This is a genomic window from Candidatus Micropelagos thuwalensis, from assembly GCF_000469155.1.
Classification (GTDB): Bacteria; Pseudomonadota; Alphaproteobacteria; order RS24; family RS24; genus Micropelagius; species Micropelagius thuwalensis.
Genome location: NZ_AWXE01000004.1, coordinates 401,708 through 459,378, shown reverse-complemented (window position 1 = coordinate 459,378; position 57,671 = coordinate 401,708). Strand labels below are relative to the sequence as shown.

Sequence of the window (57,671 nt, the reverse complement as noted above, 5' to 3'; positions counted from 1 at the left end):
TCGCGGGGTCTGAAAATCCTGAGTGCGAGCCTGTCCCCGCCGACATTAATCTCATCTACTTCCATCACTTGCGCTTTACTCCCTACACTAATTTACCGGTCGGTTCAGACGCTGGGCGGCAAGCTCAGCTTGCTTGCGGTCTGCCGCCGACATTTTTTCACTGGCAGATTTCAACTGGCCGCAAGCTGCCATAATATCTCGCCCGCGCGGTGTCCGCACGGGGCTAGCATAACCTGCATGATTAACAATATCGGCAAATTTCATAATCCGATTCCGGCTCGAACATTCATAAGGTGAGCCGGGCCACGGGTTGAACGGGATGAGATTAATTTTTGCTGGAATGCCTGACAGAAGTCGCACAAGCTCATGTGCATCTGCGTCGCTGTCATTCACGTCTTTCAACATGACATATTCAAATGTGATGCGCCGTGCATTGGACAGACCCGGATAGGCACGACAGGCATCCAGCAATTCTTCAATCGGATATTTTTTGTTTAATGGAACAAGTTCGTTGCGTAAATCATCACGTACAGCGTGGAGAGAAATAGCCAGCATGACACCCGTCGCGTCGCCAACGCGCGCAATCTCAGGCACGACGCCAGATGTGGACAGCGTGATGCGGCGCTTTGAGAGTGCCGTGCCATCACCGTCGCTCATAACATTGAGCGCATTAATCACATGATCGGTATTATAAAGCGGCTCGCCCATACCCATCATCACAATGTTACTGACAGCGCGTTTGGCCTCATTATTCTGCCAGTCGTCAAGATCGTCACGCACAGCGACAAGCTGACTGACGATTTCATGTGGCTCAAGATTCCTCACAAGACGCATCGTGCCGGTATGACAGAAAGTGCAGTTTAAGGTGCAACCGACTTGGCTGGAAATGCATAATGTGCCGCGACCAGTCTCCGGGATATAGACGGTTTCAATTTCATGCCCGTCATGCAGTTTAAAGAGATATTTCCGAGTGCCGTCTTCCGAAACCTGCTTTTCGCTGACGTAAAGTCGCTTAAGAGTATGGCGTTCGGCAAGTTTATTGCGCAACGCGCCCGACAATGTCGTCATTTTGTCAATGTCTTGTACGCCTTGGACATAAAGCCAACTCCATATTTGGCGGACACGCATATTCTGCTCTTTGTCCGCAACCCCAATATTAGCGAGTACCTGCTTCAGTGCGGTGCGGTTAAGCCCGACCAATGAGGTCGGGGGTTGAGCGGAAAGGGGAGACATAAGGATCCGTCTACTAAGGAGCAGGGCAGGCTTGGTTAAGCCGCGCCAGTGCCTTTGAGAAACCAAGCAGAGAGTAGGTATCCGTCGTCAATGTTCCGCGTGCTGACGTGCCTTTAAAGACAAGCTGGTTTCCGCGTTTCATCATATCAATCAAGCGGTCATGATGGGCGGGGTTACGAAGCCACGCCCAAGACGGATCGGCTTCCATCTGAACACCTGAATCAAAGTCAAAGCTATCTGTTCCGATGCGGGCATAGGGATTGCTTTTTGCAGAGAAAGGATATCCGACACTTACTGAAGCCTCGTTACGGACACCATTTGCCGGATGATGCATGATAGAAAAATAAATTTTTCCGCGGCGCACATTGCGAGGGAGTTTCTCAACGGGTTCAGAAAGCATATAGCAAACCTTATTCACGCCAATGCCAAGTTGATAGACGCGCCAATAACGAAACGTCCCGATTTTTTCGGGTGTGGCAGCGTATACTTGCGATAAGGCGGCGTTTGAAACACTCCAAATCGTGAAAGACCCGACAGCCATCACAATGGCAAGAGCTAAACGGCTTAAATTTTGAAGCATCTGGTGGAACATGAAATAAGGGGTGGCTGAATTTTTTGACATTTAGTTATCATAATTTGCGTCGCTGAATAATTCCATATTTTTTGTAGGGCTCGATTTTGAGTGATAAACACCATTCGCCGTGGATAAAAGAAGGCTTTTTAACTTGCATCTGGACGGTGGATGGAGTTTGTTTAGAATGATTTGAATTTGAATATGCAAGGAGTCGAACGTGGCCGGAACATCTAGCGGCCGGAGTGTTGACGTGAAGTCGGGGTCGCCCGACACGCCACCTGCGACGAGTAAATCTGCTTCAAAGTCCAAGCCTCGGAAAAAGCTGTCCCCGGCTGACAAGGCGGCTATGTCTGAGCTTGCTACTTTAATTGAAGACATTGCCGCGCATAAAAGCAAAGCTGCATTTAAAAAATTATTCGAATATTTTGCGCCACGACTTAAAGGTTATCTTATGCGCCTCGGTTCCTCCGAAGCCCAAGCGGAAGAACTCGTACAGGATGTGATGTTAACGGTCTGGCGCAAGGCTGCGCTTTTCGATCGCCGCAAGGCCGCCGCATCAACATGGCTGTTCACCATCGCGCGTAACCGGCGGATTGATATTTTAAGACGTGAGAAATATCCTGAACTGGACCCCGAAGATCCTGCTTTAGTGCCGGATGAAGAAGTGCAGCCTGATGATGCGGTCATTATGGCTGAGCGCAAGGCAGAAGTGCATTCCGCTATGGCGACACTGCCGGAAGAGCAAGTCGAGCTAGTGAAGCTAGCTTTCTATAAAGGTTGGTCGCATAGCGAAATTTCCAAAGAAACGGGACTACCCTTAGGCACGGTGAAGTCACGTTTACGCTTATCCTTCACGCGACTAAAAGAAGCGCTAGACGGGAAAGTCTGATTTATTGCCCTTACTCGGATGGGGAGATGGCTTTACGCTTGCGGCGCGGATTCCCCCCAGGCATAACCGGACGGTCTTCAAATTTGCCAAAACTCTGCATCCGGTCATACATCACAACCGCGCCCGCAATCTGAACATTTAAACAAAAATGCGTTGGCACGCGGATGATGTGATCACATTTATCAAGCATGGCTTCCGACAATGTGCCCCGCTCAGGGCCCAGCACATAGGCCGCGCATCGTGGATGCGTGAAACTCGGCAGGTCGATTGCTTCGTCCACCAGTTCAACCCCGACAAGCTGGCAATGTCTTGGGAGTATCATGTCTTCAAGATTATCCCAGTCATACCAGGGGATATTTTTTGGTGTTTTGGATGTGTCTGAACGTGCTTCGCGAACTTTGTAATTGGCATCAACCGTAAACGCAAAACTGGCACCAAATGCATGACCTGAACGTATGAGACTGCCCATGTTCATAGGCTTAGAAATGCCTTCAACACCAATGCCAAAATAACCACGCATGAGGTTTTCCTTTTTTTGTTTTTACAAAGTAGAATAATAACTTTAGATTTCACGAATTGGAAATTCTTTAGGGGAAATAAATGAGAGCCATTTTATGCAAAGATTATGGTCCGCCGGAAAGTCTCGTGCTTGAAGACATTGAGTCTCCAACAGCCGGTGAAAATGATGTTGTTATCAAGGTTCATAATGCTGCGGTTAATTATCCCGATGTTCTGGTTATTCAAAATTTATATCAGATTAAACCCCCTCTGCCCTTTTCTCCTGGTGGAGAAGTTTCCGGCGAAGTCATCGCTGCAGGTGACAAAGTCGAAACGCTGAAAATTGGTGACAGAGTAATGGCTGTCTGTGGAACTGGGGGTTTCCGGGATGAAATCGCGCTTCCAGCCGCGCTTTGTATGCCTATTCCTGATAGTTTGGATTTTAAAATCGCGGCCGCAATGGGACTGACCTACGGCACATCCTATCATGCACTTAAAGACCGTGCGAGAATTCAAGCCGGTGAGACTTTATTTATCATGGGCGCATCTGGCGGGGTTGGGCTGGCCGCTGTTGAGCTTGGTAAAGCGATGGGTGCGCGTGTAATTGCAGCGGCATCATCTGAGGACAAATTGCAGGTCTGTCGTGACCATGGTGCCGATGACACGCTTCTTTATAAAACCGGTGGTTTGTCCCCGGATGAACAAAAAGCATTTTCCGAAGAGGTTAAAAATCTCACAGGGGGAAAAGGTGTTGACGTTGTTTATGACGCCATTGGCGGTGATTATGCTGAACCTGCTGTGCGGGCAATGGCTTGGGGCGGGCGCTATCTTGTTGTCGGTTTTGTTGCCGGTTATATTCCTAAGATACCGCTAAACTTGACCTTGCTCAAAGGCACTTCACTGGTCGGTGTGTTCTGGGGGCGTTTTAATGCGGAGCAACCTAAAGATGCACGGCAGAATATTATCGAGTTAATGGGCATGTTTCAGGACGGGAAAATAAAGCCGCATATTTCTGGGGTCTATCCTTTGGAAGATGCAGCAAAAGCTCTTACGCAGATGGCTGAAAGAAAGGTGATGGGGAAACTTGTTATTAATATGGGCCGCTGAAATCATCCTACTAAGATAAAAACGCAGATATAAATTTGTCGATGGGTGCAGATTGTCGTCACCTGTTTAGGTTGAAATGTTGTGTCATGAGTCGTCTTTATGAAGGGCGCTTAACCCTATGTTAAGACTTGGGGAATATAAATGATTATGACTTCAAATTGATAAAAACCTCTCAATAATAATTCAATTTGCAGTGTTTCAGCACTCTAAGTTCAGGGAAGCAGTTAGGGATCCGGTTTTTAAAATAAGAATTCGGGAAACGAGCAGCCGGAGACCTCCCCCCATTAAAGTGGCCTCCCATAAGAATTGGCAGAAGATTGAATGACCGAATTAAATAATATCCTCTATTTTTGTCTGGGTGCTGTGCGGTCCATAAAGCGTGCCATGTCAATATCCAACTGAGAAATACCACCGGCATCATGAGTTGTTAAAATCACTTCTACACGATTATATACATTGAACCACTCGGGATGATGATCCATTTGTTCGGCTTTCATGGCGACCCGACTCATCCAGCCAAAAGCTGATGAAAAATCTTTAAATATAAATTTTTTGGTGATTGCATCACGCCCACGTTTTTTTTGCCAGCCTTTGAGCGTTGCCATGGCTTCTCGTCGTTCTGTAGTGGAAAGTTTATCAACTGTGCCCGTCATAATCATCTCCTAAACCATATTAAAAATAAGTATTAGAGGCAGTATGTCAGGTCTAAGCGGATAATTTCAATATTGTAATTTGAATAATCCTCACTGATTACATTTTTTTTCTTAATCGTTTTTGTTGAGCTGATGGGTGAGTTGGTCGATATATGACAGTAAATTTTTGACCATAATGGCAACCCCTTCCCGGTTCGGGTGAATGAAATCAGCTTGATTAAGTGCTGGGTCTGCCGCCACGCCTTCAAGTAAAAACGGCATAAAGACGAGATTATATTTCTCAGCCAGATGCGGATAGATGGCATCAAACTTTTGCACATAGTCTTCACCCATATTGCGCGGCGCTGTCATGCCAGCAAGTAGAACAGGTAGACCAGCTTGATTGGCCTTGATAATCATGGCTTCAATATTTTTAATGGTCGTCTCCGGTGGTATACCGCGCAGGGCGTCATTACCACCTAAAGCAATGATAATTGCATCTGTTTGAGTTGGAATTGACCACTCAAATCTCGCCAATCCGCCAGCTGTTGTATCGCCTGAGACACCGGCATTAATGACACGAATTTTTTTCATTTTATCGGTTTTTTTATCTAGGGCGGTCTGAAGTTGATCGGTAAGCCCCTCGCCAATTGGTAAGCCATACCCTGCTGTCAGGCTGTCACCTAGCATGGTGATTACTATTAAAGGAGTTTCACTTTTTGCATTCTGAGGGCTGAGGCATACTAAAATTGCACCAAAAATTAAGGCGCATAAAATAGGCGTCCAGAAACCTGAATTAATCGTATAGGTCTGATATATTTGCAAAGTCTTATATCCTTGAAATATACCGGAGTGCTTACCAAACATGTCTGCCGATTCCCTTTTGGAAGTAAAAAACCTACATGTCTCCTTGCCCAGCTTAGCTGGAGACATCCATATCCTTAAAGGCATCGACCTGTCTGTCAAGAAAGGCGAAGCGATTGGTCTAACCGGTCCATCCGGTTCAGGCAAATCGACCTTATTGATGACGCTTGCAGGTCTGGAACTACCAAGTTCTGGTAGCGTGGTAATGAATGGACATTGCCTCTCCGACATGGATGAGGACGCGCTGGCACGTTTTCGTCAAAAAAATATTGGTATTGTTTTCCAATCTTTTCATCTCATTCCAACATTGACGGCATTTGAAAATGTTACACTTCCACTGGAGCTTGCTGGCATGGGTGCAGATTATTTGGAAACAGCAGAAACGGCGCTGGCAAATGTTGGTCTCGCACACCGTCTAGAGCATTATCCTGGGCAATTATCGGGCGGCGAACAACAACGTGTTGCTTTGGCGAGGGCGATGATTGCTCAGCCGCCTGTTTTGCTCGCGGATGAGCCGACAGGGAATCTTGACCAATCAAACGGCTCACAAATTATGGATTTAATATTTGGTCTTAAGGATAGCCTGAATGTGACACTTATTATGGTGACGCATGATATGACCCTTGCTCAAAGATGCGATCGCATTATCAGTTTACGCGATGGGGTGATTGATGCCGGTTGACAAACAATCATCAGGCTTCAACAACCTGAAACCCCTCATGATGGTCCGCTTAGCCGCCCGTTTAGCATTTCGTGAGCTTAAAGGTGGCATCAAGGGCTTTCGTATTTTTCTGGCTTGTCTTGCGCTCGGCGTTATGGCCATTGCTGGTGTGGGGTCGCTATCAGAGGCGTTGGTGTCTGGTTTAAATGAGAAGGGGCAATCCATTTTGGGTGGCGACCTGTCAATTACAATGATGCACCGTACTTTGGACGCTAACGAAGAAGAGTGGTTGCAGTCTCGTTATGACATATCCTCATCAAGAGAAATGCGCAGCATGGTGCGTTACAGCCAAGACCAGGAAAATGATGACGTCGACCAGATGCGTCATACTCTGGTCGAGTTAAAAGCCGTCGACTCTATTTATCCGCTTTATGGCAAGCTCGAGACTCAACCTGCGATTGAGCCGCGCGTCGCACTAGGTTTACAGAAACCTAAATTCACGAAAGGTTTGGAAGAGGAAAAATATGGCGCATTAGTTGAGCCGTCTCTGTTGGAAACACTCGGCATTGAGGTGGGGGATACAATTAAAATAGGCTCCGGTTTTTTTCCGGTCACTGGGGTTATTCTTTCTGAGCCAGATAGATTGTCCAGCGGTTTTTCCATCGGCCCTCGTGTTCTCTTGAGTGAGGCGGGGGCGCGTCATTCTGGGCTTTATCAGCCGGGCAGTTTTGTTGAAAATAATTACCGTCTGCGTGCCAAAACGCAACTATCGGAGAGTGACCTCAAAGCCGCCAAGGGTGAAATGAATTCAGCTTTTCCTGATGCTGGATGGCAAATCAAGGAACGCACGGATGCCTCGCCATCTTTACGCCGCAGTATTGAACGCATGGCTATTTTCCTGACACTGGTTGGTCTGACAGCTCTTGTGGTGGGTGGAATTGGTGTCGGGAATGCTGTGCGTGCCTATCTTGACCATCGTCGTAATACCATTGCCATAATCAAGTCACTCGGTGCGACGGGGGCTTTAGTATTTTTGTTCTACATGCTGCAAATTTTCTTGATGGCTTTATTAGGAATTCTTATCGGTCTTACTTTGGGCGCGTTGACACCTTTATTGGCAAATGGGCTTTTGGCAACGCTTTTACCATTTGACCTAGATATGCGGTTATTTCCGGCGCCTTTGGCTGCCGCGACTGGATTTGGTGTGCTGACTGCCATCGGATTTGCATTAAATCCATTGGCGCGCGCGCAGGCGATACCCGTAGCGGGTCTGTTTCGCGATAGCCTCGTGTCGGAAAAAACAACGCTGCCCTTCTGGGTCATGTGTCTTTATGCAGTGTGCTTGCTTGGTCTTGTTTTAATTTCATTTTTAGTGGTCAGATATATTGAGATTACGTTCTGGTTTCTTGCTGGGGTGACAGCCAGTTATCTTATTCTCAGAATTGCGGCAGGCATTATTTCAAACCTTGCGCGTTTTGCCGGACGTCGCCGCAAATTACCAAGTCCGGAATTTCGGATTGCGTTAAAAAATATTCACCGCCCCGACTCGCCGACACTGGCGGTGATGTTATCTGTCGGGCTGGCGGTGACATTATTATCTGTCATCTCTTTGGTCGATGGTAATTTGAAAGCCGAGATTGATGGCGATATTCCTGACATGGCGCCATCCTTCTTTTTGCTGGATGTACAAACGCAACAATTAGAGGGTGTGAAAAGTCTTGCACAGGCTTCCGACGGTTTCAGAGAGTTAAATACCAGCCCGATGTTGCGTGGCAAGTTAACTCATGTGAATGGGGTACCCTCAAGGGATGTCACACCTGCTCCGGAAGCTGAATGGGTGCTTCGCGGTGATCGCGGACTGACTTATGCTGCTGGGAAACCAGAAGGCGTTGTTTTGACGGAAGGTGAATGGTGGCCTTCAGATTATGGTGGCCCGCCTTTAGTATCGATGGATTATGAGATCGCTGAGGGTCTGGGGCTTGAGATTGGCGATACGGTCACAATGAATGTGCTTGGGCGGCCCTTTACAGCTGAAATCGCTAATATGCGAAAAGTTGACTGGGAGTCGATGGGCATTAACTTTGTATTCCTGTTTTCGCCTCAACCTCTTGCATCTGCCCCGCATGCCCATTTGATGACAATTTCATTAGATGATGTTGAACCTGATAATCTGCGCAAAGCACTTCCAGTGGTCGGAGAGGCTGCACTTAGGCGTGCTTTAATAAATGAATACCCGAATATTACGGTTATCCGCATTAAGGAGTCGCTGGAAACAATAAAGGATATTCTCGATGATTTTGGTCTGGCCGTACGCGCAATGAGTGCGCTGTCAATCATTACAGGTATTCTTGTGCTGTCTGGGGCAATTGCGGGTGGGCATCGCAAACGTGTCTATGATGCTGTCATTATGAAAGTATTGGGCGCGGCGCGGCGCCGGATTTTATATGTTTATCTGATTGAATACGGACTTACCGGTTTAGGCGCCGCGCTTATAGCTACTTTTATTGGTACATTCGCGGCTTGGGCGATTGTAAAATTTGTATTGGGCATTACATGGGTGATGTTGCCTGGCACATTGGTTCTGACGGTTGCCTGTGCGACGGGCATATCCATGTTCCTGGGGCTTTTGGGAACATGGCGCAGTCTCGGCGCCAAGGCCGCCCCTGTTTTGCGTTCGGATTAGAAAGCAATTTAAAATGGTTAGGTTTTTGACAGTTAACCCTTGAATTTTTGGGTCTAACAACAGATATTAGTTAATATCAACTTGAAAGGTGATACATGTCTGATTTTGACAATATGAACTCTCAAAACCTCGCAGCAGAAGCGCGTAGCCGTGACATAGACGAAGGCCTGCGCATTTATATGCTGAAAGTTTACAACTATATGTCCGTTGGATTGCTTGTGACTGCACTGGCAGCATTTTTTGGTGCTTCATCAGGCATTTATCAAGCTATTGCCAATACGCCACTCGTTTGGGTCGTGATGTTTGCACCGCTTGGTGTTGTCTTTTATTTATCCGCGCGACTACACAAAATGTCGGCTAATACAGCGCGAACAACCTTCTTTACCTATTCAGGTATTATGGGTTTTTCTCTGTCCTATATTTTACTGGTCTTCACACAAGAAAGTATTGTGACAACATTTTTGGTCACTTCTGCATCTTTCGGTGCGCTGAGCCTTTATGGCTACACCACCAAGAAAGACCTGTCGGGTATGCGTTCCTTCCTTTTTATGGGGCTTATCGGCATTATTCTCGCTTCCATCGTCAATATTTTCATGGCCAGTGCGGCGATGCATTTTGCGATTTCTGTGATTGGTGTGTTGTTGTTCGCAGCCCTGACGGCTTATGACACGCAGGCGATTAAGCAGATGTATTATGCTGGTGATACGAGAGAAACAGCTGAAAAGAAGGCAGTTCTCGGTGCCCTAAGACTGTATCTTGATTTTGTTAATATGTTCCTCTTCCTGCTTCAATTCCTCGGTAATCGAGAATAGTTAGAGATCATATTAACAATTAAATCTGGTTTAAAAGGCGCGGATTACCTGCGCCTTTTTTGCTTTTCCTCTCGCCCCCCTTTTTCGTTTTGATAGCTTTGAGAACTTGAGTGAGGTCGTGGCCGCGCTTCAGGACATGCCCGTGGCTGTTGACCAGTGCATACATGCCCTGCCTTTTATGGAGGGATGGGCTTTTTTCGATTCGATAAAGCGGGTGATCATGTGCACGCTTAAAAATGCTGAAAACAGCTAAATCTTTCATCGCGTCAATGCCATAGTCTCGCCAAAGTCCATCAGCGACATGTCTGCCGTAGAGAGATAAAATGATGTCCAGCTCTTGCCGCGTCCACATCGTAAGCTTTGAAGGTCGCGCCGCACTTTGCTTTTCGAGATCATAAGCATTGCCGACAAATTGCAAGGATTTAGACTGACTCATAATCTAATCCTGACGTAAATTCGCCGGCAAGGCAAATAGTCTCTTATTTAGGCAGCGAGTTGACGAAGAACATACTGCAAAATACCGCCACTACGGAAATATTCCGTCTCGTTTTGAGTGTCGATACGGCTGAGCAGGGTGACTTTAGTCTTCCGCCCTTTTGCCCGTTCTATCACCATTTGAACTTTCTGGCGGGGGTTCAACTTATCCAGACCTTCAATGGTAATTTTCTCAGAGCCATCCAGCTTCAGTTTTGCCCAGCTATCGCCTTCAGCAAATTGAAGCGGTGCAACACCCATGCCGACAAGGTTTGAACGGTGAATACGCTCAAAGCTTTCAGCAATAACTGCGCGAACACCCAGCAATCTTGTGCCTTTGGCTGCCCAGTCGCGGCTAGAGCCTGTGCCATATTCCTTACCAGCAAAAATCACTAAAGGTGTTTCAGATTTTGCATATTCAATGGCGGCATCATAAATGCTCATTTCTTTATTTGACGGTTGGTGACGTGTGACGCCGCCTTCGGTTCCTGGTGCCATATGATTACGGATACGGATATTGGCAAATGTACCGCGCATCATCACTTCGTGATTACCGCGTCGTGAACCGTAAGAGTTAAAGTTTTGCGCCTTCACTTTGTTTTTCGTCAAATAACTCCCTGCTGGGCTGTCAGCCTTAATCGAGCCTGCCGGGGAAATATGATCAGTTGTGATACTATCACCAAGAAGGGCAAGAATATGTGCATCGTTAATCGGTTGAATATCTTTAACGTCCTGGTCACCCAAATCATCAAAGAAGGATGGTTTCTGGACATAAGTGGATTTCGTATTCCAGTCGAAAGTCTGACCTTTTTGCGCCTTGATTTTGCGCCAGCCAGTATCGCCTTTAAATACATCTGCATAACGGCTTTTAAACATGCTTGGCTTCACGGCCTTACGCGCCGTGTCGGAAATATCATGGCTAGATGGCCAGATATCCGAGAGATAAACAGGATTTCCTTTTTTATCATGACCAACCGGGTCTGTTGCCAGATTGATTTTAACCGTACCGGCGATGGCATAGGCAACAACCAATAATGGTGAGGCGAGGTAATTGGCTTTCACATCCGGACTGACGCGACCTTCAAAATTCCTGTTACCGGATAAGACGGAGGTTACGATCAAATCATTTTTGTTAATCGCCTCTGAAATCGGCTTTGATAAGGGGCCTGAATTACCGATACAAGTTGTACAGCCATACCCGACGAGATTAAATCCGAGCTTGTTGAGGGAAGTTTGAAGCCCAGCTTCTTTCAAATATTCCGTCACGACCTGTGATCCGGGCGCAAGGGATGTTTTGACCCATGGCTTGACAGTCAGTCCTTTGGCAACAGCATTTTGTGCCAGTAATCCCGCACCAATCATCACCGAAGGATTAGAGGTGTTTGTGCAAGATGTAATGGCTGCAATCGCTACATCACCGTGACCGAGGTCAAATTTCTCGCCTTTAACGGCGACACGTTTGTTACGGGCATATTTAGCAGTGCCAAGGTCTTCAAGGGCTTGGCTGAAATTATCCGCCATATCTTCCATTAGAACACGGTCTTGCGGGCGTTTTGGTCCAGCAAGGCTTGGGCGTATATCTTCAAGTTTCAAACTCAATTTAGAGGTGAAGTTGGGGTCCGGTGATTGGGAAGTACGGAACATGCCCTGTGCTTTGGCATATTTTTCAACCAGCTGAATGCGGGAAGGTGCGCGCCCTGTGGCTTTTAAATAACCTAACGTATCCATATCCACTGGGAAGAAACCGCAGGTTGCGCCATATTCAGGCGCCATATTGGCTATTGTTGCTTGATCTTCGAGAGACAGTGCGTCCAGGCCTTCGCCATAAAATTCTACAAATTTACCCACAACACCTTTCTCGCGGAGCATTTCGACAATTGTTAGAACCAAATCTGTCGCAGTCGCACCTTCAGGTAATTGACCGGTCAGTTTGAACCCAACGACCTCAGGCAGCAACATAGAAATCGGCTGACCAAGCATGGCTGCTTCAGCTTCAATGCCGCCGACGCCCCAGCCCAATACGGACAGACCATTAACCATAGTCGTGTGGCTATCTGTGCCGACAAGTGTATCGGGATATGCGACTTCAACGGATTTACCGTTAAGTGATGTTTTTTTTGTCCAAACAGTTTGCGCCAGATTTTCTAGGTTAACCTGGTGACAAATACCTGTTCCGGGTGGGACGACACGAAAATTTTCAAAGGCTTGGCTGCCCCAGCGCAAAAATTCATAGCGTTCTTTATTGCGGTCATATTCAAGATCAACATTTTGTTTCAATGATGAATTTGTGCCAAAATGGTCAACCATAACGGAGTGGTCAATCACCAGATCAACAGGGGTAAGCGGGTTAATCTTTTTAGGGTTACCGCCAATATTTTCCATGGCGTTCCGCATTGCGGCAAGGTCAACAACAGCCGGAACTCCGGTGAAATCCTGCATCAATACGCGCGCCGGACGATAGGCAATCTCACGATTAGATTTGCGGCGCGACATCCATTTTTTTATCGCGATAATATCATCAGCTGTGACTGTCTCTCCATCCTCATGGCGCAGAAGGTTTTCTAGCAAGACTTTCATTGAATATGGCAGCGCGGAAATTCCATCTAGACCATTTTTTTCTGCCTGTTTCAAACTGAAATAGGTATAGGATTTTGCGCCAACTTTAAGTGTTCTAAGTGCTTTAAAGCTGTTTGGATGTTTGGGTGATGTCTTTTTTGTCGCCCGAGATTTTGTGGTCGGTTTTTTATTTTGAGTTTTTTTAACTGCAGTTTTGCTGACACGTTGCGTCGCCATGTAGATCCCCTGATTAGCTATATGATGTGCTGTTAGTTTGGAATTAAACCAATTTTAAGGGAATATACTGTTTTTAGATTTTAATTTCCACGCCTTAGAAAAATTTATTTTTTTGTTCACACAAGTGTATATTAACCCCGATGATTAATTCTTATAATTTCCCGCAATCCGACATTTTTATAGAGGGTAAATCACTCTCTTGTCATCGAAGTGCGCGCCTTGTTTTTACCGATCTGGATTTTAGTCTTCAATCGGGCATGGCGATGATGGTTCGAGGTGCGAACGGGTCAGGTAAAACCTCTCTATTGCGCATATTAGCTGGGTTTTTACCGATTTCCGGTGGGTCTTTAAAACGCCCTGAAACGTCCTCGCTCTATCATTACATAGGACACCAAAACGCTCTGAAAAAGCAAAAAACCGTTATGGAAAACCTGTCTTTCTGGGCGGCATTTCACGGCAATGGCATGTCATCAATATCGCCGGCAGATATTTTGCAAGCGGCGGGTATTGATGGTCTGGTGGACATGAAAACCGCTGCTTTATCTTCAGGGCAACAACGCCGACTGGCATTGACGCGTCTTATCGCCGCCCCGCGTCCGATATGGTTGCTTGATGAACCCCTGAACGGGCTGGATGATAATGGCAAAGACTGGCTAACGGACATGGCGCAGGCGCATTTAGCGCAAAATGGTTTGATAATCGCTGCCAGTCATGAGCAGTTGTCATTCACGACACATGATTTGATGATAGGCGGTGTAAAACCATGAGCAGTTTTATTGCCCTTATGCGTCAAGATGTTGTGATGGCATGGCGTGAAAATTCAGCCGGTCTTTCCATAAGTTTTTTCATGATTGCTGTTGCGTTGATACCTTTTGGTCTGGGGCCAGATTTAAAACTCTTGCATGACATTGCGCCGGGACTCGTCTGGGTGGCACTTTTACTGGCTGTGCTGTTATCGTTGGAGTCTATTTTTCAAGCTGATTTAGAAGATGGGAGTTTTGACCAATATCTCCTGTCTGACTGCCCACTTGAAATCCTGCTACTTGCGAAGGGCGTGGCGCATTGGTTGGGGATTGTTTTACCGCTGGTTCTGACCGCGCCACTCGCTGGGCTTTTATTGAATATTGATACGCCAAGCTTGCTTCCCGTTTGCTTGATTTTGTTTGCGGGTAGTCCGGCGATGAGTTTTCTCGGGATGATGGGGAGTGCTCTTGCTGCGGGGGTTTCGCGCAGTGGTTTGCTCGCCGCCCTTGTGGTGATGCCGCTTTATGTGCCGGTGTTGATTTTTGGGAGTTCTGCGTTGTCGCAAATTCTGAATGGTGCAGACACTGATGAATGGTTAAACGCCGTACTTCTTTTACTATCAATAGGCGGTGCAGCCCTATTTTTTGGTCCATTAGTTGCGGCTGCGGCATTGCGCGCTTTTCTCAAATGACCATCATGTCGCTTTGACTTTCTGTTAAGTGCAGATAGATTAACCAAATGTTTACCTACGCCAATCCAAATAGATTTATGCAACTCGCTCAGCGCCTGACTTTGCCGGTCTGGGGTTTGAGCATTGTGTGTCTCTGCGTTGGTCTTTACATGGCTTTTTCTGCTCCGGCTGATTACCAGCAAGGTATGACGGTACGCATTATGTTTATTCATGTCCCTGCCGCCTGGATGTCTTTATTTGTTTATACATTTTTGACCATTTCTTCGATCTTCGGTCTGGTATTTCGCCATCCGCTAGGTCATGTTGCCGCCAAATCTGCGGGGCTCATCGGTGCTGGCTTTACCCTGATAACGCTCATCACAGGGGCGTTTTGGGGCAAGCCGATGTGGGGAACTTGGTGGGTTTGGGATGCCCGCCTCACCTCAGTTCTGGTGCTGTTTTTCATCTATCTTGGCTATCTGGCGATATGGACGGCGATTGAAGACCCGCTACAGGCCGGGCGTGTTTCGTCGGTTCTTGCGATTGTTGGCTTTGTTAATGTGCCGATCGTTAAATTCTCAGTAGATTGGTGGAACACGCTTCACCAACCTGCAAGTGTTTCACGGTTTGATGCGCCCGCGCTTCACAGTGATTATCTCTGGCCTTTATTGGTTATGGCGTTGGGTTTCCAGCTCTTGTTTTTTGCCCTCTGGCTTTTGCGGATGCAGACAGAAATTTTTAAACAAAAATTACGTGTCAGGCGTCTGGGTTTAGTTGAAACGACAAATAGGATAGCAAGCTGAAATGGAGCATAATTTTTATATAGGCTTCAGCTATGGCGCGACGGGAGTGATTTTATGTCTGATGATTGCGCGTACCTTGCGCGCTTATTTTAGCTTCAGGAAGCAGATTGAAGATGAATTTAAATCAGAAGATGCCACCAAAAGCTCATAAGGTGAGAACATTGGGAAGACATTTCATCTTCTTTGCAGTTTTTGTTTTAATATTCATCTTGTTCTTATTTGCCCTGCAAAAAGGTGATCCCTCTTCGCTTCCTTCTGTTCTTATTAATAAATCCGTTCCGGCGTTTTCTTTATCTCCTCTTCAGACCAATCATTCGGAGAATGGCTTTAATGGATTTGATGCGTCGGATCTAAAAAAGGGTGATGTGTCTTTACTCAACATCTGGGCGAGTTGGTGTGTCCCTTGTCGTGAGGAGCACCCCGCCTTGATGTCGTTGGCACGCGCCGGTGTTCCTATTTATGGCCTTAATTATAAAGACAAAACAGAAGCGGCCATCCGTTTTTTGTCCGGTCTGGGTAACCCGTATAAAAAAATCGGTATGGACAAAGATGGCCGCGTCGCGATTGGTTTTGGTGTTTATGGTGTGCCGGAAACTTTTGTCATTGACGGTGATGGCAAGATTTTGCACCGTCATATCGGCCCTTTAACACAGGAAATAATTGCTGAAGTATTACTTCCAATGTTAGGGATATCATACGAGTAGTTGTTATTTGCGTTTCAGTGTCGCGAGGGGGTCACATGGTTTTTCAGGATAAATCACGAGATTACAATCACGTCCCGCTTTTTTCAAAACGCGCACCGGACAATGACACTCTCACCAGAAATATTTGCGACACATGCGGGTTTATTGATTACGTGAATCCAAAAATCGTCGCCGGTGTCGTTGCGCTTTGGGAAGGCAAGATACTTATGTGTCGGCGGGATATTGAGCCGCGCAAAGGTTTCTGGACACTTCCTGCAGGTTTCATGGAACAGCGAGAGACAACACAACAAGGCGCCGCCCGCGAAGCCAGAGAGGAAGCGTGTGCGGATGTCGAAATCGGCCCCTTGCTGGCAATCTATAATATTGAACGCATTAGTCAGGTGCAGATATTTTATCGGGGTTACTTGCGCTCTCCCAACATTGCTGCCGGTGATGAAACTGTTGAAGTCGCTTTATTTGACTGGGAGGAAATTCCTTGGGCAGAACTGGCATTTCCGAGTGTTTACTGGGCACTAAAATATTTTTATGAAACACGGGAAATGGATAGCTTTCCGCCTGCGCCCCAGCCGGAAGATTGGCTCGAGACTCCCGGCTTTAACTATACCGGTTAAGCGTTAAGCGATATCTTCTAGCCCGACCAGTGCACGCGCATAAGACTCCGCATCAAATAGCAGAAGGTCTTCTGCCTTTTCCCCAACACCAATATAATGTATTGGCAAATTAAGGCGCTCGGCAATCGCAACCAGTACCCCGCCGCGTGCTGTGCCATCTAGTTTGGTCATAATAATGCCAGATGTTTCGGCAGATTTTTGAAAAATCTCTGCTTGCGTGAGGGCGTTTTGCCCAGTGGTGGCGTCCAGGATGAGGAGCGAGGCATGTGGCACGTCAGGGTCAATTTTGCGAAGCACGCGGATTATTTTTTCAAGCTCAGCCATGAGGTCGGTGTTCGATTGCAAACGTCCCGCCGTATCAATCATCAAAATATCTGTGCCGGTGGTCTTGGCTTGTTGTAAAGCGTTATATGCCAGCCCTGCCGCATCACCGCCCTGCTTGGTGGTGACCACGGGGACATTGGCGCGTTCTCCCCAGATGGTAAGTTGTTCAATCGCAGCAGCTCGGAATGTGTCACCCGCTGCAAGCATCACAGATTTTCCGTCATTTTGAAATTTGTTTGCCAGCTTGCCAATGGTGGTGGTTTTACCTGCACCATTTACCCCCGTCATAAGAATGACAAATGGCTGATGCGTGTTGGGGTTTAAGGCCCCGCTATGGGGCGCGAGTTTTTCTGAAATTTCTGCGGCGAGTATTTCTTTGATGTCGGTTTCAGAAACGTCGCCCTCAATTTTTTTCTGGGCGATATTGGCGATAATATCTGCCGATGCAGATAGACCCAGATCTGAGGTTATCAACAATTCTTCAAGTTCCTGGAGTGTCTCCTTATCCAGCCGCCGACGGCGGATAATACTCCCAAGGTTTTCCCCAAGCGTGCGGCTCGATTTGGAGAGGCCGGATTTAAGGCGGTTAAAAATTCCCATCAGTTTCAGTTCTCTCTCATTCCTGTCAAGCAAGACGCTTTCCGATTAATTTTGAGCCGTCATGTCCGGTGATTTCAAAATTATATATGTCGCCTATTGGAGAGTTGTTTTCTTCTTCATTGGAAAAATCAATCATGGCAAAAGTTTCACTACGTGCTTGACCCGGTTTTTCAATCAGACCTTTTAGAGTTGAGCCTATTTGCGTTTCCAGCCAATTTTGTCTGACTTTATCACTGGCTTCGCGCAATAATCTGGCACGCTCGCGGATTGTTTCGCCAGAGAGTTGGGGCATTTTAGCCGCCGGCGTGTCAGGGCGTGGTGAAAACGGAAAAACATGAAGCCAGACAATTTCACATGTCTCAACCAGCTTGAGGGAATTTTCGAACATCTCGTCGGTTTCAGTCGGAAAGCCCGCAATGATATCTGCACCAAAGACCATATCGGGCCTTTTGGCTTTGATCTCGTGGCAAAAAGCAATTGCATCTTCACGCGTGTGGCGGCGCTTCATTCGTTTTAGAATCATATCGTCACCGGCTTGCAAAGAAAGGTGTAAATGCGGCATGACACGTTTGTCCCGCACAACACGATCAAGCAATTTAGCATCCAGTTCGACTGCATCCACGGATGACAGACGGAGTCGTTCTAGCGTGGGTGTATTTTCTAAAATAGCTGATACCAAATCGCCTAAACCCTCATTTTCAGAATCTGTAAGGTCCCCTCCCCAGCTTGTAATATCCACGCCTGTGAGGACAATTTCCCGATGACCTGATGCGATGAGCGTTTGGCAATTTTCCACGACTTCCGCTATCGGGGTTGAACGAGAATTTCCGCGCCCGAATGGGATAATGCAAAATGTACATCTATGGTCACACCCTGTTTGCACCTGAACAAAAGCGCGCGCGCGGTTTTGTTGTGGCACATTGAGTCGCGGCACGGCGCGGGTAAGCGCCATAATATCACTGACTTGAACAGTTTCGTCTTGTTGCGTGTATTGTGACGCATAAGAGGACGGTAAAAACTTTTCTTCATTACCCAGAACCTTACTGACTTCCGGCATGGCGGCGAGGGCTTCACCGTCAGTTTGGGCGGCACAGCCCGTCACAATAATTGGCGTTTCTGGTTTCGTTTTTGCCGCTTTACGTACGGCCTGACGTGCCTGTCTGACAGCTTCAGAAGTCACGGCACAGCTGTTAATGATTGTGGCTTGTGCCAGCCCGGCTTTGTGAGCTGCATCACGAATATGATCGCCGTCCAGCGCATTGAGACGGCATCCAAAATTCCTGACTGTAAGGTCGTTATTTTTCCTCACAGGCTTACCTTCCCGTCAAATTCAAATTCTGCAGGTCCGCGCATAATATATGTCTCTGCCCCCGGTTGATAGCGAATGGTGATGATGTCGCTTTCATTCCTGTCACGATTAACGGGTGGGATAATATCCACTTCGGTTCGTAATGTGCCGTCCGGCAATCTTGTTGCGCCCAGTTCAATGGCGGCGATTGCCGTCGCGCATGCGCCCGTGCCGCAGGCTTTGGTAAGCCCAGCACCGCGCTCCCATGTGTGCAACAAAATCGTTGCTCTCTCAAAATCGCGCAATATTTGCGCAAAATTTATATTTGCTTGCTGAGGAAAGAGTGGATGCATTTCAAGATCGCTACCAAATTTTGAAGCCATCCATTTGGTTTTCTTAGAAGCAAAAAATACAGCATGCGGATTGCCAACATTCACAAGAAAAGCCGGGGGCAAGTCATCATGTAATTTCACACCGTTAGTTTTGACTTCTTCGGCCACGGGAATATCAGTCCATGCAAATTTTGGCGCCGGCATGGTAACTTCCACGCGATTTTCTGGCATGACCGCGCAGGATAGTGACCCGCCGAGCGTTTCAATCACTGGGTTGGTCTGACCTTTGTGTTTCGCAATATAAGCGGCCACAGCACGCGTGCCGTTGCCGCAGGACTCCGCTTGGCTCCCATCTGCGTTAAGGATATCCATAAAACAGTCACCTTTGGATAAAGGCGGTCGCAAAATCAAAATTTGGTCGCACCCTTTGGTCGCAGGATTGTCTCTATCAGCAATATTGCGCCACATATTTTTGGAGATATCGTCAGGCAATAGCGTATTATCATCCATCACATCAAAAATGATGAAATCATTCCCCAACCCATTCATTCTGGAGAAAGGCCTCAAATTGTCCTGTCCGTTTGTTTTCGTCACAACGGGTGTCCCAAATTGTATTTACAAAAATTAGCTTAATAGCGCCTATATAGGCAGATTAGGTGAAAATAGCCAGTTTTGCATCTATTACGATATGTGAGTTTAGATGTAAGCGTCTGCTTTACTTGACTTTCTGCCTCTCTCTGCCTAGTTTGTCGTCAAATCACATAGATAAGTAACATTATCTGGTTTCGCTCATTGGAGCAAAATCAACACCCGACAACGATATTCGTCCTCGGGTGCATTATCGGTTGGAAAATAGTCATGTGGAAAGCCGTGTGACCATAGAAGCGAATGGATGAAAAATAGACATGTTTGAAACACTGTCTGAAAATCTGGAAGGTATATTTGACCGCTTGACCGGGCGCGGTGCGCTGTCTGAAAAAGATGTCGACGCCGCGCTTCAGGAAGTTCGAAAAGCGCTGTTGGAAGCCGATGTCGCCTTGCCTGTTGTCAAAGATTTCATAGCATCTGTTAAACCAGCCGCGGTGGGAGCAAATGTTCTTAAATCCGTTCAGCCGGGTCAACAAGTTATTAAAATCGTTCATGATGAGTTGGTCACTATGCTCGGGGAGGCTGTGCCACTTTCATTTGATGCTGTGCCGCCCGTGCCTGTGATGATGGTTGGTCTTCAAGGTTCCGGTAAAACAACCAGCACGGCGAAAATTGCGCGCCGACTGAAAAGCGAAAAGAAAAAAGTCCTGATGGCATCACTGGATACCTCGCGACCTGCGGCTATGGAGCAGCTTCGTGTGCTTGGAGAGCAAATTGAAGTTGAAACCCTACCGATTGTTGAAGGGCAACGTCCTGTTTCCATCGCTCAACGCGCATTGGATGCTGGTCGGCTTGGCGGTTTTGATGTGGTTATGCTTGATACGGCAGGTCGGACTAATGCGGATGAAGCTCTCATGGCAGAGCTTGCTAAGATTGAAAAAATTTCAACCCCGAAGGAAGTCTTGTTGGTTGCCGATAGTCTGACCGGTCAGGAAGCCGTCACTATTGCCGAGAAATTCAGTCAGCGTGTCAGCCTGAGTGGGATTGTCTTGACCCGAACCGAGGGTGACGGGCGCGGCGGTGCGGCTCTTTCTATGCGGCATGTGACGGGCGTCCCGATTAAGTTTTTGGGGACAGGTGAAGGCACTGACAAAATTGAGGCTTTTGATGCCCAGCGTATAGCCGGTCGAATTCTTGGCATGGGCGATGTTGTCGGATTGGTCGAAAAAGCTGCCGAAACTTTGGATGCTGAAAAAGCTGAAAAAATGGCCGCGCGCATGAAAAAAGGGCAGTTTACGCTGGAAGACATGGCGGAACAGCTCAAACAAATGCAGCGCATGGGGGGTATGGCCGGGGTGTTGAATATGCTGCCCGGTAATCTGCTGGGCAAAAAGGCCAAACAGCTTGGTAATCTTGGCATGGATGATAAAGAGCTAATCCGTCAGGCCGCGATTGTTTCGTCGATGACACAAGCCGAAAAAGACAATCCGAAATTATTAAATGCCAGCCGTAAAAAGCGGGTCGCCGCAGGGTCTGGCACGCAGGTCCAGGATGTTAACAAACTCATAAAAATGCACCGCCAAATGGCGGATATGATGAAAAAAATGGGCAAGGGTGGTCTGTCGGGCATGATGGGTGCGCTCGGTGGCGGTCTGGGTGGAAATATGGACGGATTAGGCGGAAATCTTCCTGCTGATTTACCGGCAGATTTACCAACCGGCAACCAAATGCCGGATTTTGACCAGCTTTCCAAACAATTAGGGGGATCGTCCTTCACCGACCCGTTTGCGGGCGGCGCGAAGACAGGTTTTCCCCCTAAAAAGAAATGATTAAGTGATTTGAAAGGAATATAACTTATGGCACTTAAAATTCGTATGTCCCGAGGTGGGGCAAAGAAACGTCCTTATTACCGGATTGTTGTTGCTGACAGCCGGATGCCCCGTGACGGTCGGTTTATTGAAAGAGTGGGTATTTATAACCCTCTTTTGCCGAAGGATAACACTGAGCGTCTGCAACTTGAGCTAGATCGTATCAAGCACTGGCTTGAAAAAGGTGCGAAGCCATCTGATCGCGTGGCAAGATTTTTGGATGAAGCTGGCATGTGGAAGCGTAAAGAGCGTAATAACCCACAAAAAGCTCTTCCCGGTGCCAAAGCGCAAGAGCGCTTAGCCGCCAAGCAAGAAGCTGAGGAAGCCGCGAAAGAAGCAGAGAAAGCAGCTGCTGAAGAAGCGCCTGCCGAGGAAGCACCTGCCGAAGAAGCTCCTACTGAAGAAGCTCCTGCTGAAGAAGCTCCTGCTGAAGAAGCTCCTGCTGAAGAAGCTCCTGACGAAGAAGCTCCTGCCGAAGAAGCTCCTGCTGAAGAAGCTCCTGCTGAAGAGGCTGAGAAGGAAGACTAATTGGCGTCCCGAAAAAACGGAGATGCAGGGGGTTTTCAGGGTGCGCGCGCCACTGATGCGAGCGCACCTTCCCATGATGCAAACGGCGATCGTGACACCTTTCGAATATGTGTGGGTGCGGTTGCCGGAGCACATGGGGTAAAAGGGGATGTTAGAATTAAGACATTCACTGAAAACCCCATGGATATTGCTGCTTACGGTGCTTTGTGGGATGAGGTCGGGCAAAATTCTTTTGAGATTTTAGATGCCTATCCTGATAAAATGGGTGCTCGTGTTCGATTTAAAAACATCACATCACGGTCACATGCAGAAGCACTTAAAGGTACCCGTCTTTATATTACGCGCGATAACCTGCCTAAACTGGAAGAAGAAGATTATTATCATGCTGATTTGATAGGCCTTGTGGCGGTGACAGAACAAGGTGAGAAACTGGGGACGGTTAAAGCTGTTTATAATTTTGGCTCAGCCGACTTGCTGGATATTGATGGCCAGTTTATTCCCTTTACCAAAATCAATATACCTGAAATTGATTTTCAATCAGGAACGCTTATAGTTATCCCGCCACAAGATTTTGACGATGAGGCAAGCGAATGAGTTGGCAAGCCTGTGTGATTACTCTTTTACCGGAAGCTTTTCCCGGCATGTTGGGACACGCGCTGGCTGGTCGTGCACTGGATGAAGGCGTTTGGTCGCTCGATATTGTCGCTTTGCGTGATTTCGGGACGGGCAAGCATCAATCCGTGGATGATACGCCGTCAGGCGGTGGCGCAGGTATGGTGTTACGCGCAGATATCGCGGCGGCGGCCTATGATGCAGCGATTGCGGCACATCCCGGTTTGCCGGTTATGTCAATGACCCCGCGCGGCAAACCTCTAACCCAGAAACGGGTTCAGGAATTGGCAGATGGCCCGGGTGTCATTGTCTTTTGCTCGCGTTTTGAAGGTATAGATGAGCGTTTTTACGATACACGCGAGGTTGAAGAAGTCAGCCTTGGCGATTATGTATTGTCTGGCGGTGAAGTCGCCGCGCAAGTCGTGTTGGATGCGGCTTTGCGCTTGCGCCCTGGTGTTATGGGCGATGCGCGTTCGGGTGAAGATGAAAGTTTCTCAGCGGGTTTGTTGGAATACCCGCATTATACACGACCGGCAGAGTTTGAAGGGCATAGCATCCCCGAAATTCTGACGTCTGGCGACCACGCTAAGGTAGAGGCCTGGCGGCAGGAGATGTCTGAACAAATTACCCGCGAAAGACGACCAGATTTGTGGGAAATCTACAAAAAAAAGCCCTAATCGGGTGTATTTTACCGATTTTAACACCTACAGCATATATTGTGCATTTATATGGTGAAATTACCTGTTTTTATGGGCAAAAAGGGGTGACAAGGGTGAGTTTCCGTGTTAATTGCCCCCATTCGGTTTGAAACTGTGTTTTCAAAGTAGAAATTTTTTGATGCCGATAACTGTACCAAACATATTCGGCTAGGCTTAATAGGTGGCCTGCGGGCTGTTTTTAGCCAGTTTATAATGGATGATGCCATGAACTTGATTGATGAACTGAACCGCGAACATATTGCAGAAATTGCTGCAGACAAAAACGTGCCGGATTTCCAAGCTGGAGATACGTTAAAGGTGAATGTGAAGGTTAAGGAAGGCACGCGCGAGCGTATTCAGGCCTATGAAGGTGTGTGTATTGCCCGCTCAGGCAGTGGCCTCAATTCCAGCTTTACCGTACGTAAGATTAGCTATGGTGAAGGTGTTGAGCGTGTTTTTCCCATTTACAGCCCGCTGGTTGACAGCATTGAGGTGGTACGTCGTGGACGCGTCCGTCGCGCAAAACTTTATTACCTGCGCGGATTGACTGGTAAAGCAGCCAGAATTACTGAGCGCCGGACAGCGCGTAAAGTCGCTGAAAATCCTGCTGTGGATGCCCAGCCGGTACAAGAAGAATCTCAAATTGACACGGCTGAAGCTATTACACCTACTGAAGGTGGCACTGAATAAGCCGCTGGTTTCTTGAATGCCATTCATTGTGGTATCTTTTTGTTTGTGCCCTGGCAGTTAAAATTCATTCAATTCAGGGCTGTTTTGGAGAGGTGAACTCATGTCTCATACGACGCTCTATGATAAAATCTGGCAGGCGCATCTTGTGGATGAACAGGATGACGGCAATTGCCTCCTTTATATTGACAGGCATCTCATTCATGAGGTCACCAGCCCGCAGGCTTTTGAAGGGCTAAGAATGTCAGGTCGTCAGGTACGTGTTCCATCCAAAACACTTGCCGTTGCTGACCATAATATCCCAACAACCAATCGTGCCGGCGGTATTGAGGCCATTGAAGACGAGCAAAGCCGTATTCAAATCGAGACACTTGAAAAAAACTGCGCTGACTTCGGTATTGACCATATTGGTATGATGGACTTGCGCCAGGGCATTGTGCATGTCACCGGCCCTGAGGAAGGATTTACCCTGCCGGGCTTAACCATTGTTTGCGGTGATAGCCATACATCAACACATGGTGCGTTTGGTGCACTTGCACATGGCATTGGTACTTCTGAGGTTGAGCATGTGCTTGCTACGCAGACGCTGGCTCAACGCAAAGCGAAGAATTTCCGCGTCAATGTTATTGGCGAAGCGCCTGATTACATCACGGCTAAAGATATCGCGCTTGCTGTTATCGGTGAAATTGGTACAGCCGGCGGTACAGGTTATGTTCTGGAGTATGCAGGCCCGGCAATTGAAGCGCTGACTATGGAAGGGCGGATGACGCTTTGTAATATGTCTATTGAGGCGGGTGCACGTGCAGGACTGATTGCGCCGGATGAAAAGACATTTGAGTATTTAAAAGACAAACCAAGAGCGCCAAAAGGTGCAGATTGGGATGCTGCTGTTGCCTATTGGCAGACATTGCGGTCTGACCCTGAAGCTGTTTTTGATCGAGAAATCACGATTGATTCAGCGAATTTGCCGCCACTTGTTACTTGGGGAACAAGTCCGCAGGATGTGATTTCCATTAATGGTCGTGTCCCGGATCCGGCAGAAATTGATAATGAAGCGCGTCGCAAAGCAACCGAGCGTGCGCTGTCCTATATGGGTCTGGAAGCTAATATGCCTGTTCAGTCAATCGAGATTGACCGCGTTTTCATCGGCTCTTGCACCAATAGCCGGATTGAAGATTTGCGCGCCGCAGCAAAAGTGATTGACGGGAAAAAAGTTTCTGACCGTGTGAATGCCATGGTTGTGCCTGGTTCAGGTCTTGTTAAAAAACAGGCCGAGGCAGAGGGGCTTGATAAGATTTTCCTCGATGCTGGATTTGAATGGCGTGATCCGGGTTGTTCCATGTGTCTCGCTATGAATGCGGATAAGTTATCCCCGCAAGAGCGTTGCGCGTCGACGTCGAACAGAAATTTCGAGGGGCGTCAGGGGCGCGAGGGCCGGACGCATCTTGTTTCGCCAGCCATGGCGGCGGCAGCCGCTATTCGCGGTCATTTTGTCGATATTCGTGACTTTTAATCGGAGGCTACCCTAATGGAAAAATTTACAACCCTCGAAGGAATTGCCGCTCCGCTTGATATGATAAATGTCGATACGGATATGATTGTGCCTAAACAGTTTTTGAAAACAATTAAGCGCTCCGGTCTGGGTGCAAATGTTTTTGATGAAATGCGCTTTCGCCCTGACGGCTCTGAAATTGAAGATTTTGTTCTCAACTTGCCAGACTACCGTCAGTCGCAAATTCTGGTTGCTGGTGATAATTTCGGTTGTGGGTCAAGCCGGGAACATGCGCCATGGGCGTTGCTAGATTTCGGCTTCCGTTGTGTTATCGCGCCGAGCTTTGCCGATATTTTCTTTAATAATTGCTTTAAAAACGGCATTTTGCCGATTGCTTTACCTCAAGCTGAAGTTGACAAATTAATGTCCGATGCCAAGCAGGGTAATGGCACCGTTCTGACAATCAATCTGGAGGCACAAACCATTGCGCGTCCAAATGGCGAAACGATTTCTTTCGACGTTGACCCGTTCAGAAAGAATTGTCTGATAGAAGGTTTGGACGATATTGGTCTGACCCTTAAAAAAAGTGAAAAAATTGACGCTTTTGAAGCTGAACGCAATCAGCTTGCATGGTGCTAGATATCCTTAATTTGAGATAATCTGACTATTTATAAGAGGTAACCTCATGGGGAAAATATTAATGCTTCCGGGCGACGGTATTGGTACGGAAGTGATGGCCGAAGTGCGGCGTATCATTGATTGGTATGGTACACAGCGTGGATTTGATGTCACAATTGATGAAGATCTTGTTGGCGGCTGTGCCTATGACGAGCATGGTCAGGCGATTTCCGATGCGGCGATGGAAAAAGCGCATCAATCCGACGCGGTAATGCTTGGTGCTGTCGGTGGCCCGCAATGGGATGGCGTTGCCTATGATGTGCGTCCCGAGGCAGGGCTTCTCAGATTGCGAGGTGAATTGGGGCTGTTTGCAAATTTACGTCCCGCGATTTGTTTTGCTGCCCTTGCTGATGCGTCTTCTTTAAAACGCGATATTATCGAAGGTCTGGATATTCTGATTGTGCGCGAACTGACCGGTGGCGTTTATTTTGGGGAGCCGCGCGGGATTGAAGATCTCGGTGACGGTCAAAGACGCGGCGTGAACACGCAGGTTTACGAGACCTACGAAATCGAACGCATTGCCCGCGTCGCTGGTGACCTTGCCATGAAACGCGACAAGCGATTGGCGTCGGCAGAAAAACGCAATGTGATGGAAAGTGGTCTCCTCTGGAATGAAGAAGTCACCCGCGTCATCGGAAATGAGTTTCCTGAACTTGAGTTGGAACATGTGCTAGCTGATAATTGCGCGATGCAACTTGTCAGAAATCCGAAACAATATGATGTGCTGGTCACAGATAACCTGTTTGGTGATTTACTGTCAGATGTCGCGGCGATGTTGACCGGCTCACTCGGCATGTTGCCGTCTGCGGCGCTTGGCGCTGCGGACTCTGAAGGTCGTTCTAAAGCTATGTATGAACCCGTGCACGGCTCAGCGCCAGATATTGCTGGACAGGGCATTGCTAATCCGATTGCTACGATTATGTCTTTTGCTATGGCGCTGAGATATAGTTTTAATCGCGGTCAGGACGCAGATTTGTTGGAAGCCGCTGTGACACATGTTTTGGATAAGGGCATTCGCTGTGGCGATATTATGCAACCCGGTATGGAGAAAGTCGGCACAGTGGGAATGAGTGATGCAATACTGGCATCGCTGAATGAGTTGCAGGAGCAATATTCATAATGGGTTATCGTATTGCCATTGCTGGCGCGACCGGAAATGTCGGCAGAGAAATTCTAAATATTCTGTCGGAACGCGGGTTTCCGGCAACGGAAGTTTTTGGCTTGGCGTCACGTCGTTCACAGGGCAAAGAAATAAGCTTTGGCGACCAGACGCTTAAAGCTTCCGCTATGGAAAATTTTGACTGGTCGAAAGCCGATATCGCTTTGTTTGCCTGCGGTTCGTCTGCGACCAAAGAATTTGCGCCGAAAGCGGCGGCGGCGGGTTGTGTGGTAATTGACAATAGCTCTCTCTACCGCATGGATGAGGATGTGCCGTTGATTGTCCCAGAAGTTAATGTCGAGGCATTGGCGGGCTACACCAAGAAAAATATAATCGCCAATCCAAATTGCTCGACTGCACAACTGGTTGTCGCGTTAAAACCCCTTCATGATATCGCACAAATCAAACGCGTTGTGGTGTCAACTTATCAATCCGTATCGGGTGCAGGTAATGCTGCTATGGATGAGTTATTCACTCAGACCCGTGGCATATTTGTGAATGATGAGATGGTGAAGGAGAACTTCACGAAGCAGATTGCTTTTAATGTCATTCCTCATATTGATGTTTTTATGGATGATGGCAGCACCAAAGAAGAATGGAAAATGGTGGTTGAGACGAAAAAAATTCTTGATCCAGCCATTGAGATGACCACGACCTGCGTGCGCGTGCCGGTATTTGTCGGGCATTCAGAGGCGGTGACGATTGAATTCGCCAAGCCAATTGACGAGAAACAGGCGCGTGAGGCTTTGCGTGAGGCACCCGGATTGCTCGTTGTCGATAAAAGAGAAGATGGGGGCTATGTCACGCCGGTTGAATGTGTTGGCGACTATGCGACTTTTGTGTCGCGTATCCGAAAAGACCCGACTGTTGAAAACGGGCTGAATATTTGGGTGGTTTCTGACAATCTAAGAAAAGGTGCGGCGCTGAATGCTGTTCAAATCGCTGAAGAACTTGTCGAGCGTCACTTAAAGGCAAAAACCTAAAATGAGCTTATCCGACACCCGTCTTCATCCAAGGCGAAGTGCGCTCTTTATGCCGGGTAGCAATGATAGGGCGCTCACAAAGGCGCGGACACTGCCCGCAGATTGTATCATTATTGATTTTGAAGATGCGGTCTCACCAGAAGACAAACAGCTCGCGCGTGATACGGCAGTTTCACATCTGCAACAGGGCGGTTTTGGCAAGCGGGAACGCATTGTACGAATCAATGATCCATCAGATGCAATTGGGCAGGCGGATATTGCCGCAATTACCGCGCTTAGTGGTGATGAGCTACCGGATGCGATATTATTGCCAAAAATAAATGGCAAGGCTGATTTAGATATTACCGGACTGCCGGCGGAACTACCCCTTTGGGTGATGGTTGAGACCGCGCCTGCGGTTTTAAATTGTGCTGAAATCGCTGCGCATCCGAGGGTAACCTGCCTCATTGCAGGCATAAATGATTTAGCGAAAGACATGCAGATTCGGTTGGCATCTGACCGTCAATCCAAAAGAGAGGGAATGCTCTATGCCCTTTCGAAAATGGTCACAGCTGCGCGGGCGCATCACATCAGCGTTCTTGATGGGGTATTTAATGATATCAATGACCTAGATGGTCTTGGTCAAGAATGTGAACACGGCATTGCACTTGGTTTTGACGGAAAGACGCTAATACACCCTCAACAGATTGAAACGGCAAACAGGCTTTTTGCGCCGACATCAGACGAGATTGGTGAGGCGGAAAACATTATTGCGGCCTTTCAGAGTCCAGAAAATGCCGGTAAAGGCGTCATTAAAGTGAACGGAAAAATGACCGAATTACTTCACTTGCAACAGGCTAAGCGCATAGTTGCTATTGCGGCGGCGATACAAGAAATAGAGAGTTAAAAGCTAATTTACCCCCCTATTTCTGTCTGATACCTGCGCCGACCTGTCGCACTGGCAGGGATGACATAATCAAATGTGAAGAGTATAAGAGGAAATGAACTTGGGAAGTGAGAATGTCAGATACAACAGACAAAATAGTTAACGGCGAAACCCGTCAGAGACCGCTATCGCCTCATATCCAGATTTATCGCTGGACGCTGACAATGTTTCTGTCCATTTTGCACCGCGCAACAGGGATAGCTCTTTATGCGGGTACTCTGTTGCTTGTCTGGTGGTTGATGGCGGCGGCAACCGGGCCTGAGGCTTTTGCCTTTTTTCAAAATGTTGCTGGAAGCTGGATAGGACGACTGGTTCTGTTTGGTTACACATGGGCGCTGTTTCATCACATGTTTGGTGGGATTAAGCATTTTATTTGGGATACTGGCGCTGGGTTTGAGCTTTCCACGGTTGAGTGGATTTCACGCGGTGCGACTTTGATACCTATCCTGCTGACGCTTATCAGTTGGGTTTTGGCTTATAAATTCATGGGGGCATTTTAATGTCTGAAATGCGTACACCGCTTTCTCGCGTGCGGGGCCTGGGATCTGCTAAAAAAGGCACGGAGCATTTTTGGCTTCAACGTGTCACAGCGTTGGCTAATATTCCGCTTGCCGTCTTTTTTGTTAGTGCAATGGTTGCACATGCAGGGGCTGATTATGTGACCGTCACAGCCTTCCTGTCTCGCCCGATTGTGGCGCTGGTCATGCTTTTACTGATTTTAAGTATGGTTTGGCACATGCGTTTGGGTTTACAAGTCGTTATAGAAGACTATATCCATGGTCATATGGCCAAACTCTTGGCGCTTATTCTGAATACCTTTTTTGCCTTAGCTGTCGGCACCGCAAGTGTGCTGGCCATTTTGAAACTTACACTGGCCTGAAGCGGCCTCCCGTGGAGTAAAGAATGAGTGAATACGAATTTATAGACCACACTTATGATGTCGTTGTTGTTGGCGCCGGTGGTTCTGGCTTGCGCGCTGCGCTTGGTTGTTCCGAACGGGGCCTTAAAACCGCCTGTATTTCGAAAGTTTTCCCCACCCGTTCTCATACGGTTGCAGCACAGGGCGGTATTTCAGCCGCCCTAGGTAATATGGGTGATGATGACTGGCGCTGGCACATGTATGATACCGTGAAGGGGTCAGACTGGCTTGGCGATCAAGACGCGATTGAATATCTGTGCCGTAACGCGCCCGAAGCAGTTTACGAGCTTGAACATTTTGGTGTACCTTTCTCTCGAACCGAAGAAGGTAAGATTTATCAACGTCCGTTTGGCGGCATGACCACCAATTTTGGTGAAGGAATTGCCCAGCGTACTTGCGCTGCTGCTGACCGGACGGGTCATGCCATTCTGCATACGCTTTATGGACAATCACTGCGTCATTCGACGGAGTTTTTCATCGAGTATTTCGCCCTGGATTTGATGATGGATGATGAAGGCCGATGCATTGGTATCACAGCTCTGTGCATGGCTGATGGGTCACTTCACCGTTTCAGAGCGCATGAGACCATTTTGGCAACCGGAGGTTACGGGCGGGCTTATTTCTCGGCAACGTCTGCCCATACCTGTACAGGTGACGGTTCTGCCATGGCAGTTCGTGCTGGATTACCCCTTCAGGATATGGAGTTTGTCCAATTCCACCCAACAGGAATTTATGGTGCAGGTTGTCTGATTACTGAAGGCTCTCGCGGTGAAGGTGGTATCCTCATTAATTCTGAAGGTGAGCGTTTTATGGAACGTTACGCCCCCTCAGCAAAGGATTTGGCATCTCGTGATGTTGTTTCACGCTCCATGACGATTGAAATTCGTGAAGGGCGTGGTGTCGGGCCACAAAAGGATCACATCTATTTGCATCTTGATCACCTTGACCCCGATGTTTTGGCAGAACGTCTACCGGGTATTTCTGAGAGTGCGCGTATTTTCGCCGGTGTGGATGTCACAAAAGAGCCAATTCCTGTCTTGCCAACTGTGCATTATAATATGGGTGGTATCCCAACCAATTATCACGGTGAAGTGCTTAACCCGACGGAAAGCGAACCAGATCGAACCGTTCCCGGCCTTATGGCGATTGGTGAAGCGGCATGTGTGTCCGTCCACGGTGCTAATCGTCTGGGTTCTAATTCACTGATTGATCTCGTTGTGTTTGGTCGTGCGTCTGCCATTCGGGCGGCTGAGTTGGTTTCACCGGGGCAATCACACGCTGCGATGCCTGCTGATGCCGGTCAGAATGCTATTGATCGTCTTGATCACTTCCGTCACGCTGATGGCAGCACACCGACCTCAGAACTGCGACTTGAAATGCAACGTACCATGCAGGAAAATTGTGCCGTATTCCGTTCCGGTGAAGTGCTGGAAGAGGGTTGCCAGCGCATGCGCAAGGTTGTTGAAGGCATGTCAGATATTTCAGTATCAGATCGTTCATTGATATGGAATTCCGATTTGATTGAAACGCTTGAGTTTGACAATTTGGTGGTTCAGGCTGTCACAACGGTTGAAGGTGCGAATGCGCGAGAGGAAAGCCGAGGCGGTCATGCTCGTGAGGACTTCCCAGACCGCAATGATGACGACTGGATGAAGCATACGCTTGTCTGGGTTGGTAGCACACGCGAAGGTGCCACCCCGACGATTGGTTATCGTCCTGTCCATGAGCATACGCTGACAAATGAAGTTAGCTATATTGAACCCAAAGCGCGCGTTTACTAAGCAATTAAGGAAGCAGTTATGGTTGAGATTGCCCTGCCCAAAAATTCCCGTGTTCAAAAAGGCGTTGTTCACAAAGCCGATAAAAAGCTTGAAAAACCCCGGACACTAAAAATTTATCGTTGGGATCCGGAAGATCCAGCAAACCCACGCATGGATACTTATGAGATTGATGCTGCGGATTGTGGCCCAATGCTTTTGGATGCGCTCATTAAAATCAAGAACGAGATTGATCCGACACTAACTTTCCGCAGATCTTGCCGTGAAGGTATTTGCGGATCTTGCGCCATGAATATTGACGGTCAAAACACCTTGGCTTGTACTAAAGGTCTGGATGAGACCAAAGGTAAAATTACTGTACGTCCTTTGCCTCATATGCCTGTCATTAAAGATTTGGTACCTGATTTAACTAACCTTTACGCGCAGTATCAATCTATCGAACCATGGCTGAAAACCGATACGCCGCAACCGCAAAGTGAATGGAAACAATCCCGCGAAGATCGTGAAAAGCTTGACGGTCTTTATGAATGTATTTTATGCGCTTGTTGTTCGACATCCTGCCCATCTTACTGGTGGAATTCCGATAAATATCTCGGCCCTGCTGTATTACTCCAAGCTTATCGCTGGCTCATTGACAGTCGGGATGAGGCGACGGGAGAGCGTCTTGATGATCTTGAAGACCCATTCCGCGTCTATCGTTGTCATACAATTATGAATTGTGCCAAGGCCTGCCCGAAGGGATTGTCTCCTGCTAAGGCCATTTCCGAGATTAAAAAAATGATGGTAACCCGCGAGGTCTAGTGCCTCTTGTTTATTTCTGGGCTGGTCAAATGGCACCGAAATCAGTAAACCCTCATTATGAACTCGGAGCCTCTCGCAAAATATAACGCGCTGATTGAGAGCGGTATTCTGCAGCCTGATAGCGGTCAAGCGGATGTTGTTGTGCGGCTTAATAGCTTAAATGAAATGCTCAAGCCAACAAGCTTCACCCAAATTTTCAAAAAAAAGCCGTCACCGCGCGGGATTTATATTCATGGTGATGTTGGGCGTGGCAAGTCCATGCTGATGGATTTGTTTTATGAGAGTGCCGAGGAGAAAAGAAAAAGACGTGTACATTTTCATGCTTTCATGCAGGAGGTGCATGAACGGATACATGACTATCGTCAGCAATTAAAAAAAGGTCTCGTAAAAGGGGATGACCCTATTCCGCCAGTCGCTTCTGACTTGTCAAAATCGGCCCGACTGCTTTGTTTTGATGAGTTTCAAGTCAAGGATATTGCCGATGCGTCTATTCTGGGTCGTTTATTCGAAGCTTTGTTTTCCGCAGGGGTGATTGTGGTGGCAACTTCAAATCGTATCCCGGATGAGCTTTATCAAGGTGGGTTAAACCGCCATCGCTTTTTGCCATTTATTGATTTGTTAAAAACACGTGTTGATGTGCTGTATCTCGACAGCCCGACAGACTATCGCCTCGACAGATTGAAAGGTTATCCCGTCTGGTTCAAGCCTATTGGTTCAGCAGCTCGTAATGAAATGGATAATGCCTTTATACGCATGACAGGTGGTGCGGATGCCATACGCGCTACACTTTCAGTTAAAGGTCGCGAGGTGGTTATCCCAAATTCGGCACAAGGGGTTGCACGATTTGAATTTACCGATTTGTGTACAGCTAATTTAGGTGCTGCTGATTATCTTGAATTGGCACGAATTTTCCATACGGTCTTCATCGATAATATTCCCATACTGTCACCCGAACGCCGCAATGAAGCTATCAGATTTGTAAATCTGATAGATGCGCTTTACGAGCATAAGGTAAAATTGTTGGCGTCTGCGGAGGCTGATCCGTCTGAACTTTATCCTTTGGGAGACTCTGCCTTTGAGTTTCGCCGGACGGCTTCAAGGTTATATGAGATGCAATCCGAAGACTATTTCAGTCTCGGGCATAATTCAGGCGCAGACATTACTGATGAAGTCTGAATTGGAAAGCGCATCAGGGTTGCATCAGGCTTCTAAAAAAGGTAACTGAAAGATGCAATTCACAAATGGAGGTTTCCCATGGCACGCAAAAAAATAGCACTTATCGGTGGTGGACAAATTGGCGGCACACTGGCACATCTGGCTGGGCTTAAAGAGCTTGGAGATGTCGTCATTTTTGACATTGTTGACGGTGTACCTCAGGGCAAGGCGCTCGATCTCGCACAAAGTTCTACGGTAAGTCATTTTGATGCAAATCTTAAAGGAACCAAATCCTACGCCGCCATTAAAGGCGCAGATGTTGTTATCGTAACCGCAGGTGTTCCTCGCAAGCCGGGGATGAGCCGAGATGATTTGCTCGGTATTAACCTAAAAGTTATGAGCCAAGTCGGTGACGGCATAAAGAAATATGCCCCGAAGGCTTTTGTGATCTGTATCACCAATCCATTAGATGCCATGGTATGGGCATTACAAAAATCATGTGGCCTCCCTAAAAATATGGTCGTCGGTATGGCGGGCGTGCTGGATTCTGCCCGTTTCCGTTATTTCCTTGCCGATGAAATGAATGTTTCTGTGAAAGATGTCACCGCTTTTGTGCTTGGTGGACATGGCGACACGATGGTGCCATCTGTTCGCTATTCCACTGTTGCAGGTATTCCTTTGCCGGATCTGGTAAAAATGAAATGGATTACCCAGAAAAAAGTTGATGAAATTGTCCAGCGGACACGCGATGGGGGTGCGGAAATTGTGGCTCTGTTGAAAAATGGATCTGCCTTTTACGCCCCTGCAGCAGCGGCGATTGAAATGGCTGAAAGCTATTTGAAAGACCAGAAACGTGTTTTGCCATGCGCGGCGCATCTTAACGGTCAATATGGTCAAAAAGGGCTTTATGTCGGTGTGCCGGTGGTTATAGGCGCCAAAGGGGTTGAAAAAATCGTCGAAATCAAACTCGATGCTGGTGAACGCGTAGGTTTTAGAAAATCTGTGACTGCTGTGAAGGGTCTGATTAAGGATTGTCAAAAGATTGATCCCAAGTTGAAATAAGACCTCTGCCCAGCGATTTGAGGAAATTTCTTTAGGCATTTCGCAATAAGTAATACTTAATTTACTAAAAATAGTTGAGCCAAGGGCTTAAGCTGATAAAAAAGCTTTTTTTTGCGGTTTTCTGCGCCGATTAAGCTTGTTTGCATTTGGTCAATCAGTTAGCCTTGGGTGAAATAAAATTAATCTGAGGGTAAATAATGAATATTCACGAGTATCAGGCTAAAGCTGTGTTGAAGAGCTTTGGCGTATCTGTGCCGCGGGGAGGCATTGCTTTTTCTCCGGATGAGGCAGTTCAGCATGCTGAAAGCCTTGGCGGTCAGGTATGGGTTGTTAAGGCACAAATTCACGCCGGTGGTCGCGGTAAAGGCGGCGGTGTTAAAGTTGTTAAATCTGTGGACGATGTTCGCGCTGAAGCAGATCGTATGCTCGGAATGACCCTGATTACTCATCAAACAGGCTCAGAGGGCAAGGAGGTCGGCAGGGTTTATATTGAAGAAGGCTCTCAAATTGACCGTGAGCTTTATCTCTCCATTCTCGTTGATCGGGCGACATCTAAAGTGTCATTCATTGCCTCTACAGAAGGCGGTATGGATATTGAAGAAGTAGCTGCTGAAACCCCTGAGAAGATTTTAACCGTTGGTATTGACCCGGTTGCTGGCATAACCGATGCGAATGGCCAAGAAATCGCTGCAGCTCTTAAGCTGACCGGCAATCAGGTTGATCAATGTGTGACACTGGTTAAAAATCTTTATAAAGCGTTTGTTGATACAGATATGAGTCTGCTTGAGATTAATCCGCTGGTTGTTAATGGTGCCGGTGATTTGATTTGCCTCGATGCGAAAGTCAATTTTGATAGCAATGCATTATATCGCCATGACGATATTGTTGAATTGCGCGACCTCTCTGAGGAAGATCCTGCTGAAGTTGAGGCGTCTAAATACGATCTCAGCTATGTCAAGCTGGACGGCTCAATCGGTTGTATGGTGAATGGTGCCGGTCTTGCTATGGCAACCATGGATATTATCAAACTTTATGGTGAAGAACCTGCGAACTTCCTTGATGTAGGGGGCGGCGCGTCGAAGGAAAAAGTTACTGAAGCTTTTAAAATCATTCTGTCTGATCCAAACGTTAAAGGTATTCTGGTGAATATTTTTGGCGGCATTATGCGTTGTGACATTATCGCGGAAGGCGTCATTGCTGCGGCATCTGAGCTTGCGCTCTCTGTGCCTCTGGTGGTTCGTCTTGAAGGGACGAATGTCGAACAAGGTAAGGAGATTATGGCAGCTTCCGGTCTGGCCATTATTCCTGCCGATAATCTTGAGGATGCTGCGGAAAAAATTGTTGCCGCTGTAAGGGAGGCCGGGTGATGTCAGTACTTGTTGGAAAAGATACCAAAGTTATTTGTCAGGGCTTCACTGGTAGCCAGGGCACATTCCACTCTGAACAGGCAATTGCTTACGGCACTCAAATGGTTGGCGGTGTCACACCTAAGCGGGGTGGGGAAACCCATCTCGGACTGCCCGTTTTTGACACAGTCGCGGAAGCTGTTGACAAAACCGGCGCTACGGCGAGCGCGATTTATGTGCCGCCCCCTTTTGCTGCCAATGCAATTCTTGAAGCCATTGAAGCTGAGATTGAACTCGCTGTCTGTATTACCGAAGGTATTCCGGTTATGGATATGATTAAGGTCAAAAGTGCTCTGCAGGGTTCCAAGACAAGGCTTGTTGGTCCGAACTGCCCAGGTGTGATTACACCTGGTGAATGTAAAATCGGTATTATGCCCGGTCATATTCACCGTCCCGGCAGTGTTGGTATTGTTTCGCGTTCCGGTACATTGACTTACGAAGCTGTGGCACAAACCACTGCGGCGGGGCTTGGTCAGTCGACATGTATCGGTATTGGTGGCGACCCTGTAAACGGTACGAACTTTATTGATTGTCTGGAATTGTTTCTGGGCGATGACCAAACCGAGTCCATCATTATGATTGGTGAAATTGGCGGTTCGGCGGAAGAGGAAGCTGCAGAGTTCCTTAAATCGTCATCGGTTAAAAAGCCGGTAGTGGGTTTTATTGCAGGTGTTACAGCACCTCCCGGACGTCGTATGGGCCATGCTGGTGCCATTATTTCGGGCGGCAAAGGTGGTGCTGAAGATAAAATGGAAGCTATGCGTTCTGCGGGCATCACGGTGTCTCCGTCGCCTGCAGCATTAGGCACCACATTGTCCCAAATTTTAAACGGATAGCTGTTTTAGACCGTAAGGGAATTTACGTTCATGAGTACACAGAATGAAGATGACAACATGGTGACAGGAGAAGCCGGTCACCGCACTGCTTTTCTCGATGGTGCGAATGCCTATTATATCGAGCAGCTTTATGAACAATATCTTTCCGCGCCTGCATCTGTGGATCGGGGCTGGAAAGAATTTTTTGACAATCTTGGTGCTGCTGAAAAAGGCAATGAACGGTTACGCCCAAGCTGGGAAAAATCGCATTGGCCAGAAACACCGAATGGGGAGATTACCTCTGCTTTAGATGGTAACTGGGGGGATGATGCATCCCCAGTTCAAATTGCCGGACAGATTGCCGAGAAAATCGCTACCCGTTCAGACGAAAATGGCGTGGTTCTTAATGAAGAGTCGCTTCGCTCGGCAACGATTGACTCTGTCCGCGCGATTATGATGATTAGGGCGTATCGCGCACGTGGGCATCTGGCCGCGGATTTGGATCCGCTGGGTCTTGAGCCACCCAAATCGCATCCTGAGCTGGAGCCGGAAAGCTACGGTTTCACTCAGACCGATTATGATCGAAAAATTTTCATTGACTATGTTCTGGGGCTCGAATTTGCTTCTATCAGAGAGATGCTTAAAATCCTTAAGCGTACCTATTGCGGACGTTTGGCACTGGAGTTCATGCATATTAGTGACCCAGATGAAAAGAGCTGGTTACAGGAACGCATGGAAGGCCCCGATAAGGAAATCAGTTTTACCCCTGAAGGTAAGAAGGCGATTTTCTCGAAGCTTGTCGAAGCTGAGGGGTTAGAGAAGTTTATCGACGTTAAATATACCGGCACGAAGCGGTTTGGACTTGATGGTGCGGAGTCAATTGTACCTGCGCTTGAACAGATTATCAAACGCGGGGGGAACCTCGGTGTTAAGGAAATTGTCATTGGCATGCCTCATAGAGGCCGGTTGAATGTCCTGACAAATGTAATGTCCAAACCTTTCCGAGCACTGTTTAGCGAATTTAAAGGCGGTGCCGCGCATCCTGATACGGTTGAGGGGTCTGGCGATGTGAAATACCATTTGGGGACCTCATCTGACCGTGAATTTGATGGCAATAAGGTTCACCTTTCTCTAACAGCTAACCCATCACATCTTGAAGCGGTTGACCCTGTCGTACTTGGTAAAGCGCGGGCGAAACAAGATACTTATAAACTTGAAAACGGTAAATCAGACCGTTCAAGTGTTATTCCTTTGCTTCTCCATGGTGACGCGGCGTTTGCCGGTCAGGGCATAGTGGCGGAATGTTTTGGCCTCTCCGGTCTTGTCGGGCACAAATCCGGCGGGTCTATCCACTTTATTGTTAACAATCAAATTGGTTTTACAACCAATCCGAGGTTTTCGCGTTCCTCACCTTATCCCTCAGATGTTGCGAAAATGGTCGAGGCGCCGATTTTCCATGTAAATGGTGATGATCCCGAGGCAGTTGTCTATGCGACGAAGGTGGCAACCGAGTTCAGACAAAAATTCCTTAAACCCGTTGTGATTGACATGTTCTGCTATCGCAGATTTGGCCACAATGAAGGGGATGAGCCTGCCTTTACGCAACCACTTATGTATGCCCGCATTAAAGAACATCCTTCTGTTGTGAGCGTTTATGGTCGCCAGCTCGTTGAAGAAGGCCTGTTTTCACAAGACGAGGTAAACGCACAGCTCAGTAATTACCGTGCGATGCTTGAAACCGAATTCGAGTCTGCCAATGAGTTCAAACCGAATAAGCCTGACTGGCTTGACGGTCGCTGGTCAGGTCTTGAAAGCAAGCGCCGTGAAGAATTCGTTAGAGGCGAAACGGGTGTAGATGCCGATCGTTTGCGTGATATTGGTGAAAGACTGACATCAGTGCCTGATGGCTTTAATTTACATAAATCTCTTACGCGCCAGTTAAAGAATAAGCAGAAAATGTTCGAGACTGGCCAAGGTTTCGATTGGTCAACCGCTGAAGCATTGGCATTTGGTAGTTTGATGCGAGAAGGGTTTCCGGTTCGCTTGTCTGGTCAGGATAGTGAGCGCGGCACATTCTCCCAACGTCATTCTGTTTGGACAGACCAACAAAATGAGGATCGTTATAAGCCTCTGCAAAACCTGTCCGATGATCAAGGCTCTTATGAGGTGATTAATTCCATGTTGTCCGAGGCTGCAGTGCTTGGGTTTGAATATGGTTATTCGCTGGCTGAACCGAACGCGCTGGTATTATGGGAAGCACAATTTGGTGATTTCGCTAATGGTGCTCAGGTTATGGTGGATCAGTTTATTTCTTCTTCCGAAGCCAAATGGCTGCGCATGTCGGGTTTGGTGATGCTTCTGCCGCATGGCTATGAGGGGCAAGGGCCGGAGCACAGCTCTGCGCGATTGGAGCGATATTTGCAATCCTGTGCTGAAGAAAATATGCAGGTCGCCAATGTGACAACCCCGGCAAATTATTTTCATATTTTGCGGCGTCAACTCCATAGAAATTACCGCAAGCCGCTTATTCTGATGACACCAAAATCACTGTTACGACATAAAGAATGTATTTCCTCACTTGAGGATATGTCGCTTGGTTCTTCATTCCATCGCGTATTTTGGGATAATGATGATATACGTCTCGACGGACATCTCAAAGAGGCTGACAAAATCCGCCGCGTGGTGATGTGTAGCGGCAAGGTCTATTATGATTTGAGCAAGGCGCGGAATGAAGCTGGGCTAAATGATGTTTACATTATGCGGATCGAGCAGCTTTACCCCTATCCTGAAACTGCAGTCAAACAAATGCTGAGCGCTTTCCCTCAGGCAGAGATGATTTGGTGTCAAGAAGAGCCAAAAAATATGGGGGCTTGGACATTTATTGAGCCTTATCTTGAACAAACCCTCTTGTCGATTGACGCTAAGTATACCCGGCCTGTTTATTCGGGCAGGGCAGCTTCTGCTTCAACTGCAACAGGTTTGATGGCACGCCATCAGGCGGAAATGGAGAGCTTCATAAATGATGCGCTCGGACTATCGGCATAGAGATTATCCACAAAAAGCCTTTCGGCTTGAGATGACACAGTAGATGACACAGTCAATGACCCGCGTAAAATGAAAAGAGTGAGGACATAAAATGAGTACTGAAATCCGCGTTCCAACTTTAGGTGAGTCCATCACAGAGGCGACAGTCGCCCAATGGTACAAAAAACCCGGTGAAGCCGTTTCTGCCGATGAACCACTCTGTGAGCTTGAAACGGATAAGGTAACTATTGAAGTTCCTGCACCTTCTGCCGGCGTTATGGGAGATGTAGCGGTTGAGGATGGCGCAACTGTTGAAGTTGGCGCCTTGCTTGGTGAAATTCTTGAAGGCACAGGGGCAGGTGCCATAGCGTCCTCGCCTTCAAACGATGCGCCTGTTTCAGCACCATCGGAGCCTCGGGCTACAGATACAAGTGAAGCCCCAAAGCAAGAACCTGCTGTAAAATCTGCTACCGAAGAAGGGGTATTGGCACCATCTGTCCGTCGTTTGGTCGATGAGCATGGCCTTGATGCTGCCGCATTGTCAGGCTCCGGCAAAGGAGGACGCTTAACGAAAGGCGATGTGCTTGAGGCCGTTGAAAAAGGCGTCACAACATCTGCTGAAATTCCTGCGCCTCTGGTCAGTGCGAGATCTGATGACTCATCAGGTCTACCGCAGCTTGAAGAACGTGTGAAAATGACTCGCTTGCGCCAAACAATCGCCAAGCGTTTGAAAGAGTCTCAAAACACGGCTGCTATGCTGACGACTTTTAATGAAGTTGATATGTCGGAATTAATGTCGGTTCGCAGCGCTTATAAAGAGCAGTTTGAGAAAAAACACGGTGCCAAACTCGGCTTTATGAGTTTCTTTGTGAAAGCGTGTGTTGTTGCCTTGCAGGAAATCCCTGCAGTTAATGCCGAAATTGACGGAACAGACATTGTCTATAAGCATTATGTGAATATGGGTGTTGCCGTTGGCACTGATAAAGGACTTGTTGTGCCGGTTGTCCGCAATGCCCATCTGATGGGCTTTGCAGAAATTGAAACCACCATTGCTGAATATGGACAAAAAGCCCGCGAAGGCTCTCTGGCGATTGATGATTTGCAGGGGGGTACATTCACCATTTCCAATGGCGGGGTTTATGGCTCTCTCATGTCGACGCCAATTCTGAACAGCCCGCAATCCGGTATTCTGGGCATGCATAAAATTCAGGAGCGTCCGATTGTTGTCGATGGGGAAATTGTCGTCCGTCCCATGATGTATCTTGCCTTAAGCTATGACCACCGAATAGTCGACGGTAAGGAAGCCGTGACCTTCCTTGTGCGCGTCAAAGAAGGGTTGGAAAATCCTGAACGTCTCTTATTAAACCTCTAGGAGAATTAAATGTCTGAAGAAGTTGGTGATGATTTTGATCTTGTGGTTATTGGCTCAGGCCCAGGTGGATATGTTTGTGCCATCCGAGCTGCACAATTAGGCCTTCGGGTAGCTTGTGTTGATAAACGCGGCAGTCATGGCGGGACATGTTTAAATATCGGCTGTATCCCCTCCAAAGCTCTTTTGCATGCTTCAGAGGTGTTTGCAGAGGCCGCACATGCAGGCGATATGGGTATCCAACTTGGTAAGCCGAAACTCGATTTACCGGCAATGATGACATACAAAGAAAATGGCATTACCGGTAATACGCAAGGGATTGATTTTCTCTTTAAGAAAAATAAGGTCGAGGCGCTGCACGGGTCGGCGATGATTGTCGCCTCAGGCAAGATTGAGGTCAGCTTGTTGGCAGGGGGAACGCGCACCCTAAACACGAAAAATATTGTCATTGCGACGGGTTCTGAGAGCACCCCGCTTCAAGGCGTTGAGATTGATGAGAAACTTGTTGTGACGTCCACCGGTGCGCTCGAATTTGACGCCGTTCCGAAACATTTATTGATTGTTGGCGCCGGTATTATCGGGTTGGAACTCGGCTCGGTCTGGGCGCGTCTGGGCGCTGAAGTGACAGTCGTTGAATTTTTGGACCGGATCACCCCCGGTGTTGATGAAGAAGTGGCAAAACAATTCCAGCGGATTCTCCAAAAACAAGGTTTCAAGTTCCTGCTCGGTAAAAAAGTCACTGAGGTCAAACCCCTAAAGGCAAGTGTCAAGGTGACGATAGAACCCGCACAATCTGAGGGTGAGGCGGAAACTCTATCAGTTGACAAGGTATTGGTATCCATTGGTCGTCGTCCTTATACAGAAGGGCTTGGCTTGGAATCAGTTGGTGTTCAACTGGATGTTGCAGGCCGCATTGAAACCAATGGTTTCAAGACAAATGTTGACGGTATTTATGCGATTGGTGATGTTATTTCAGGCCCTATGCTCGCGCACAAGGCAGAAGATGAGGGCATCGCGGTTGCTGAGATGCTGGCCGGTAAATCAGGTCATGTGAACTATGATGTGATACCGGGAGTGATTTATACTGCGCCAGAAGTTGCTTGGGTGGGGCTTAATGAAGAAGAGCTGACCCAGAAAGGCGTTGATTATCGCATCGGGAAATTCCCGTTTATGGCGAATGGTCGCGCAAAAGTAAACCACACGACGGATGGCTTTGTGAAAATTTTGGCAGATACCAAAACGGACCGCATTTTGGGTGTTCATATTGTCGGGCCTGAAGCGGGAAATATGATTGCCGAGGCTGCGGTTGCGATGGAATTTGGCGGTAGCGCAGAAGATTTAGCGCGGACATGCCACGCGCATCCAACATTGACAGAAGCTGTTAAAGAAGCTGCGCTGGCGGTGGAAGACCGTGCGATTCACATGTAAGTTTTAAAGCTTTGATCTTGGATGGGCGTTTTTATAAATACGCCCCAGTTCAGTGTCTTCGATTTCAGTATAAATTTGTGTTGAGCTGAGACTGGTGTGACCGAGCAATTCCTGAATGGTTCTTAAGTCACCGCCCGCCGCCAATAAGTGCGTGGCAAAACTGTGTCTAAAGGCATGTGGGGTCACGGTATCTGGAAGCCCCATAGAGCGGCGACACTTCTCCACTATCATCTGAACTTGTCGGGCGGAAAAACGCCCGCCTCTAACCCCTCTGAAAAGGGGGTCGTCATCTTTAAAAACAAATGGGGCGGCTTGAATATATTGTTGAATGGCATTTTCGATGAGCGGCAGGATTGGCGCATCCCGTTGCTTTTTGCCTTTGCCCATTATGCGGATAGAAATATTATCTGGTTTAGGGCGGTCGCCATACGACAGGTTGAGAGCTTCTGAAATACGTAACCCGCATCCATAAATCAGCACCAGCAAAGCTTGATTTCGTAAATTCTCCCATGGGTGTGAAGACATATCACCTGCAAGTGATATCATTTGTAAGGCATCGCTTTGAGACATGGGGCGGGGTAAAGATTTGGGAATTCTGGGTGAATTCACAATTTTGAAAGCCGCACTTACAGGATAGTTTTTTTCTGAAAGATAAAGTGTGAAAGAGCGAAGACCCGACAAGCTTCGGGCGAGTGATCGGCTTTGTGTGGCTTCTACATTACGCCGTTTGGCTAAAAAGCTTCTTACATCCATGGCTTTTAGAGTATCAAAGGAAGCCGGACTGACTTCCTGCCCAGAATGTTCGGCGAGGAAGGCAATGAATTGTGTGACATCGCGCAGATAGGCTTCAACCGTATGCCTACTAAGGTCTCTTTGATTGAGTTCACTCAACCAATCATCAATCAAAGTTTGTAGGTCAGCATTGGCTGTCATGAAAAAAAACCATGAAATGAGGGTAGATGTTTTCCTGGTAACATTTGGTCAAAATCCAAGCTTCACTTATGATGAATCTAATTATGCCATAAAACCAAGAATGGGACACGCAACATTATGCCAATGACAGAGAATGACAACATAATGATTGTTGCTGTTTGCCTGGCCGCTAATGTGCCTAAAATATTTCGTTATGCTGTGCCGCAAAATACAGAACTTTCGCCCGGGCAATTTGTACTTGTTCCGTTTGGCAGAAAAAAACTTCCTGGTGTTATATGGGAAGCGCAACGCCCATGGCAGAAAAGTGACCCGCCTAAAGACAAGCTGAAATCAGTTGAACAGATTTATGATATCCCGCCACTTTCTGAAGAAAATCGGCAATTTGTTGATTGGGTATCGTCTTATGTGATGAGTCCACAAGGGGCAGTGCTTAAATTATTGTTGAGTGTGCCTGATGCGCTTGCACCTGAAAAACCTGTGACTGGTTGGCAGGTGTCTGACAAACGTCCGTCGCGGATGACTGATGCCAGACGACGAGTCTTTGCATCGCTTTTACCTGGGATGACCCTGCGAACCGGAGATTTGACTGAAGCAGCATCGGTGTCGGCTTCTACGCTGACATCGCTGGCAAAAGAAGGGGCCCTGATAAAGTCCGACCTACCTGCAGAAATTTTATTTGGTACGCCAGACCCTAACTATCGCCGGGTGCAATTTTCTAATGAACAGACTGAAGCCGTTACTAAGCTAACTGATAATTTAGAGAAAAGGGGCTTTCGATGCTATTTACTCGATGGTGTGACCGGATCAGGCAAAACGGAAGTTTTTTTTGAGGCTATCGCCGCGGCACTTGCCAATGGAAAATCTGCTCTTGTCCTTTTACCAGAGATTGCCCTGACGGAGCAATTATTGGCGCGGTTTGGTGATCGATTTGGCTGTGCGCCTGCTTTATGGCATTCCGGGCTGACCCCATCAGAACGTCGGCGAACGTGGCGTGCCATAGCGGAGGGTAAGGTCAAGGTAATGATTGCTGCACGTTCGGGTTTGTTTTTGCCGTGGCGGAATCTGGGTGTGATTGTTGTAGATGAGGAACATGACCCTGGTTTCAAGCAGGAAGAAGGGGTGATTTATAATGCGCGTGATATGGCGGTCGTGCGGGGGCGGCTAGCTGATGCGACAGTTATTCTATCATCTGCAACGCCGTCGCTGGAAAGCTATATCAATGCGCGGGATGGGCGGTATTATCTTGTCAAACTCTCGAGCCGGCATGGCGCGGCAGGCATGCCGGATTTATCTTTGATTGATATGCGGCTGGACCCGCCTGCACGGGGGCAATGGTTATCTCCAGCGATGGTGTCGTCCATGCAAGACGCACTTAACCGGGGAAAACAGGCTTTGCTGTTTCTCAACCGCAGAGGGTATGCCCCGCTTACCTTATGCAGAAATTGTGGGCATCGTTATGCTTGCTCAGATTGTGATTCATGGCTTGTTGAACATCGGAGCAAAAACATTATGGCCTGCCATCAATGTGGGAGTGTGCGGGATATCCCCGATAAATGCGAAGAATGTGGTGAGGTTGACTGCCTGACAGCTTGCGGGCCAGGTGTGGAGCGTGTGCTGGAGGAAGTCGGGCAGGTGTTTCCCGATAAAAAAGCGGCTGTTTTATCCTCCGATATGGTCGGACAGTCTGGCGAACTTCAGCGTCAGCTCAAACTTATTCAAAATGGGGAGATAGATATTATTATTGGTACTCAGATTATCGCCAAAGGTCATCACTTCCCTGAATTGGGTTTTGCGGGCGTTGTCGATGCTGATTTAGGGCTTGGCAATGGAGATTTACGGGCGGCGGAACGCACCTATCACACATTGCTTCAAGTGTCCGGTAGGGCGGGGCGGGAAGCCTCAAAAGGCACTGCGATGCTTCAAAGTTATATGCCTGACCATCCGGTTTTACAGGCTTTGATTGCGGGGGAACGTGATTTATTTTTTGAGCGTGAGGCAGAAATGCGATCGCAGTCCGGTATGCCCCCTTTTGGGCGTTTGGCAGGTCTTGTTTTGTCTGGCCAGGATTTAGCTACCCTGAATCATTTTGCCAGAGATTTGGCTGCGGTGATACCTACCTCGGATGAGGTGCGTGTTCTTGGCCCCGCACCTGCACCCATTGCGCGCATCCGCAACCGATACAGGCTAAGATTTCTTGTAAAAGCCGGAAAACAGGCGAAAGTCCAGCAATTTATCGCTCTATGGCTGTCTAAAATAAAAATACCAAGCCAGATTCGGCTGGCGATAGATATTGACCCTTATAGTTTCTTATAAGCCCAATTCTAAACTACAGACAGTTAACGTAAATTAATCCCCAAAAGCTGTGTCAAAACGCCCTCATCCTCTATTGCAAGCGGGCGCATGCTGTGCTAACTCACTCAAAATATTGATGTCATTCCTGCTTATATTTGCTCGTATTTTAAGGCAAATACAGCAGTCAGCGCACAAAGGTATATCATTGGTTCTGATATGAGTTCTTCAAGTGTTGATTCATCCAAACCAGAATTTGAAGGTTCCGTCTCGGGTCTCTCCGGTCGTTACGCCTCTGCGCTTTTTGAGCTTATGCAAGAAGCTCCTGATACCGACCAAAAAGACATCAGCAATTCAATGGATGTTCTTTCAGGTTTGTTCGGGGTAGACCAAAGCTTCGGGGATATGCTCGTTAGCCCCGTAATTTCAGTCGAAGATAAAGAAAACTCGCTGGTGAAAATTTTTTCAAAAGCGTCAATCGGTCAAACCGTGACTAATTTCGCGGTGCTTGTTGTTAAAAATCGCCGTTCTTTTCTGTTACAGGATATTTGCAGAGCCTTTAAAGCGCTGGAGGCTAAAGCGCGCGGTGAAATGACCGCACATGTGACGACTGCGAGCAAGCTTTCAGAACAGCACGAAAATAAATTAAAGCAGCAGCTTAAAAATAAATTCGGACAGGACATTAGTGTCATTGCCGAGGTCGATCAGACATTATTGGCAGGCATGATTGTGCGTGTCGGTAGCCGGATGATTGACGACTCTCTACGAACAAAACTTTTTACATTGAAACAAGCCATGAATGAGGCGGGATAATGGACATTAAAGCATCTGAAATAACTTCCATCCTAAAACAACAAATTAAGGACTTTGACAGTAAGTCCGAGGTTTCTGAGATTGGACAGGTTCTTTCTGTCGGTGATGGTATTGCAAGAATTTATGGTCTGGATAATGTTCAGGCTGGTGAGATGGTTGAATTCCCAGGTGGAATTCGTGGCATGGCGCTTAACCTTGAAGAAGATAATGTCGGGGCTGTAATTTTTGGTTCTGACCGCGATATTCGTGAGGGTGATACCGTAAAACGGACAGGCGATATTGTGTCTGTGCCCGTCGGTAAAGAACTTCTGGGCCGTGTGGTCGATCCGCTGGGCAACCCTTTGGATGGTAAAGGGCCGATTAACGCCTCTGAGAACCGTAAAGTGGATGTGAAAGCCCCGGGTATTATTCCACGTAAATCTGTGCATGAGCCAATGCAAACCGGTCTCAAAGCCGTTGATGCGCTTATTCCAATCGGTCGGGGTCAGCGTGAATTGATTATTGGTGACCGCCAAACAGGTAAAACAGCTATTGCTGTTGATGCGATTTTGAACCAGCGCGCCGTAAATGAGGGCGATGATGAAAGTGCCAAGCTTTACTGCGTTTATGTCGCTATTGGGCAAAAGCGTTCAACAGTTGCCCAAATTGTGAAGACCCTCGAAGAAAATGATGCGCTAAAATATTCAATCGTTGTTGCTGCAACGGCCTCAGAAGCTGCACCGCTGCAATATCTTGCGCCATTTGCGGGTTGCACCATGGCGGAATATTTTAGGGATAATGGCATGCACGCCATGATTACCTATGATGATTTGTCAAAACAGGCTGTTGCCTATAGACAAATGTCACTCCTGCTGCGTCGTCCACCAGGACGTGAGGCCTATCCGGGTGATGTTTTCTTCTTGCACTCACGTCTTCTCGAACGTGCTGCGAAAATGAATGATGAATTTGGCGCCGGTTCCATGACGGCACTTCCGATTATTGAAACGCAGGCCAATGACGTATCGGCGTATATCCCGACCAATGTGATTTCAATTACCGATGGTCAGATCTTCCTAGAAACAGATTTGTTCTATCAAGGTATTCGCCCTGCAGTGAATGTCGGTCTATCGGTTTCACGTGTGGGGTCTGCGGCTCAGATTAAAGCTATGAAGCAGGTAGCGGGTAAGATTAAAGGTGAATTGGCGCAATATCGTGAAATGGCGGCTTTTGCTCAGTTTGGTTCTGACCTGGATGCAGCGACTCAACGCTTGCTTAATCGCGGTGCCAAGTTGACAGAATTGCTGAAACAAGGCCAGTTTTCTCCGCTTCAGGCCGAAGAACAAGTTGTCGTGATTTATGCGGGTGTGAATGGTTATTTGGATGAATTGCCTGTTGCCGCTGTTGGACGTTTTGAACAAGAATTGCTGACGCATGTTCATGCGAAGGAAAGCGACCTGCTTTCAACCATTCGGACTGAAAAAGCCCTTTCGGATGATACAGAGTCCAAACTTAAATCTGTCATTGAAGGTTTCGCAGCTAAATTTGCTGCCTGATTGATCGGTTTTAGGCAAAAGAAGAGCAGATGGCATCTTTAAAAGAACTTCGGAATAGGATTTCAAGCGTTAAAGCAACGCAGAAAATCACACGTGCCATGCAGATGGTTGCGGCTTCCAAGCTTCGCCGCGCTCAGGAGGCCGCTGAGGCGGCGCGTCCTTATGCGGAACGTATGAGCCTTGTACTTGCCAATCTTGCTGCTGGTGTTGCCGGTCAAGATGGTGCACCTGCGCTTCTTTCTGGTACAGGTAAAGAAGACACACATTTATTGGTAGTTGCCACAGCGGAACGTGGTTTGTGCGGCGGTTTTAACGCTTCCATCGCTAAATTGGCGAAGGAGCGTGCCCTTGCCCTTAAAGCTGAAGGCAAAACAGTCAAAATTTTGTGTATCGGGCGTAAAGGCGGAGATTTGCTGAAGCGCGATTTTGAAGACGTCATGCTCGAAACAGTGACATATCAAGGATTGAAATCTGTCGGTTTTGAACAGGCACAAGAAGTTGCTACGCAAATTCTGGAGCTTTTTGAAACAGAGGCCTTTGATGTTTGTTCGCTTTATTATTCAGAATTTGTGAATGTTATTACGCAAAACCCTAAAGAATTGCAGATTATTCCTGCACATCTTGATGAAGACACCACACTTGATTTGGGCGGTGCGTCTTATGATTACGAACCAGAGGAAAATGAAATCTTGGATGCGCTTCTGCCGCGCAATATTTCTATCCAAATTTTACGAGCTCTGCTTGAAAACTCCGCGAGTGAACAAGGTGCGCGTATGAGCGCCATGGATAATGCGACTCGGAATGCCGGTGAAATGATTGACAGTCTGACGATTACCTATAACAGGTCAAGACAGGCGCAAATCACAAAGGAATTGATTGAAATTATATCTGGAGCAGAAGCACTATAATTGCTCTTAACTGAACCAACTTAATGAAACCATCTGAGGATGAATAAAATGGCAAATGATACACAAGCTGTAGGCAAAGTAACCCAGGTAATCGGCGCTGTTGTGGACGTCAGATTTGATACGGCTCTGCCTGAAATTCTGAACAGTCTTGAAACAAAAATCGGCGATACAAGGCTCGTTCTTGAAGTAGCCCAGCACCTCGGTGAGCGCACCGTTCGGACCATTGCCATGGACTCGACAGAGGGTCTTGTGCGCGGTCAGGATGTTTTGGATACGGGCAACCCGATTAAAGTACCCGTCGGTGAAAATACATTGGGTCGTATTATGAATGTTATTGGCGAGCCGGTTGATGAAGCCGGTGATATCAGTTCCGACCAAACTCGTGCCATTCACCAAGAAGCGCCGGAATTTATCGAGCAGTCCACAGAAGCTGAAATGCTTGTCACCGGCATTAAGGTTGTTGATCTGCTCGCACCTTATGCCAAGGGTGGTAAAATTGGTTTGTTTGGCGGTGCTGGTGTTGGCAAGACCGTTTTGATTATGGAGCTGATTAACAATGTTGCGAAAGCGCATGGTGGTTATTCTGTTTTCGCCGGTGTTGGTGAGCGTACGCGTGAGGGGAACGACCTTTACTGGGAAATGATTGAATCCGGCGTGAATGTTGAAAAAGGCGGCGAAGGTTCAAAATGTGCGCTGGTTTATGGGCAGATGAATGAGCCGCCCGGTGCCCGTGCCCGTGTTGCGCTGACTGGTTTGACAGTTGCTGAACATTTCCGTGATGAAGGTCAGGACGTTTTGTTCTTTGTTGATAATATTTTCCGCTTTACGCAAGCCGGTTCTGAAGTGTCGGCTCTGCTGGGTCGTATTCCATCTGCTGTGGGTTATCAACCGACTCTGGCGACGGATATGGGTGCTATGCAGGAGCGTATTACGACAACAACTAAAGGGTCTATCACTTCTGTTCAGGCGATTTATGTGCCTGCTGATGACTTGACCGACCCTGCGCCTGCGACGTCGTTTGCCCACTTGGACGCCACCACTGTTCTGTCGCGCTCCATTGCAGAAAAAGGTATTTATCCGGCTGTGGATCCATTGGATTCTACCTCTAGAATCATGGAGCCCCGCATTGTCGGTGATGAACATTACGGTGTTGCCCGTGAGGTTCAGGAAATTCTTCAACGTTACAAAGCCTTGCAGGATATTATCGCTATTCTGGGTATGGATGAGCTTTCCGAAGAGGATAAGCAAGTTGTGTCTCGTGCGCGTAAAATCGAGCGTTTCTTGTCACAACCTTTCCATGTTGCTGAAATCTTTACGGGTTCGCCGGGTGTGCTGGTTGACCTTGCCGATACCATCAAAGGCTTTAAAGGTCTGTGTGCCGGTGATTATGATCACTTGCCGGAGGCGGCTTTCTACATGGTCGGCACAATTGATGAAGCAATCGCCAAAGCTGAAAAACTTGCTGCGGAGGCGGCATAAGCATTATGAGCGAACGTCTTACATTCGATATGGTGTCTCCTGAGAAACATCTGTTTTCTGCAGAGGTTGATGTTGTCACCGTGCCGGGAAGCGAAGGCGATTTTGGGGTGCTTGTCAATCACAGCCCGATGATGTCGGTGTTGCGTCCGGGCATTGTGCTGGTCGAAGACGGTGGAACAACCACGCGATATTTTGTTCAGGGTGGATTTGCGGATGTGACCCCGGATGGCTTGACCATTCTAGCCGAGCAAGCGCTTGCGCTAGATGGTGACGATAAAGACGCGCTGCAAAATGCGGTTACCGAGGCGAGAAGCCGTGTTGAGTCAGAGACTGACGAACAGAAGAAAGCCGAAGCTGAAAGCGTTTTAAGGGTTTTAGAAGAAATCCTGTAAAACTTAAGCTCTAAGAGAACTTCTATCTAGTCGAAAACGACTGTTTTACCTTCATTTAAAAGTATACGGTGTTCGGTGTGTGCGCGTATCGCCTTTGCCATAACGCTTTGTTCAATTTCTTGCCCTGCACCAATCATGTCCTCAACAGACATATCATGCCTTACTGGAACAACCTGTTGTGCAATAATTGGACCTTCATCGAGATTAGGCGTTACATAATGAGCTGTTGCACCAATCATTTTGACGCCGCGGTGATAGGCCTGACTGTAAGGTTCAGCTCCTTTAAAGCTAGGCAGGAATGAGTGATGGATATTGATAATCTGTCCAGGATAGCTATTGGCCATATCCGTTGAGAGAATTTGCATATATCTGGCAAGAATTATCAATTCAGCTCCTGTATCTGCAATGATTTTCCTGGTTTTATCTTCTGCATCCTGTTTGGTATCGGATGTAACAGGAATATGGTGGAAGGGAATATTTTCGCGGTTTACGATTTCGCGGGTGGTATCATGATTGGAAATAATAGCCGCAATATCCATTTTTAATGTGCCGATACGTCTGCGATAAAGCAAATCAACGAGGCAGTGATCGAATTTTGAGACCATAATAACGGCTGGGGTGTTGACGTTCATATCAAATAATTTCCAGTCCATCCCGAATTGGTCAGAAATTTCTTTAAACTCTTCTTTTAAATCCGCCTGTTTCACATCCGATGAAGGGTCTGCTGTCGTAAAGGCGACGCGCATAAAAAAGCGTCCGGTTTTTAAGTCCCCAAATTGATTGCTTTCTAGAATATTCAAACCGGCTTGATGGAGAAATGAGCTTACTGTGGCAACAATACCCGGGCGGTCAATACAAGATAAAAGTAGGGTGAATTTTTTCATTTCAGGATTACCTATTTTTTTGATAGCTAAAGCTGTCACCGATTTTTTGTAACAGGTGGTCTAAAGCCGTTTTGGTCTCATTGGCTGTTTCAGACGAATTAGAGAGACCATCCGTTAAATTTATTAAAGGTGTATTATAAGCAGGGTCGTAAAAAAAAGCTAAACTTTGCCGTGTTCGTCCGCTTCGGTTATTCACCTTATGAAGTGTAGAACGATATTTACCACCGGACCAAAATGCTAACATGTCCCCAATATTAACGATAAGTGTATTTTCAATGGGGGGAACACTCAACCATGTGCCGTCTGGTATGGCGATTTCAAGGCCTTCATTATTGTCTTGAGCGAGCAGGGTCAGGCACCCAAAATCCGTATGTGCGCCGGCACTCAGGGCGGTTTCAGCTTGGTTGAGCGCCGGGTAGCGAATAGGGCTGAGTGTTGCCATTGGTTCGGAGTCTGGACGGGTGAGCCAGTGATCAAAATAATCAGTCTCAAGGTTTAACGCCATGGCAAAATACCGCATCACCTCGAGTCCGGTTTCACAAAAATAATCATAAGTCGTCAACATGGTCTTTTTCCATAAGGTTGAGTCCATTGCTGGCATTGTTTCTGAACTTATTTCAGGCCACTGATTTGGGCCGTGTAGCGGCGTGCCGTTGGTCACAAGTGGGTGGGTGAGAGGCAGGTCGTTACCGATTTTAAGACCCTCTTTAATATCCCCTTCCTGTTGATGAACCGGGTCGAGAACCTCGCCGCCTATCGCATACCACCCCCGATGACATTGCGAGTTTTCAATAGCAATTTTATTCTTCTCGTCGGTGGGAAGGTCAAAAAACTTTGTCGCTGCCTGAAAGCACTCGGCGATAAGATGTTCTGGGATTTGATAGCCAGTGAGATAAAAAAAACCATATTGACGTGCCGCATTATCAATATCAGCCGCGATTTTCTTCTTTTGCGCGTCCTGAGAACCCTCAGATAGGGAGATGTCTATTATCGGTAAGCTTGAATTAGGCATGAAGCCTTTTTAAGCCCGTACGTTGCCGGATGCAACAAAAGGGGCAAACTGTGCTGCGATACTCAAATAAATATCGTGCTTGAAATCCACCACCATATCGGGGCATTCACCAAGGTGTCGCCATGTCCAATCGTCAAATTCCTTAGGTTCGGTAGCTGAGATATTTATATCTTCATCTGTGCCTTCAAATTGCATAGCGAACCATTTTTGTCGCTGACCTCGAAAGCGGCCTTTCAACGCTTTGCCGATAAGTTCTGGCGGCAAATCATAGGTCAGCCATCCCGGTATTTCATAAATCACACGCGCCTTAGTGACGCCCGTTTCCTCTGCTAGTTCGCGTCTGGCGGCGGTTTCGGGGACTTCACCAGTGTCAATACCACCTTGTGGCAATTGCCAACGCGGGGCATCTGGGGGCAAGTCGCCCATGACCCGGTGCCCAGACCACACCAGCCCATCGCGATTAATCAATACAATACCGACACAGGGACGGTAAGGTAAAGTGATGTCTGTTTGTGACATTTATCAGTTCTCTAGAAGACGTTGTTTTGAGGCATCCATTGCCAGCATAATTTCAATAGCTTTCTGGAGTTGCTTGTCTTTTTCAAGCTCCCGGGGAACATATGCAAAAGATTTACCTTTTTCTTTGGTTTTGTCTTTAGCTTTGACGTCCGCGTTACCTTCAGATGACTCGTCTGATTTATACTCATTGTCATCTTTTGTATCTGTGTTGCTCTTATCATTTGAGTCATCTTCAGACTTATTTGTTTTTGCGTCTGGGGTTTCTTTATCATTTTCCGGACTGCTACTGAGATGCCCTCTTAAACTTGCCTCGCTTCGTCTGGGGCGGGCTTTTATATCTTCAGGCAGTTCCTGATCAATAATCACGTCAGGCGTTACACCTAAAGCCTGAATTGAACGACCTGAAGGTGTAAAATAACGTGCTGTCGTCAGTCTTAACGCACCATCATTTGGAAGTGGAATAACAGTTTGGACAGACCCCTTGCCGAAACTTTGCGTGCCGACAACTAAGGCACGATGGTGATCTTGCAAGGCACCAGCAACAATTTCAGATGCTGAGGCCGAACCGCCATTTATCAAAACCAGCACCGGTGCTCCTTTGGACATATCTCCGCGACGTGCATTAAAGCGGATATTGTCTTCGGCTTTGCGTGCGCGTGTGGAAACAATCTCACCTTGACTGAGGAAGCTGTCAGAAACCTTTACTGCTTCCCCCAATAAGCCGCCGGGATTATTCCGTAAATCAAGAATATAGCCAGCGAATTTCTCTTTTCCTGCAGCAGCAGAAAGCTCCGCCATTGCTTTGCGCAGATTTTTGGTGGTGTTTTCATTAAAAGTTGTTAGCCGAATATAGGCGATTTGACCTTCAGGGCCTTCAGCACGATAACGTACGGCTTTAATTTCAATGATATCGCGAATAATATCAATTTCGAGGGGGTCTTCTTCGCCTTCGCGCAACACCGTTAGGGTAATCTTAGTACCAATCTTGCCGCGCATAATATCAACGGCTTCTGAGAGTGTGAGGCCGAGAACATCCTCCCCGTCCAATCTTGCGATGAGGTCATTTGTGAGAATGCCCGCGCGCTCTGCAGGTGTGTCAGCAATAGGGGCAACGACTTTCACCAGGCCTCTTTCCATAGTGACTTCAATGCCAAGCCCGCCAAATTCCCCCTTTGTTTGAACTTTCATGTCCTCGAAATTTTTCGGCGGCATATAGGCAGAATGGGGATCAAGTGATTGCAACATACCAATCATTGCGGCTTCAATTAGCTCGCGGTTTTCCGGTTCATCTACATATTCGCGCTGTACTCTTTCGAGAACACCGCCAAATATTTTTAGCTGTTCGTATAAATCTTCCGACTCAGATTTGGCGTTGGATGCAGGCTGAACATCCTCCGCCATCGCCCTAAAAGTGAGAGTGGGCGCGAGCAGGCATGTTAGTAAAACTGTAAAAGTGATTAAGGAGGGAGTGCGTTTCATATCTATCTTATGTGACCTATCTTCGACTAAATCGACCAGCTGAAACCACATGATTTCATGTCTATCTATACCATGAAAGCGCGTCTTGAGGCTGACCTTTATATCTTATTTCCATATAAAGCGTTTTTGGTGCATTTGTAAGGGGTTCGGGGATAATTTGTCCGACAGGTTCCCCAGCCAGAATAACTTGACCAACATCCACGGAAATCTCACTTAGGCCTGCAAAAAGCAAATGATAGTTTTTGCCGACTCCGAGAATGAGCATATTACCATAATCGCGAAAAGGACCCGCATAGAGTACCTGCGCGTCATACGGGGCAGTTACAAGTGATTGTACGCGGGTCGTCATATACGCGCCCTCACGCCCGGTTTCGGTGTTTTTGCGGATAGTCTCCGGTCTGGAAAGCAATTTTCCAGAAACGGGAAGGGGGAGCTTCCCTCTGGTGCGAGAGAACCCTTTAATTTGATTATGCTGTCTGGCGCGGCGTTTCTCCAGCTTGGTGACGAGATCCTTCAGGTTTCTGGCCTTGGCAGCCAGTTCTTTTATTGCGGCCTGCTCGCTTGCCGCTTCCTGACGTCGTGAGGCTTCAGCCTGTTGTTTTTCTGCCACGAGCACATCAAGTTTTGCGCGATCATTTTCAGCTTTGATTAAAGCATCGTCTAGTTCTTTTTGACGTTTGACAATCTGGCGACGAATGGCAGACAACTCATCCAGCCGCGCATGGATTTCATCTACTTTTTGTTTAAGGTTTGGTACAATACCTGCCATGGCGAGTGCGCCGCGAATGCCCTCTAGTGCGTCATCCGGCCTGACAGCAAGCGCTGGCGGGATAGATTTTTCAAAACGTTGCAGCGCAGCTAAAGACTGAGAAAGATTCACGCGGTCTTTATTTAGAGCTGCGATTAAATTGTCTTGTGTCATTAATAGCGCATCTAGTTTTTTGTTGATATTGATTTGTCTTTGCTCATTAGCCCGGATTTGCTCGGCAATGAAAATCATATTTAACTGAAGTTTTCGGCGTTGCGTCGCAATTTGCTCAGCCTGCTTTTCGAGTTGAACTCTTTTCTCGTCTCTCTCTCTTATTTCTTTTTCAAGGCTCTTTAATTGGCGTTTTTCTTTCGTCTGAGCATGAGCCGGATGTATCGCCATGTCCGGCATAGCAAAAGCTATGCATGAGCCAAATAAAAGAAATGCGACAATCACTCTTGATTTCAAAACGGTCTCCAAAAGCGCTTTAATCCCTGTGATAGGGGTGATTGGTTAGAATAGACACGCCACGCCACAACTGCTCAATCAACATGACACGAACAAGCTGATGCGGCCATGTCATTTTACCAAGGCATATTTTATCTTCTGCCAATTCAAGCACAATTTCGGATAAACCGTCCGCGCCACCAATAACAAAACAAAGATTTTGAACACCCTGGTCGAGATTTTTTTGTACTAAATTTGCCAGTTCTCGGCTGGTTATATGTCTACCATGCTCGTCAAGCGCAATGAGTTTCCGATTACTTGGTATTTGTGAGATGAGAAGTTCAGCTTCAAGGTTTTTTTTGTCATCGCCACTGGTGCGTTCTTTGGCCTCAAGGATATCTATATGCGAAATACCGATTTGCTTGGCTTGCCCGCGTAATCTTTTGAGATAATCCGCAACGAGCTCAGATTCGGGGCCTTTTTTTAGGAGGCCAATGGCACTTATGATGAGGCGCATTTAATTAGGTAACGGCTGACTCATTGGGAATATCCACATCCCACATTTTTTCCAGATTGTAGAAATCTCTGACCTCAGGCCTGAAAATATGAACCACAACGTCACCGGCATCTACCAACACCCAATCACAATTTGGTAGCCCCTCAACCTGAATATTTTTTAGGCCACGACTTTTTAAATTTCTAAGGAGGTGATCCGCCACCGCGCCGACATGACGTTGAGACCGCCCCGATGCAACCACCATATAGTCAGCAAAAGCTGTTTTTCCGCGCAGGTCTATGGTTAGAATCTCTTGAGCCTGGTCATCATCAAGGCTTTGAAGGATATTTTGGATGAGACTGGACTCGTCGTCAGGCAACAAACGTTTCATCCTTATATTTTTTATGGGCTCTGGTTAGAAGCATTTTTTTATTTAGCCTTAATATTCGGAATTTTTCAATATTTTAAG

General features: G+C 47.4%; 58 protein-coding genes (2 of these 58 running past the window's edge). 38 read left to right on the top strand and 20 right to left on the bottom strand.

The genetic code is table 11. The features are described 5' to 3' along the window. The 3 genes in view from RS24_RS06820 to RS24_RS06810 are tightly spaced (at most 22 nt apart) and all read right to left on the bottom strand, a layout consistent with a single transcriptional unit that may run on beyond the window. A protein-coding gene (locus RS24_RS06820) for an alpha/beta hydrolase (RefSeq protein WP_038300791.1) crosses the window boundary here: on the bottom strand, positions 1-65 show its start. The gene continues 820 nt to the left of window position 1, outside the view; only the first 65 of its 885 coding nucleotides appear in the window; it begins with the start codon at positions 63-65; its stop codon lies beyond the left edge, outside the window. 22 nt (positions 66-87) lie between these two features. Then, positions 88-1,233 carry a dual-specificity RNA methyltransferase RlmN gene (rlmN, locus tag RS24_RS06815; RefSeq protein ID WP_021777465.1) on the bottom strand — a complete coding sequence of 382 codons (1,146 nt, stop codon included), beginning with the start codon at positions 1,231-1,233 and terminating at the stop codon, positions 88-90. Between the two features lie 13 nt (positions 1,234-1,246). After that, positions 1,247-1,855 carry an invasion associated locus B family protein gene (locus RS24_RS06810; RefSeq protein WP_051295606.1) on the bottom strand — a complete coding sequence of 203 codons (609 nt, stop codon included), beginning with the start codon at positions 1,853-1,855 and terminating at the stop codon, positions 1,247-1,249. Positions 1,856-2,153: 298 nt separating this feature from the next. Here RS24_RS06810 and RS24_RS06805 point away from each other — a divergent pair, with 298 nt between their 5' ends. Next, a complete protein-coding gene (locus tag RS24_RS06805; protein WP_038300923.1) occupies positions 2,154-2,696 on the top strand; it encodes a sigma-70 family RNA polymerase sigma factor in 543 nt (180 codons plus the stop codon). Between the two features lie 10 nt (positions 2,697-2,706). Here RS24_RS06805 and RS24_RS06800 read toward each other — a convergent pair whose 3' ends face one another. Then, entirely contained in the window at positions 2,707-3,216 is a 510-nt protein-coding gene (locus RS24_RS06800) for an RNA methyltransferase (protein WP_021777462.1), read from the bottom strand. Positions 3,217-3,296: 80 nt separating this feature from the next. On the opposite strand from RS24_RS06800, the gene RS24_RS06795 reads away from it, so the two are divergent. Next, the gene (locus RS24_RS06795; protein WP_021777461.1) at positions 3,297-4,301 is read left to right on the top strand and encodes an NADPH:quinone oxidoreductase family protein; all 1,005 of its coding nucleotides are present in this window, start codon (positions 3,297-3,299) and stop codon (positions 4,299-4,301) included. A gap of 344 nt (positions 4,302-4,645) precedes the next feature. Here the strand turns inward: RS24_RS06795 and RS24_RS06790 are convergent, their stop codons facing one another. Then, positions 4,646-4,954 carry a 4a-hydroxytetrahydrobiopterin dehydratase gene (locus RS24_RS06790; RefSeq protein ID WP_021777460.1) on the bottom strand — a complete coding sequence of 103 codons (309 nt, stop codon included), beginning with the start codon at positions 4,952-4,954 and terminating at the stop codon, positions 4,646-4,648. 111 nt (positions 4,955-5,065) lie between these two features. Further along, a complete protein-coding gene (locus tag RS24_RS06785; protein WP_021777459.1) occupies positions 5,066-5,758 on the bottom strand; it encodes an arylesterase in 693 nt (230 codons plus the stop codon). A 40-nt stretch (positions 5,759-5,798) separates the two neighbouring features. On the opposite strand from RS24_RS06785, the gene RS24_RS06780 reads away from it, so the two are divergent. The 3 genes from RS24_RS06780 (at position 5,799) to RS24_RS06770 (ending at position 9,953) form a co-directional block, all read left to right on the top strand. Then, the gene (locus tag RS24_RS06780; RefSeq protein WP_021777458.1) at positions 5,799-6,479 is read left to right on the top strand and encodes an ABC transporter ATP-binding protein; all 681 of its coding nucleotides are present in this window, start codon (positions 5,799-5,801) and stop codon (positions 6,477-6,479) included. Then, positions 6,469-9,141 (top strand): ABC transporter permease, encoded by a 2,673-nt coding sequence (locus tag RS24_RS06775; RefSeq protein WP_021777457.1) that lies wholly within the window; start codon positions 6,469-6,471, stop codon positions 9,139-9,141. Before RS24_RS06780 ends, RS24_RS06775 begins: the two co-directional genes overlap by 11 nt. Before the next feature lie 95 nt (positions 9,142-9,236). Continuing rightward, positions 9,237-9,953, top strand: coding sequence for a Bax inhibitor-1/YccA family protein (locus RS24_RS06770; RefSeq protein ID WP_021777456.1), 717 nt, complete (start codon positions 9,237-9,239; stop codon positions 9,951-9,953). A 19-nt stretch (positions 9,954-9,972) separates the two neighbouring features. Here the strand turns inward: RS24_RS06770 and RS24_RS06765 are convergent, their stop codons facing one another. Together RS24_RS06765 and acnA are read right to left on the bottom strand one after the other, a co-directional pair. Next, complete coding sequence (locus RS24_RS06765; RefSeq protein ID WP_021777455.1) at positions 9,973-10,389, bottom strand: DUF2794 domain-containing protein; 417 nt, start codon at positions 10,387-10,389, stop codon at positions 9,973-9,975. Between the two features lie 47 nt (positions 10,390-10,436). Next, complete coding sequence (gene acnA, locus RS24_RS06760) at positions 10,437-13,220, bottom strand: aconitate hydratase AcnA (RefSeq protein WP_021777454.1); 2,784 nt, start codon at positions 13,218-13,220, stop codon at positions 10,437-10,439. A gap of 140 nt (positions 13,221-13,360) precedes the next feature. Here acnA and ccmA point away from each other — a divergent pair, with 140 nt between their 5' ends. Genes ccmA through RS24_RS06735 form a run of 6 tightly spaced genes read left to right on the top strand, consistent with a single transcriptional unit; the run spans position 13,361 to position 16,752 of the window. Then, positions 13,361-13,987: a heme ABC exporter ATP-binding protein CcmA gene (gene ccmA / locus RS24_RS06755; RefSeq protein WP_021777453.1), complete on the top strand. Its 627-nt coding sequence runs from the start codon at positions 13,361-13,363 to the stop codon at positions 13,985-13,987. After that, positions 13,984-14,655 (top strand): heme exporter protein CcmB, encoded by a 672-nt coding sequence (gene ccmB / locus RS24_RS06750; protein WP_021777452.1) that lies wholly within the window; start codon positions 13,984-13,986, stop codon positions 14,653-14,655. Before ccmA ends, ccmB begins: the two co-directional genes overlap by 4 nt. A gap of 47 nt (positions 14,656-14,702) precedes the next feature. Then, positions 14,703-15,437: a heme ABC transporter permease gene (locus tag RS24_RS06745; RefSeq protein WP_021777451.1), complete on the top strand. Its 735-nt coding sequence runs from the start codon at positions 14,703-14,705 to the stop codon at positions 15,435-15,437. A gap of 1 nt (position 15,438) precedes the next feature. Continuing rightward, positions 15,439-15,588, top strand: a complete 150-nt coding sequence (ccmD, locus tag RS24_RS09875) for a heme exporter protein CcmD (protein WP_021777450.1) — start codon at positions 15,439-15,441, stop codon at positions 15,586-15,588. Between the two features lies 1 nt (position 15,589). After that, positions 15,590-16,141, top strand: a complete 552-nt coding sequence (locus RS24_RS06740) for a DsbE family thiol:disulfide interchange protein (protein WP_320409032.1) — start codon at positions 15,590-15,592, stop codon at positions 16,139-16,141. 35 nt (positions 16,142-16,176) lie between these two features. Beyond that, positions 16,177-16,752 carry an NUDIX hydrolase gene (locus tag RS24_RS06735; protein WP_021777448.1) on the top strand — a complete coding sequence of 192 codons (576 nt, stop codon included), beginning with the start codon at positions 16,177-16,179 and terminating at the stop codon, positions 16,750-16,752. Between the two features lie 3 nt (positions 16,753-16,755). On the opposite strand, the gene ftsY is transcribed toward RS24_RS06735, so the two are convergent. From ftsY to dapF, 3 genes are read right to left on the bottom strand one after another with little or no spacing between them, the layout of a single operon-like run. Further along, positions 16,756-17,709, bottom strand: coding sequence for a signal recognition particle-docking protein FtsY (gene ftsY, locus RS24_RS06730; protein ID WP_021777447.1), 954 nt, complete (start codon positions 17,707-17,709; stop codon positions 16,756-16,758). Then, positions 17,702-18,985 carry a tRNA (N(6)-L-threonylcarbamoyladenosine(37)-C(2))-methylthiotransferase MtaB gene (gene mtaB / locus RS24_RS06725; RefSeq protein WP_021777446.1) on the bottom strand — a complete coding sequence of 428 codons (1,284 nt, stop codon included), beginning with the start codon at positions 18,983-18,985 and terminating at the stop codon, positions 17,702-17,704. Before mtaB ends, ftsY begins: the two co-directional genes overlap by 8 nt. Next, the gene (gene dapF / locus RS24_RS06720; protein WP_131443751.1) at positions 18,982-19,890 is read right to left on the bottom strand and encodes a diaminopimelate epimerase; all 909 of its coding nucleotides are present in this window, start codon (positions 19,888-19,890) and stop codon (positions 18,982-18,984) included. Before dapF ends, mtaB begins: the two co-directional genes overlap by 4 nt. A 311-nt stretch (positions 19,891-20,201) precedes the next feature. Between dapF and ffh the strand changes: the two genes are divergently transcribed. From ffh to lpdA, 21 genes are all read left to right on the top strand, one after another. Next, the gene (ffh, locus tag RS24_RS06715; protein ID WP_021777444.1) at positions 20,202-21,713 is read left to right on the top strand and encodes a signal recognition particle protein; all 1,512 of its coding nucleotides are present in this window, start codon (positions 20,202-20,204) and stop codon (positions 21,711-21,713) included. Between the two features lie 27 nt (positions 21,714-21,740). Then, positions 21,741-22,280: a 30S ribosomal protein S16 gene (rpsP, locus tag RS24_RS06710; protein ID WP_021777443.1), complete on the top strand. Its 540-nt coding sequence runs from the start codon at positions 21,741-21,743 to the stop codon at positions 22,278-22,280. Further along, the gene (gene rimM, locus RS24_RS06705; protein ID WP_021777442.1) at positions 22,281-22,874 is read left to right on the top strand and encodes a ribosome maturation factor RimM; all 594 of its coding nucleotides are present in this window, start codon (positions 22,281-22,283) and stop codon (positions 22,872-22,874) included. It begins immediately after the preceding gene. Next, positions 22,871-23,569 carry a tRNA (guanosine(37)-N1)-methyltransferase TrmD gene (trmD, locus tag RS24_RS06700; RefSeq protein ID WP_021777441.1) on the top strand — a complete coding sequence of 233 codons (699 nt, stop codon included), beginning with the start codon at positions 22,871-22,873 and terminating at the stop codon, positions 23,567-23,569. The genes rimM and trmD overlap by 4 nt, the downstream gene beginning before the upstream one ends. A 246-nt stretch (positions 23,570-23,815) precedes the next feature. Beyond that, the gene (rplS, locus tag RS24_RS06695) at positions 23,816-24,280 is read left to right on the top strand and encodes a 50S ribosomal protein L19 (protein WP_021777440.1); all 465 of its coding nucleotides are present in this window, start codon (positions 23,816-23,818) and stop codon (positions 24,278-24,280) included. Between the two features lie 100 nt (positions 24,281-24,380). Continuing rightward, positions 24,381-25,790, top strand: a complete 1,410-nt coding sequence (gene leuC / locus RS24_RS06690) for a 3-isopropylmalate dehydratase large subunit (RefSeq protein ID WP_021777439.1) — start codon at positions 24,381-24,383, stop codon at positions 25,788-25,790. Positions 25,791-25,805: 15 nt separating this feature from the next. Further along, positions 25,806-26,408, top strand: a complete 603-nt coding sequence (gene leuD / locus RS24_RS06685; RefSeq protein WP_021777438.1) for a 3-isopropylmalate dehydratase small subunit — start codon at positions 25,806-25,808, stop codon at positions 26,406-26,408. A 46-nt stretch (positions 26,409-26,454) separates the two neighbouring features. Then, positions 26,455-27,567 carry a 3-isopropylmalate dehydrogenase gene (leuB, locus tag RS24_RS06680; RefSeq protein ID WP_021777437.1) on the top strand — a complete coding sequence of 371 codons (1,113 nt, stop codon included), beginning with the start codon at positions 26,455-26,457 and terminating at the stop codon, positions 27,565-27,567. Next, entirely contained in the window at positions 27,567-28,589 is a 1,023-nt protein-coding gene (locus RS24_RS06675) for an aspartate-semialdehyde dehydrogenase (RefSeq protein ID WP_021777436.1), read from the top strand. The genes leuB and RS24_RS06675 overlap by 1 nt, the downstream gene beginning before the upstream one ends. 1 nt (position 28,590) lies before the next feature. After that, on the top strand, positions 28,591-29,475 hold the full coding sequence (locus tag RS24_RS06670; RefSeq protein ID WP_021777435.1) for an HpcH/HpaI aldolase/citrate lyase family protein: 885 nt from the start codon (positions 28,591-28,593) through the stop codon (positions 29,473-29,475). 113 nt (positions 29,476-29,588) lie between these two features. Next, on the top strand, positions 29,589-30,014 hold the full coding sequence (gene sdhC / locus RS24_RS06665; protein ID WP_021777434.1) for a succinate dehydrogenase, cytochrome b556 subunit: 426 nt from the start codon (positions 29,589-29,591) through the stop codon (positions 30,012-30,014). Beyond that, positions 30,014-30,394, top strand: coding sequence for a succinate dehydrogenase, hydrophobic membrane anchor protein (gene sdhD, locus RS24_RS06660; protein WP_021777433.1), 381 nt, complete (start codon positions 30,014-30,016; stop codon positions 30,392-30,394). The genes sdhC and sdhD overlap by 1 nt, the downstream gene beginning before the upstream one ends. Before the next feature lie 23 nt (positions 30,395-30,417). After that, the gene (gene sdhA / locus RS24_RS06655; protein WP_021777432.1) at positions 30,418-32,214 is read left to right on the top strand and encodes a succinate dehydrogenase flavoprotein subunit; all 1,797 of its coding nucleotides are present in this window, start codon (positions 30,418-30,420) and stop codon (positions 32,212-32,214) included. An 18-nt stretch (positions 32,215-32,232) separates the two neighbouring features. Continuing rightward, positions 32,233-33,012 carry a succinate dehydrogenase iron-sulfur subunit gene (locus RS24_RS06650; protein ID WP_021777431.1) on the top strand — a complete coding sequence of 260 codons (780 nt, stop codon included), beginning with the start codon at positions 32,233-32,235 and terminating at the stop codon, positions 33,010-33,012. A gap of 57 nt (positions 33,013-33,069) precedes the next feature. Continuing rightward, positions 33,070-34,188: a cell division protein ZapE gene (gene zapE / locus RS24_RS06645; protein WP_021777430.1), complete on the top strand. Its 1,119-nt coding sequence runs from the start codon at positions 33,070-33,072 to the stop codon at positions 34,186-34,188. 78 nt (positions 34,189-34,266) lie between these two features. Continuing rightward, positions 34,267-35,229: a malate dehydrogenase gene (gene mdh, locus RS24_RS06640; RefSeq protein ID WP_021777429.1), complete on the top strand. Its 963-nt coding sequence runs from the start codon at positions 34,267-34,269 to the stop codon at positions 35,227-35,229. Between the two features lie 197 nt (positions 35,230-35,426). Beyond that, on the top strand, positions 35,427-36,596 hold the full coding sequence (gene sucC / locus RS24_RS06635; protein ID WP_021777428.1) for an ADP-forming succinate--CoA ligase subunit beta: 1,170 nt from the start codon (positions 35,427-35,429) through the stop codon (positions 36,594-36,596). Continuing rightward, entirely contained in the window at positions 36,596-37,471 is an 876-nt protein-coding gene (gene sucD / locus RS24_RS06630) for a succinate--CoA ligase subunit alpha (RefSeq protein ID WP_021777427.1), read from the top strand. The genes sucC and sucD overlap by 1 nt, the downstream gene beginning before the upstream one ends. Positions 37,472-37,501: 30 nt before the next feature. Beyond that, complete coding sequence (locus tag RS24_RS06625; RefSeq protein ID WP_021777426.1) at positions 37,502-40,495, top strand: 2-oxoglutarate dehydrogenase E1 component; 2,994 nt, start codon at positions 37,502-37,504, stop codon at positions 40,493-40,495. 91 nt (positions 40,496-40,586) lie between these two features. Continuing rightward, positions 40,587-41,846, top strand: a complete 1,260-nt coding sequence (gene odhB, locus RS24_RS06620) for a 2-oxoglutarate dehydrogenase complex dihydrolipoyllysine-residue succinyltransferase (RefSeq protein WP_021777425.1) — start codon at positions 40,587-40,589, stop codon at positions 41,844-41,846. Between the two features lie 9 nt (positions 41,847-41,855). Further along, positions 41,856-43,271: a dihydrolipoyl dehydrogenase gene (gene lpdA, locus RS24_RS06615; RefSeq protein ID WP_021777424.1), complete on the top strand. Its 1,416-nt coding sequence runs from the start codon at positions 41,856-41,858 to the stop codon at positions 43,269-43,271. A gap of 3 nt (positions 43,272-43,274) precedes the next feature. On the opposite strand, the gene RS24_RS06610 is transcribed toward lpdA, so the two are convergent. Further along, the gene (locus tag RS24_RS06610) at positions 43,275-44,204 is read right to left on the bottom strand and encodes a tyrosine recombinase XerC (RefSeq protein ID WP_021777423.1); all 930 of its coding nucleotides are present in this window, start codon (positions 44,202-44,204) and stop codon (positions 43,275-43,277) included. Positions 44,205-44,321: 117 nt separating this feature from the next. Between RS24_RS06610 and RS24_RS06605 the strand changes: the two genes are divergently transcribed. From RS24_RS06605 to RS24_RS06580, 6 genes are all read left to right on the top strand, one after another. Further along, the gene (locus tag RS24_RS06605; RefSeq protein ID WP_021777422.1) at positions 44,322-46,517 is read left to right on the top strand and encodes a primosomal protein N'; all 2,196 of its coding nucleotides are present in this window, start codon (positions 44,322-44,324) and stop codon (positions 46,515-46,517) included. 195 nt (positions 46,518-46,712) lie between these two features. Continuing rightward, positions 46,713-47,306 (top strand): ATP synthase F1 subunit delta, encoded by a 594-nt coding sequence (gene atpH / locus RS24_RS06600; RefSeq protein WP_021777421.1) that lies wholly within the window; start codon positions 46,713-46,715, stop codon positions 47,304-47,306. Then, entirely contained in the window at positions 47,306-48,838 is a 1,533-nt protein-coding gene (atpA, locus tag RS24_RS06595; RefSeq protein ID WP_021777420.1) for a F0F1 ATP synthase subunit alpha, read from the top strand. Before atpH ends, atpA begins: the two co-directional genes overlap by 1 nt. A 29-nt stretch (positions 48,839-48,867) precedes the next feature. Next, positions 48,868-49,746, top strand: a complete 879-nt coding sequence (locus RS24_RS06590) for a F0F1 ATP synthase subunit gamma (RefSeq protein ID WP_021777419.1) — start codon at positions 48,868-48,870, stop codon at positions 49,744-49,746. Positions 49,747-49,794: 48 nt separating this feature from the next. Continuing rightward, positions 49,795-51,225, top strand: coding sequence for a F0F1 ATP synthase subunit beta (gene atpD / locus RS24_RS06585; protein ID WP_021777418.1), 1,431 nt, complete (start codon positions 49,795-49,797; stop codon positions 51,223-51,225). A 5-nt stretch (positions 51,226-51,230) separates the two neighbouring features. Then, positions 51,231-51,617 (top strand): F0F1 ATP synthase subunit epsilon, encoded by a 387-nt coding sequence (locus RS24_RS06580; RefSeq protein WP_021777417.1) that lies wholly within the window; start codon positions 51,231-51,233, stop codon positions 51,615-51,617. A 26-nt stretch (positions 51,618-51,643) separates the two neighbouring features. Here RS24_RS06580 and purU read toward each other — a convergent pair whose 3' ends face one another. The 8 genes from purU to RS24_RS06540 form a co-directional block, all read right to left on the bottom strand. Continuing rightward, the gene (gene purU / locus RS24_RS06575; protein WP_021777416.1) at positions 51,644-52,501 is read right to left on the bottom strand and encodes a formyltetrahydrofolate deformylase; all 858 of its coding nucleotides are present in this window, start codon (positions 52,499-52,501) and stop codon (positions 51,644-51,646) included. A gap of 7 nt (positions 52,502-52,508) precedes the next feature. After that, a complete protein-coding gene (locus tag RS24_RS06570; RefSeq protein ID WP_021777415.1) occupies positions 52,509-53,513 on the bottom strand; it encodes an isopenicillin N synthase family dioxygenase in 1,005 nt (334 codons plus the stop codon). 9 nt (positions 53,514-53,522) lie between these two features. Then, positions 53,523-54,032 carry an RNA pyrophosphohydrolase gene (locus RS24_RS06565; RefSeq protein ID WP_021777414.1) on the bottom strand — a complete coding sequence of 170 codons (510 nt, stop codon included), beginning with the start codon at positions 54,030-54,032 and terminating at the stop codon, positions 53,523-53,525. Positions 54,033-54,035: 3 nt separating this feature from the next. Further along, positions 54,036-55,511, bottom strand: a complete 1,476-nt coding sequence (locus tag RS24_RS06560; RefSeq protein ID WP_038300912.1) for a S41 family peptidase — start codon at positions 55,509-55,511, stop codon at positions 54,036-54,038. A 61-nt stretch (positions 55,512-55,572) separates the two neighbouring features. Further along, positions 55,573-56,727, bottom strand: coding sequence for a murein hydrolase activator EnvC family protein (locus tag RS24_RS06555; protein ID WP_021777412.1), 1,155 nt, complete (start codon positions 56,725-56,727; stop codon positions 55,573-55,575). A 19-nt stretch (positions 56,728-56,746) separates the two neighbouring features. Continuing rightward, complete coding sequence (gene rlmH, locus RS24_RS06550) at positions 56,747-57,223, bottom strand: 23S rRNA (pseudouridine(1915)-N(3))-methyltransferase RlmH (RefSeq protein WP_021777411.1); 477 nt, start codon at positions 57,221-57,223, stop codon at positions 56,747-56,749. A 4-nt stretch (positions 57,224-57,227) separates the two neighbouring features. After that, a complete protein-coding gene (gene rsfS / locus RS24_RS06545) occupies positions 57,228-57,593 on the bottom strand; it encodes a ribosome silencing factor (RefSeq protein WP_038300787.1) in 366 nt (121 codons plus the stop codon). A 73-nt stretch (positions 57,594-57,666) separates the two neighbouring features. Next, positions 57,667-57,671: the 3' end of a nicotinate-nucleotide adenylyltransferase gene (locus RS24_RS06540; protein WP_021777409.1), read on the bottom strand. It continues 595 nt past the right edge of the window; 5 of the gene's 600 nt are visible here — the last part of the coding sequence; its start codon lies off the right edge, out of view; the stop codon is at positions 57,667-57,669.

Coding starts and splice junctions, on each gene's coding strand:
- rlmN (WP_021777465.1), bottom strand. CDS start 1,233: ATGTCTCCCCTTTCCGCTCAACCCCCGACCTCATTGGTCGGGCTTAAC.
- RS24_RS06810 (WP_051295606.1), bottom strand. CDS start 1,855: ATGTCAAAAAATTCAGCCACCCCTTATTTCATGTTCCACCAGATGCTT.
- RS24_RS06805 (WP_038300923.1), top strand. CDS start 2,154: ATGTCTGAGCTTGCTACTTTAATTGAAGACATTGCCGCGCATAAAAGC.
- RS24_RS06800 (WP_021777462.1), bottom strand. CDS start 3,216: ATGCGTGGTTATTTTGGCATTGGTGTTGAAGGCATTTCTAAGCCTATG.
- RS24_RS06795 (WP_021777461.1), top strand. CDS start 3,297: ATGAGAGCCATTTTATGCAAAGATTATGGTCCGCCGGAAAGTCTCGTG.
- RS24_RS06790 (WP_021777460.1), bottom strand. CDS start 4,954: ATGACGGGCACAGTTGATAAACTTTCCACTACAGAACGACGAGAAGCC.
- RS24_RS06780 (WP_021777458.1), top strand. CDS start 5,799: ATGTCTGCCGATTCCCTTTTGGAAGTAAAAAACCTACATGTCTCCTTG.
- RS24_RS06775 (WP_021777457.1), top strand. CDS start 6,469: ATGCCGGTTGACAAACAATCATCAGGCTTCAACAACCTGAAACCCCTC.
- RS24_RS06770 (WP_021777456.1), top strand. CDS start 9,237: ATGTCTGATTTTGACAATATGAACTCTCAAAACCTCGCAGCAGAAGCG.
- RS24_RS06765 (WP_021777455.1), bottom strand. CDS start 10,389: ATGAGTCAGTCTAAATCCTTGCAATTTGTCGGCAATGCTTATGATCTC.
- acnA (WP_021777454.1), bottom strand. CDS start 13,220: ATGGCGACGCAACGTGTCAGCAAAACTGCAGTTAAAAAAACTCAAAAT.
- ccmA (WP_021777453.1), top strand. CDS start 13,361: ATGATTAATTCTTATAATTTCCCGCAATCCGACATTTTTATAGAGGGT.
- ccmB (WP_021777452.1), top strand. CDS start 13,984: ATGAGCAGTTTTATTGCCCTTATGCGTCAAGATGTTGTGATGGCATGG.
- RS24_RS06745 (WP_021777451.1), top strand. CDS start 14,703: ATGTTTACCTACGCCAATCCAAATAGATTTATGCAACTCGCTCAGCGC.
- ccmD (WP_021777450.1), top strand. CDS start 15,439: ATGGAGCATAATTTTTATATAGGCTTCAGCTATGGCGCGACGGGAGTG.
- RS24_RS06735 (WP_021777448.1), top strand. CDS start 16,177: ATGGTTTTTCAGGATAAATCACGAGATTACAATCACGTCCCGCTTTTT.
- ffh (WP_021777444.1), top strand. CDS start 20,202: ATGTTTGAAACACTGTCTGAAAATCTGGAAGGTATATTTGACCGCTTG.
- rpsP (WP_021777443.1), top strand. CDS start 21,741: ATGGCACTTAAAATTCGTATGTCCCGAGGTGGGGCAAAGAAACGTCCT.
- trmD (WP_021777441.1), top strand. CDS start 22,871: ATGAGTTGGCAAGCCTGTGTGATTACTCTTTTACCGGAAGCTTTTCCC.
- rplS (WP_021777440.1), top strand. CDS start 23,816: ATGAACTTGATTGATGAACTGAACCGCGAACATATTGCAGAAATTGCT.
- leuC (WP_021777439.1), top strand. CDS start 24,381: ATGTCTCATACGACGCTCTATGATAAAATCTGGCAGGCGCATCTTGTG.
- leuD (WP_021777438.1), top strand. CDS start 25,806: ATGGAAAAATTTACAACCCTCGAAGGAATTGCCGCTCCGCTTGATATG.
- leuB (WP_021777437.1), top strand. CDS start 26,455: ATGGGGAAAATATTAATGCTTCCGGGCGACGGTATTGGTACGGAAGTG.
- RS24_RS06675 (WP_021777436.1), top strand. CDS start 27,567: ATGGGTTATCGTATTGCCATTGCTGGCGCGACCGGAAATGTCGGCAGA.
- RS24_RS06670 (WP_021777435.1), top strand. CDS start 28,591: ATGAGCTTATCCGACACCCGTCTTCATCCAAGGCGAAGTGCGCTCTTT.
- sdhC (WP_021777434.1), top strand. CDS start 29,589: ATGTCAGATACAACAGACAAAATAGTTAACGGCGAAACCCGTCAGAGA.
- sdhD (WP_021777433.1), top strand. CDS start 30,014: ATGTCTGAAATGCGTACACCGCTTTCTCGCGTGCGGGGCCTGGGATCT.
- sdhA (WP_021777432.1), top strand. CDS start 30,418: ATGAGTGAATACGAATTTATAGACCACACTTATGATGTCGTTGTTGTT.
- RS24_RS06650 (WP_021777431.1), top strand. CDS start 32,233: ATGGTTGAGATTGCCCTGCCCAAAAATTCCCGTGTTCAAAAAGGCGTT.
- zapE (WP_021777430.1), top strand. CDS start 33,070: ATGAACTCGGAGCCTCTCGCAAAATATAACGCGCTGATTGAGAGCGGT.
- mdh (WP_021777429.1), top strand. CDS start 34,267: ATGGCACGCAAAAAAATAGCACTTATCGGTGGTGGACAAATTGGCGGC.
- sucC (WP_021777428.1), top strand. CDS start 35,427: ATGAATATTCACGAGTATCAGGCTAAAGCTGTGTTGAAGAGCTTTGGC.
- sucD (WP_021777427.1), top strand. CDS start 36,596: ATGTCAGTACTTGTTGGAAAAGATACCAAAGTTATTTGTCAGGGCTTC.
- RS24_RS06625 (WP_021777426.1), top strand. CDS start 37,502: ATGAGTACACAGAATGAAGATGACAACATGGTGACAGGAGAAGCCGGT.
- odhB (WP_021777425.1), top strand. CDS start 40,587: ATGAGTACTGAAATCCGCGTTCCAACTTTAGGTGAGTCCATCACAGAG.
- lpdA (WP_021777424.1), top strand. CDS start 41,856: ATGTCTGAAGAAGTTGGTGATGATTTTGATCTTGTGGTTATTGGCTCA.
- RS24_RS06610 (WP_021777423.1), bottom strand. CDS start 44,204: ATGACAGCCAATGCTGACCTACAAACTTTGATTGATGATTGGTTGAGT.
- RS24_RS06605 (WP_021777422.1), top strand. CDS start 44,322: ATGCCAATGACAGAGAATGACAACATAATGATTGTTGCTGTTTGCCTG.
- atpH (WP_021777421.1), top strand. CDS start 46,713: ATGAGTTCTTCAAGTGTTGATTCATCCAAACCAGAATTTGAAGGTTCC.
- atpA (WP_021777420.1), top strand. CDS start 47,306: ATGGACATTAAAGCATCTGAAATAACTTCCATCCTAAAACAACAAATT.
- RS24_RS06590 (WP_021777419.1), top strand. CDS start 48,868: ATGGCATCTTTAAAAGAACTTCGGAATAGGATTTCAAGCGTTAAAGCA.
- atpD (WP_021777418.1), top strand. CDS start 49,795: ATGGCAAATGATACACAAGCTGTAGGCAAAGTAACCCAGGTAATCGGC.
- RS24_RS06580 (WP_021777417.1), top strand. CDS start 51,231: ATGAGCGAACGTCTTACATTCGATATGGTGTCTCCTGAGAAACATCTG.
- purU (WP_021777416.1), bottom strand. CDS start 52,501: ATGAAAAAATTCACCCTACTTTTATCTTGTATTGACCGCCCGGGTATT.
- RS24_RS06570 (WP_021777415.1), bottom strand. CDS start 53,513: ATGCCTAATTCAAGCTTACCGATAATAGACATCTCCCTATCTGAGGGT.
- RS24_RS06565 (WP_021777414.1), bottom strand. CDS start 54,032: ATGTCACAAACAGACATCACTTTACCTTACCGTCCCTGTGTCGGTATT.
- RS24_RS06560 (WP_038300912.1), bottom strand. CDS start 55,511: ATGAAACGCACTCCCTCCTTAATCACTTTTACAGTTTTACTAACATGC.
- rlmH (WP_021777411.1), bottom strand. CDS start 57,223: ATGCGCCTCATCATAAGTGCCATTGGCCTCCTAAAAAAAGGCCCCGAA.
- rsfS (WP_038300787.1), bottom strand. CDS start 57,593: ATGAAACGTTTGTTGCCTGACGACGAGTCCAGTCTCATCCAAAATATC.